General features: G+C 63.8%; 45 protein-coding genes. 27 read left to right on the top strand and 18 right to left on the bottom strand.

The annotated features are described in order from the left end of the window. Positions 1 to 75: 75 nt before the first annotated feature. Positions 76 to 738: a response regulator gene (locus IAE39_RS13900; RefSeq protein WP_201203285.1), complete on the bottom strand. Its 663-nt coding sequence runs from the start codon at positions 736 to 738 to the stop codon at positions 76 to 78. Beyond that, positions 735 to 2129, bottom strand: a complete 1395-nt coding sequence (locus IAE39_RS13895) for an ATP-binding protein (protein ID WP_201203283.1) — start codon at positions 2127 to 2129, stop codon at positions 735 to 737. Before IAE39_RS13895 ends, IAE39_RS13900 begins: the two co-directional genes overlap by 4 nt. A gap of 150 nt (positions 2130 to 2279) precedes the next feature. Between IAE39_RS13895 and IAE39_RS13890 the strand changes: the two genes are divergently transcribed. Genes IAE39_RS13890 through IAE39_RS13880 form a run of 3 tightly spaced genes read left to right on the top strand, consistent with a single transcriptional unit; the run spans position 2280 to position 7982 of the window. Beyond that, positions 2280 to 3473: an efflux RND transporter periplasmic adaptor subunit gene (locus tag IAE39_RS13890; protein ID WP_236548564.1), complete on the top strand. Its 1194-nt coding sequence runs from the start codon at positions 2280 to 2282 to the stop codon at positions 3471 to 3473. Position 3474: 1 nt separating this feature from the next. Continuing rightward, positions 3475 to 6609, top strand: coding sequence for an efflux RND transporter permease subunit (locus IAE39_RS13885; protein WP_201203281.1), 3135 nt, complete (start codon positions 3475 to 3477; stop codon positions 6607 to 6609). After that, complete coding sequence (locus IAE39_RS13880; RefSeq protein ID WP_201203279.1) at positions 6609 to 7982, top strand: efflux transporter outer membrane subunit; 1374 nt, start codon at positions 6609 to 6611, stop codon at positions 7980 to 7982. Before IAE39_RS13885 ends, IAE39_RS13880 begins: the two co-directional genes overlap by 1 nt. 118 nt (positions 7983 to 8100) lie before the next feature. On the opposite strand, the gene dddP is transcribed toward IAE39_RS13880, so the two are convergent. Then, positions 8101 to 9447, bottom strand: a complete 1347-nt coding sequence (dddP, locus tag IAE39_RS13875; RefSeq protein WP_201203277.1) for a dimethylsulfonioproprionate lyase DddP — start codon at positions 9445 to 9447, stop codon at positions 8101 to 8103. Positions 9448 to 9649: 202 nt separating this feature from the next. Between dddP and IAE39_RS13870 the strand changes: the two genes are divergently transcribed. Next, on the top strand, positions 9650 to 10654 hold the full coding sequence (locus tag IAE39_RS13870) for a LysR family transcriptional regulator (RefSeq protein ID WP_201203275.1): 1005 nt from the start codon (positions 9650 to 9652) through the stop codon (positions 10652 to 10654). Between the two features lie 20 nt (positions 10655 to 10674). On the opposite strand, the gene IAE39_RS13865 is transcribed toward IAE39_RS13870, so the two are convergent. After that, entirely contained in the window at positions 10675 to 11154 is a 480-nt protein-coding gene (locus IAE39_RS13865; RefSeq protein ID WP_201203273.1) for a VOC family protein, read from the bottom strand. Between the two features lie 117 nt (positions 11155 to 11271). Between IAE39_RS13865 and IAE39_RS13860 the strand changes: the two genes are divergently transcribed. Beyond that, positions 11272 to 12459, top strand: coding sequence for an MFS transporter (locus IAE39_RS13860; RefSeq protein WP_201203271.1), 1188 nt, complete (start codon positions 11272 to 11274; stop codon positions 12457 to 12459). A gap of 7 nt (positions 12460 to 12466) precedes the next feature. Here IAE39_RS13860 and IAE39_RS13855 read toward each other — a convergent pair whose 3' ends face one another. Beyond that, positions 12467 to 13015: a TetR/AcrR family transcriptional regulator gene (locus tag IAE39_RS13855; protein WP_201203269.1), complete on the bottom strand. Its 549-nt coding sequence runs from the start codon at positions 13013 to 13015 to the stop codon at positions 12467 to 12469. A gap of 134 nt (positions 13016 to 13149) precedes the next feature. On the opposite strand from IAE39_RS13855, the gene IAE39_RS13850 reads away from it, so the two are divergent. After that, positions 13150 to 14199: a YncE family protein gene (locus IAE39_RS13850; RefSeq protein WP_201203268.1), complete on the top strand. Its 1050-nt coding sequence runs from the start codon at positions 13150 to 13152 to the stop codon at positions 14197 to 14199. 325 nt (positions 14200 to 14524) lie between these two features. Then, positions 14525 to 15175, top strand: a complete 651-nt coding sequence (locus tag IAE39_RS13845) for a TIGR04211 family SH3 domain-containing protein (RefSeq protein ID WP_201203266.1) — start codon at positions 14525 to 14527, stop codon at positions 15173 to 15175. Positions 15176 to 15241: 66 nt separating this feature from the next. Here IAE39_RS13845 and IAE39_RS13840 read toward each other — a convergent pair whose 3' ends face one another. Then, positions 15242 to 15514 (bottom strand): hypothetical protein, encoded by a 273-nt coding sequence (locus IAE39_RS13840; protein ID WP_201203264.1) that lies wholly within the window; start codon positions 15512 to 15514, stop codon positions 15242 to 15244. 94 nt (positions 15515 to 15608) lie between these two features. Beyond that, a complete protein-coding gene (locus tag IAE39_RS13835) occupies positions 15609 to 16529 on the bottom strand; it encodes a LysR family transcriptional regulator (protein ID WP_201203262.1) in 921 nt (306 codons plus the stop codon). A 123-nt stretch (positions 16530 to 16652) separates the two neighbouring features. Here IAE39_RS13835 and IAE39_RS13830 point away from each other — a divergent pair, with 123 nt between their 5' ends. Together IAE39_RS13830 and IAE39_RS13825 are read left to right on the top strand one after the other, a co-directional pair. Continuing rightward, entirely contained in the window at positions 16653 to 17387 is a 735-nt protein-coding gene (locus IAE39_RS13830) for an SDR family NAD(P)-dependent oxidoreductase (protein WP_201203260.1), read from the top strand. Between the two features lie 18 nt (positions 17388 to 17405). After that, positions 17406 to 17612 carry a tautomerase family protein gene (locus IAE39_RS13825; protein ID WP_201203258.1) on the top strand — a complete coding sequence of 69 codons (207 nt, stop codon included), beginning with the start codon at positions 17406 to 17408 and terminating at the stop codon, positions 17610 to 17612. A 125-nt stretch (positions 17613 to 17737) separates the two neighbouring features. Here IAE39_RS13825 and IAE39_RS13820 read toward each other — a convergent pair whose 3' ends face one another. Then, positions 17738 to 18619, bottom strand: a complete 882-nt coding sequence (locus tag IAE39_RS13820) for a LysR family transcriptional regulator (RefSeq protein WP_201203287.1) — start codon at positions 18617 to 18619, stop codon at positions 17738 to 17740. Positions 18620 to 18732: 113 nt separating this feature from the next. Here IAE39_RS13820 and argC point away from each other — a divergent pair, with 113 nt between their 5' ends. Both argC and IAE39_RS13810 read left to right on the top strand, forming a co-directional pair. Then, entirely contained in the window at positions 18733 to 19674 is a 942-nt protein-coding gene (argC, locus tag IAE39_RS13815; protein ID WP_201203256.1) for an N-acetyl-gamma-glutamyl-phosphate reductase, read from the top strand. Between the two features lie 80 nt (positions 19675 to 19754). Beyond that, a complete protein-coding gene (locus IAE39_RS13810; protein ID WP_201203255.1) occupies positions 19755 to 20441 on the top strand; it encodes a GNAT family N-acetyltransferase in 687 nt (228 codons plus the stop codon). 120 nt (positions 20442 to 20561) lie between these two features. Here IAE39_RS13810 and IAE39_RS13805 read toward each other — a convergent pair whose 3' ends face one another. The 5 genes from IAE39_RS13805 to IAE39_RS13785 all read right to left on the bottom strand — a co-directional run bounded on the left by IAE39_RS13805 (position 20562) and on the right by IAE39_RS13785 (position 25051). Then, a complete protein-coding gene (locus IAE39_RS13805; RefSeq protein WP_201203254.1) occupies positions 20562 to 21317 on the bottom strand; it encodes an ABC transporter permease in 756 nt (251 codons plus the stop codon). Then, positions 21317 to 22522 carry an ABC transporter substrate-binding protein gene (locus IAE39_RS13800; protein WP_201203253.1) on the bottom strand — a complete coding sequence of 402 codons (1206 nt, stop codon included), beginning with the start codon at positions 22520 to 22522 and terminating at the stop codon, positions 21317 to 21319. Before IAE39_RS13800 ends, IAE39_RS13805 begins: the two co-directional genes overlap by 1 nt. After that, positions 22509 to 23330 carry an ABC transporter ATP-binding protein gene (locus IAE39_RS13795; RefSeq protein ID WP_201203251.1) on the bottom strand — a complete coding sequence of 274 codons (822 nt, stop codon included), beginning with the start codon at positions 23328 to 23330 and terminating at the stop codon, positions 22509 to 22511. The genes IAE39_RS13800 and IAE39_RS13795 overlap by 14 nt, the downstream gene beginning before the upstream one ends. After that, positions 23327 to 24391, bottom strand: coding sequence for an acyl-CoA dehydrogenase family protein (locus IAE39_RS13790; RefSeq protein WP_201203250.1), 1065 nt, complete (start codon positions 24389 to 24391; stop codon positions 23327 to 23329). The genes IAE39_RS13795 and IAE39_RS13790 overlap by 4 nt, the downstream gene beginning before the upstream one ends. A 99-nt stretch (positions 24392 to 24490) precedes the next feature. Beyond that, positions 24491 to 25051 (bottom strand): carboxymuconolactone decarboxylase family protein, encoded by a 561-nt coding sequence (locus IAE39_RS13785; protein ID WP_201203249.1) that lies wholly within the window; start codon positions 25049 to 25051, stop codon positions 24491 to 24493. A 101-nt stretch (positions 25052 to 25152) separates the two neighbouring features. On the opposite strand from IAE39_RS13785, the gene IAE39_RS13780 reads away from it, so the two are divergent. Next, entirely contained in the window at positions 25153 to 26064 is a 912-nt protein-coding gene (locus IAE39_RS13780) for an AraC family transcriptional regulator (protein ID WP_201203248.1), read from the top strand. Between the two features lie 108 nt (positions 26065 to 26172). Here IAE39_RS13780 and IAE39_RS13775 read toward each other — a convergent pair whose 3' ends face one another. Both IAE39_RS13775 and IAE39_RS13770 read right to left on the bottom strand, forming a co-directional pair. After that, positions 26173 to 26712: an RrF2 family transcriptional regulator gene (locus IAE39_RS13775; RefSeq protein ID WP_201203246.1), complete on the bottom strand. Its 540-nt coding sequence runs from the start codon at positions 26710 to 26712 to the stop codon at positions 26173 to 26175. Between the two features lie 74 nt (positions 26713 to 26786). Continuing rightward, complete coding sequence (locus tag IAE39_RS13770) at positions 26787 to 27680, bottom strand: dihydrodipicolinate synthase family protein (protein WP_201203243.1); 894 nt, start codon at positions 27678 to 27680, stop codon at positions 26787 to 26789. Positions 27681 to 27964: 284 nt separating this feature from the next. Here IAE39_RS13770 and IAE39_RS13765 point away from each other — a divergent pair, with 284 nt between their 5' ends. The 3 genes from IAE39_RS13765 to IAE39_RS13755 all read left to right on the top strand — a co-directional run bounded on the left by IAE39_RS13765 (position 27965) and on the right by IAE39_RS13755 (position 32812). Further along, a complete protein-coding gene (locus IAE39_RS13765; RefSeq protein ID WP_201203241.1) occupies positions 27965 to 29167 on the top strand; it encodes an NAD(P)/FAD-dependent oxidoreductase in 1203 nt (400 codons plus the stop codon). 232 nt (positions 29168 to 29399) lie between these two features. Further along, positions 29400 to 31025 carry a methyl-accepting chemotaxis protein gene (locus IAE39_RS13760; protein ID WP_201203239.1) on the top strand — a complete coding sequence of 542 codons (1626 nt, stop codon included), beginning with the start codon at positions 29400 to 29402 and terminating at the stop codon, positions 31023 to 31025. Between the two features lie 161 nt (positions 31026 to 31186). Next, positions 31187 to 32812: a methyl-accepting chemotaxis protein gene (locus tag IAE39_RS13755; protein WP_201203237.1), complete on the top strand. Its 1626-nt coding sequence runs from the start codon at positions 31187 to 31189 to the stop codon at positions 32810 to 32812. A gap of 153 nt (positions 32813 to 32965) precedes the next feature. On the opposite strand, the gene IAE39_RS13750 is transcribed toward IAE39_RS13755, so the two are convergent. After that, entirely contained in the window at positions 32966 to 34372 is a 1407-nt protein-coding gene (locus IAE39_RS13750; RefSeq protein WP_201203235.1) for a purine-cytosine permease family protein, read from the bottom strand. 316 nt (positions 34373 to 34688) lie between these two features. Between IAE39_RS13750 and IAE39_RS13745 the strand changes: the two genes are divergently transcribed. The 10 genes from IAE39_RS13745 to IAE39_RS13700 all read left to right on the top strand — a co-directional run bounded on the left by IAE39_RS13745 (position 34689) and on the right by IAE39_RS13700 (position 44405). Then, positions 34689 to 35174 carry a flavin reductase family protein gene (locus IAE39_RS13745; RefSeq protein WP_201203226.1) on the top strand — a complete coding sequence of 162 codons (486 nt, stop codon included), beginning with the start codon at positions 34689 to 34691 and terminating at the stop codon, positions 35172 to 35174. Positions 35175 to 35249: 75 nt separating this feature from the next. Further along, the gene (locus IAE39_RS13740; RefSeq protein WP_201203224.1) at positions 35250 to 36290 is read left to right on the top strand and encodes an LLM class flavin-dependent oxidoreductase; all 1041 of its coding nucleotides are present in this window, start codon (positions 35250 to 35252) and stop codon (positions 36288 to 36290) included. A 322-nt stretch (positions 36291 to 36612) separates the two neighbouring features. Beyond that, a complete protein-coding gene (locus IAE39_RS13735; protein ID WP_003256068.1) occupies positions 36613 to 37209 on the top strand; it encodes an amino acid synthesis family protein in 597 nt (198 codons plus the stop codon). A gap of 68 nt (positions 37210 to 37277) precedes the next feature. After that, positions 37278 to 38111 (top strand): alpha/beta fold hydrolase, encoded by an 834-nt coding sequence (locus IAE39_RS13730; RefSeq protein ID WP_201203222.1) that lies wholly within the window; start codon positions 37278 to 37280, stop codon positions 38109 to 38111. Continuing rightward, entirely contained in the window at positions 38108 to 39589 is a 1482-nt protein-coding gene (locus IAE39_RS13725; protein WP_201203215.1) for an aldehyde dehydrogenase, read from the top strand. Before IAE39_RS13730 ends, IAE39_RS13725 begins: the two co-directional genes overlap by 4 nt. 13 nt (positions 39590 to 39602) lie before the next feature. After that, positions 39603 to 40088, top strand: a complete 486-nt coding sequence (locus IAE39_RS13720) for a flavin reductase family protein (protein WP_201203213.1) — start codon at positions 39603 to 39605, stop codon at positions 40086 to 40088. A 197-nt stretch (positions 40089 to 40285) separates the two neighbouring features. Next, positions 40286 to 40675, top strand: a complete 390-nt coding sequence (locus IAE39_RS13715; protein ID WP_023535056.1) for a carboxymuconolactone decarboxylase family protein — start codon at positions 40286 to 40288, stop codon at positions 40673 to 40675. A 90-nt stretch (positions 40676 to 40765) separates the two neighbouring features. Next, on the top strand, positions 40766 to 41512 hold the full coding sequence (locus IAE39_RS13710; protein ID WP_016715705.1) for a GntR family transcriptional regulator: 747 nt from the start codon (positions 40766 to 40768) through the stop codon (positions 41510 to 41512). 21 nt (positions 41513 to 41533) lie between these two features. Continuing rightward, positions 41534 to 42097, top strand: a complete 564-nt coding sequence (locus IAE39_RS13705; protein ID WP_201203211.1) for an NUDIX hydrolase — start codon at positions 41534 to 41536, stop codon at positions 42095 to 42097. A 124-nt stretch (positions 42098 to 42221) separates the two neighbouring features. Beyond that, a complete protein-coding gene (locus tag IAE39_RS13700) occupies positions 42222 to 44405 on the top strand; it encodes an ATP-binding protein (RefSeq protein WP_201203208.1) in 2184 nt (727 codons plus the stop codon). A gap of 13 nt (positions 44406 to 44418) precedes the next feature. On the opposite strand, the gene IAE39_RS13695 is transcribed toward IAE39_RS13700, so the two are convergent. Together IAE39_RS13695 and IAE39_RS13690 are read right to left on the bottom strand one after the other, a co-directional pair. Then, entirely contained in the window at positions 44419 to 45051 is a 633-nt protein-coding gene (locus IAE39_RS13695; protein ID WP_201203201.1) for a LysE family translocator, read from the bottom strand. Positions 45052 to 45117: 66 nt separating this feature from the next. Next, entirely contained in the window at positions 45118 to 45732 is a 615-nt protein-coding gene (locus IAE39_RS13690) for a LysE family translocator (protein ID WP_201203198.1), read from the bottom strand. Between the two features lie 111 nt (positions 45733 to 45843). Here IAE39_RS13690 and IAE39_RS13685 point away from each other — a divergent pair, with 111 nt between their 5' ends. After that, positions 45844 to 46296, top strand: a complete 453-nt coding sequence (locus IAE39_RS13685; protein WP_015270735.1) for an Lrp/AsnC family transcriptional regulator — start codon at positions 45844 to 45846, stop codon at positions 46294 to 46296. Between the two features lie 397 nt (positions 46297 to 46693). Continuing rightward, positions 46694 to 48106 (top strand): purine-cytosine permease family protein, encoded by a 1413-nt coding sequence (locus IAE39_RS13680; RefSeq protein WP_201203196.1) that lies wholly within the window; start codon positions 46694 to 46696, stop codon positions 48104 to 48106. Positions 48107 to 48189 lie beyond the last annotated feature (83 nt).

Here is a 48189-nt window from a genome sequence, read left to right as displayed (position 1 = left end):
CCCCCCCCCCCCCCCCCCCCCCCCCCCCCCCCCCCCCGCTCCTACAGGGGGATCGCGCAGGCTTTCAGATGTCGACTATTCGAACTCCAGGCTATACCCCACCCCATACACCGAGCGAATCGGGTCATGCCCCGGTGTGATCGCAGTCAGCTTGCGCCGCAGGTTTTTCACATGGCTGTCCACGGTGCGGTCGGCCACCACCCGGTGGTCCTGGTAGATGTGGTTCATCAACTGGTCGCGCGACAGCACCTGCCCCGGGCGCACCGCCAGTGCCGCCAGCATGCGGAACTCCACGGGCGTGAGCTCCAGCGCCACACCACGATAGCGGGCCTGGAACGCCCGGGCATCCAGTTCCAGGCCGAGGCTGCCTGGCTGTTCGCCACTGCGGCGCAGCACCGCCTTGACCCGCGCCACCAGCTCGCGCGGTGAAAACGGCTTGCAGATATAGTCGTCTGCGCCCAGTTCCAGGCCCAGCAGGCGGTCGATCTCGTCGACCCGGGCAGTCATCATGATCAACGGTAGGCGGCTAAAGCCACGCAATTCGCGGCAGATGTCCAGGCCGTCACGGCCTGGCAGCATCAGGTCGAGCAGAACCAGTTCAAACTGGCCCTGGCGAATGGCCGGCATCACTGCCAGGCCGTCGGCCAGGTGCTCGACGCTGTAACCGCCCGCACGCAGGTAATCACCCACCAATGCCGCCAGCTTGGGTTCATCTTCCACCAGCAGTATCCGGCTCATGCGTCATCTCCGGCAACCGGCAACGCCAGCGCCAGCAACAGCCCGCCCATGGCCGAGGCCTTGGCCGTCAGGCGGCCGCCATGCACTTCGGCAATACTACGGCAGATCGCCAGGCCCAGCCCGGTGCCGCCACTGGCCCGGTTACGCGAGCGCTCGGCACGGTAAAAACGCTCGAACAGGCGTGCCAGCGAGGCGCTGTCGACACCGGGGGCTGTATCTTCACATTGCACCAACACCTGGTCCCCCTCCTGGAATGCCCGCAGCACAGTATGGCCACCGGCATCGGTGTAGCGGCGGCTGTTCTCCAACAGGTTGTGCAGCAACTGGCCCAGGCGCGATTCGTCACCCAGCACCCACAGCGGCTGTGCGGGTACCTCAACGCGCAATTGCAGGCCGCGCTCGGCAAAACCGGCCTGAAAGGCTTCGGCAACCACCGGTAGCAGCACGCAGAGGTCGATGCGCTCACGGCGATAGGTGGGGCCACCCACCTCAGCCAGCGACAGCTCGAACAGGTCGTCGACCAGCTTGCTCAAGGCCCCTACCTCGCCCTGCAGCGAACGCAAGGCATTGCCGTCGAGCGGGCGAATGCCATCTTCCATGGCCTCCAGTTCGGCACGCATCACCGCCAGCGGCGTGCGCAATTCGTGGGAAATATCCGCCATGAAATCACGCCGCAGGCGCTCGTTGCTGGCCAGCGTTGCGGCCATGCGGTTGAAGTCGCCGGCCAGTTGCCCGGCTTCGTCTGCCGAACGCACCGGCAACGTGATGGCGTAGTCACCTGCCGCCAGGCGGTGGGTGGCGCTGGCCACTTCACGAATAGGCCGCAACAAGGCGCGGCTCAACCACCAGGCGATCACCGCCGTGGCCAGCAGGCAGGCCAGGCCGATCAGCAAGCTGGAGCGCAGCTGGTTGAGCTGAAAACGCTGGTCGCCAATGCTGGTCACCGACTGCAGCGGTGCCAAGGCCATCCAGCCCACCACCTGGCCCTGATACTGGATCGGCCGCAGCAACATGTCGGCCGGCGCGGCCTGGTAGCCGATGATCGGCTGGCGCCGGGCGTCGAGCAAGGCAAAGCGCACAAACGCCCCGGTCAGGTCCGACACGGTCAGCAGGCTGGGGTCGAAGGTCTTGTCTGGCTGGGCGTCGTCCGGGCGCAGCAGCTCGAACCACTGGTCCTTGTCGCGGCGGATGAAGTCCCAGCTGCCATGGCGCGCATAAGCCTGCTCGACCCGCGGCACGATACGCTCCATGCGCTCCTCGGCCTGCTGGTTGAGGTAGCCGAGAAAGCCGTATTTCAGGCTCAGGTAAGCGGCAAACACCATGCCCAGCACGGCAAATGCACACACCGCGAGCATGGCGAAGAAGAACTTGCGCGAAAGGCTGACTTTCATGGCACCGCCGGCACATTGGAATAGCCCGTATTGAAGCGCGCAGGCCCAGGCGCTGCAAGGCATGCCGGGCAATCTCCATGCTTTCTGCACATTGCCTGCACAATTGCCGCGCACGCTGACGGCATCGAAATCCTTGGCTCGGAGCCTGCGATGCCTACGCTATTCCACACCCTGATGTTTGCCCGTTCGCCGCTGGCGCGCGCCCTGCTGCTGGGGGCCGGCCTGCTGGTTATCGGCGGTTGCCGCGAAGCCGAAACCATGGCCGCGCAGCCACCGCTGCAAGAGGTTGCGGTGTATGAAGTGACCAGCGCCGCCCAGGCCCTGACCACCACCCTGCCCGGCCGTGCCAGCGCCCACCTGATTGCCGAAATCCGCCCGCAGGTGGGCGGCATCATCCAGAAGCGCCTGTTCAACGAAGGCGACTCGGTCAAGGCCGGCCAGGCGCTGTACCAGATCGACCCGCAAACCTACCAGGCCGCCCTGGCCCAGGCCGAAGCCACCGTCAGTTCGGCACGCGCCACGCTCAAGGCTGCCGAGCTCAAGGCCAGGCGCGATGCGCAACTGGTAAAGATCGACGCCATCAGTGCCGAAGACAACGAAAGCGCCCAGGCGGCCCTGCTCGAAGCCCGCGCCAGCCTGCAATCGGCCCAGGCCACGCAACGTACCGCACGGATCAACCTCGACTACACCCGCATCAACGCGCCCATCGATGGCCGCACCGCCACCTCGTCGGTTACCCCCGGCGCGCTGGTCACGGCCGAGCAGACCACGGCGCTGACTACCGTGCAGCAACTGGACCCGATCTACGTCGACTTCACCCAGCCCAGCAGTACCCTGCTGCGCCTGAAGCGCGAGCTGGCCGAGGGCAAGCTGGCATCCAGTACGCAGCAGGACGCCACGCGCATCAGCCTGGAACTGGAAGACGGCAGCACCTACGCCCATGCCGGCACCCTCACCTTCAATGGCGTGAGCGTGGATGAAAGCACCGGCAGTGTCACCTTCCGCGCCGTCGTACCCAACCCGGACGGCCTGTTGATGCCCGGCATGTACCTCAAGGCCACCGTGCAGGAAGGCGTGCAGGCTGACGCGATCCTGGTGCCGCAGCAGGGCGTAAGCCGCGACGAGCGTGGCGGCGCCACCGCGCTGGTGGTGGTCGACGGCAAGGTGCAACAACGCGAGCTGACCCTGGCCCGCGCCGTGGGTAACCACTGGTGGGTCAGCCAGGGCCTGGTGGCCGGCGACCAGCTGATCGTGCAGGGCCTGCAGAAGGTCCGCGTCGGCCAGCACGTCCAGGTACGGGGCAACGCCCTGACCGCACGCAACGACAGCCAGCGGGGCGAATGACATGGCACGTTTCTTCATCGACCGGCCGATCTTCGCCTGGGTCATCGCCATCCTGGTGATGCTCGGCGGCGGCCTGGCCATCTTCCAGCTGCCACTGGCGCAGTACCCCAACATCGCCCCGCCGCAGATCAGCCTTAGCGCCACCTACACCGGTGCTTCGGCCAAGACCATGGAGGACTCGGTCACCCAGGTGATCGAGCAGCAGATGACCGGGCTCGACGGCCTCACCTACATGTCCTCCAGCAGCAGCTCGGCAGGCAGTGCCTCAATCACCCTCACCTTCGAGGCCGGCACCGACATCAATACCGCGCAGATGCTGGTGCAGACCAAGCTGGAACAGGCCAAGGCGCGCCTGCCCGAAGCCGTGCAGCAGCAAGGCATCGAAATTCACAACTCGGCCAGCGACTTCCTGATCATTGTCTCGCTGGTGTCGGACAACCCCGACGTCAGCGCCACCGACATCAGCGACTTCATTTCCAGCACCCTGTACGACCAGATCAGCCGGGTCAGCGGTGTCGGCCAGGTAACCACCCTGGGTTCGAGCTATGCCATGCGCATCTGGCTCGACCCGGACAAGCTCAAGCAGTACGCGCTGATGCCGTCGGATGTGAGCAGCGCGCTGCAGGCGCAGAACGTCGACACCTCCGCCGGCCAGCTGGGCGCCCTGCCCGCCCGTGCTGGCCAGCAGCTGAACGCCACCATCAACGCGCGCAGCAAATTGCAGACCGCCGCGCAGTTCCGCGAGCTGGTACTCAAGCACAACAGTGCCGGTGCGGTGGTGACCCTGGCCGATGTCGCACGGGTTGAGCTGGGCAGCGAAAGTTATGACGTGGTTGCCGAGCACAATGGCCGGCCCTCCGGCGGCCTGGCGGTGAGCCTGGCCACCGGCGCCAACGCGCTGGATGTATCGCAAGCGGTGCAGGCCAAACTGGCAGAGCTGCAGCAGTTCTTCCCAAGCAAGCTGCAATTGCGCAGCGAGGTGGCCTACAACACCGCACCGTTCGTGAAGATTTCCATCGAGGAAGTGGTCAAGACCCTGTTCGAGGCCATCGCCCTGGTGGTGCTGATCATGTACCTGTTCATGCAAAACCTGCGCGCCACGCTGATCCCGGCCATCGCGGTACCGGTGGTGCTGCTGGGTACCTTTGGCGTACTGGCCCTGCTCGGCTATTCGATCAACGCGCTGACCCTGTTCGGCATGGTGCTGGCCATCGGCCTGTTGGTTGACGATGCCATCGTGGTGGTGGAGAACGTTGAACGCATCATGGCGGAAAAAGGCCTGCCTGCGCGCCAGGCGACGCGCCAGTCGATGGGCGAGATCAGCGGTGCGCTGGTCGGCATCGCCGTGGTGCTGTCGGCAGTGTTCGTGCCCATGGCCTTCTTCGGCGGCTCGACCGGGGTAATCTACCGGCAGTTCTCGGTCACCCTGGTGGCAGCCATGGCGCTGTCAGTACTGGTGGCCATGACCCTGACCCCGGCCCTGTGCGCCACCTTGCTCAAGCCAACAGCCAACCACGGCGAAGCGCGCCGCGGCTTCTTCGGCTGGTTCAACCGTACCTTCGAACGCAATGCGCTGCGCTACCAGCGAGGCGTCGGCAACGTGCTGGCGCGCCCGCTGCGGAGCCTGTTGGTGTACGCCTTGGTACTCGGCGGCGTGGTGCTGATGCTGCAGAAACTGCCCACGGCGTTCTTGCCTGAAGAAGACCAAGGCATGCTGATGATGCAGATGACCCTGCCAGTGGGTGGCACCGACGAACGCCTGCTGGCAGTCAGCCACCAGGTACAGGACTACATGCTGCAGCAACCTGAAGTGGCTTCGCTGCTGACCGTGCGTGGCCTGGGCAATGGCGGCAACGCACAGAACTCGGGGCGTGGTTTTATCAAGCTGAAGGACTGGAGCGAACGCCGGGGTGATGAGCACAGCGCCGCCGCCGTGGCGCAACGGGCCAACAGGGCGCTGTCGAAGATTCTCGACGCGAACGTCTTCGTCATCGCCCCGCCGGCCATCCAGGGCCTGGGCCAGAGTGCCGGTTTCGACGTTCAACTGCAGGACCTGGCTGGTTTGGGCCACGCCGAGCTGCTCAAGGCACGCAACCAGTTCATTGCCCTGGCTGCGCAGGACCCGCGCCTGGCCAATGTCCGCGCCCAGGGCCTGGAAGACACGCCGCAACTGAACGTGAGCATCGATGATCGCAAGGCCGGCGCCATGGGCGTGGCCGCCAGTGATATCAACGACACCCTCAGCACAGTGATGGGCGGCAGCTACGTCAACGATTTCGTCGATGCCGGCCGGGTAAAGAAGGTGTACCTGCAAGGCGAAGCCGACACGCGCATGCTGGCCGAGGACATCGGTGCCTGGTACGTGCGCAACGACAGCGATGCCATGGTGCCGTTGTCGGCATTCACCCGCACTTCGTGGAGCACGGCTTCGCCGCTGCTGGAGCGCTTCAACGGCTTTGGTTCGTACGAGCTGGTTGGCGAACCGGCCAGTGGTGTCAGCTCAGGCGACGCCATGGCCGCCGTCGAGCAGATAATGGGCCAGCTGCCTGAAGGCATCGGCTATGCCTGGGCCGGCCAGTCGTACCAGGAACGCCTGGCCGGCAACCAGGCGCCGCTGCTGTATGCAATTTCAATCCTGTTCGTGTTCCTGTGCCTGGCGGCGTTGTACGAGAGCTGGTCGGTGCCCTTCGCGGTAATGCTGGTGGTGCCGGTGGGCATCCTCGGCGCGGTGCTGCTGACCGGCCTGCGCGGGCTGGCCAATGACGTGTACTTCCAGGTCGGCCTGCTGACCACGGTGGGCCTGGCGGCGAAGAACGCGATCCTGATCGTCGAGTTCGCCAAGGAGGGCTACGAGCGTGGCGAGGATCTGCTGGCCGCCACCCTGGAGGCCGTGCGCATCCGCCTGCGGCCGGTGCTGATGACCTCGCTGGCGTTCATTCTCGGCGTGCTGCCGCTGGCCCTGAGCAGCGGCGCCGGCGCCGGTGGGCGCCAGGCCATCGGCACTGGCGTACTCGGTGGCATGCTCGCCGCTACCCTGCTCGGCCTGTTCTTCATCCCTCTGTTCTATGTGCTGGTGCAGCGCCTGGCTGCGCGCCGCAACGCCCCACGCCGCGACATTGTCGCAGGAGAAGCCTGATGCGCCTGTCCCCTCTATTGATGTTGGCGCTGGCCCTGGGCGGCTGCGTCAACCTGGCCCCCGACTACCAGCGCCCGGCGGCGCCGGTGGCCGAGCAATGGCCGCCCTCCACCGCCAGCGGCACTCGCGCCGAAATCAGCTGGCAATCACTGTTTGTCGATACTCGCCTGCGCGACACTGTCGCCCTGGCGTTGACCAACAACCGCGACCTGCGGGTAGCGGCGCTTAACGTCGAGTACCAGCGCGCGCAGTACCGCATCCAGCGCGCAGCGTTGTTCCCGGCCGTGCCTGCCAGCGCCGACGGCACCCGCCAGCGCAGTGTCAGCGATGGCAGCAACGCGGTCAGCAGCCAGTACAGCGTCGGCCTCGGGGTGAGCAGTTACGAGCTGGACCTGTTCGGCCGCCTGGGCAACCTCAAGGACGCCGCGCTGGAGGACTACCTGGCGCTGGAGCAGACCCGGCGCAGCACACAGATCAGCCTGGTGGCCGAAGTGGCCAGTGCCTGGATGACCCTGGCGGCCGACCAGCAGTTGCTGGCACTGGCCCGCGACACCTATGCCAGCCAGCAGAAAACCCATGAACTGGTGCAGCAAAGCCACGCGCTGGGTGGCGAGTCCGGCCTGAGCCTGTCACAGGCGCTGAGTACCGTGGAATCGGCACGCGCCGACGTGGCCAACTACCAGAGCCTGGTGGAGCAGGACCGCAATGCCCTGGAGTTGCTGGTGGGACGACGCCTGGATGACAAACTGCTGCCAGGGGACGCCCGCCTCGATGCAGCGCTGCTGGTCAGCGTACCGGCGGGCCTGCCATCAAGCCTGCTGCAGCGGCGCCCGGATGTGCTGGCCGCCGAGCATACGCTCAAGGCAGCCAATGCCGACATTGGCGCGGCACGGGCGGCGTTTTTCCCCAGCGTCACCCTGACCGCCAGCGGTGGCAGCGCCAGCAGCGAGCTGTCCGGGTTGTTTGCTGGCGGCAGCCGCGCCTGGAGCTTTGCCCCGTCGATCAACCTGCCGATCTTCAACGCTGGCAGTAACCGCGCGGCGCTGGATGCGGCCAAGGTCAACCTGGAGATCGAGGTTGCGACCTATGAGAAGACCCTGCAGACGGCTTTCAGTGAAGTGGCGGATGCGTTGGCCGTGCGCGGGCATGTCAATGAACGGCTGGATGCCCAGCGCAGCCTGACGGGCGCTACGCAAAAGCGCTACGACCTGTCGCTGGCGTTGTACCGGCAAGGGTCGGAGAGTTTTCTGGAGGTGCTGGATGCGCAGCGCTCGCTGTACTCGGCGCAGCAGGCACTGATCAGCCTGGAACTGACCGAGCAGCAGAACCGGGTAACGTTGTACAAGGTGCTTGGGGGTGGTTGGCAGGGTTGAGTCCGAGAACCTGAGGTGTACCGCTGTGGGAGCGGGTTCACCCGCGAATACGATGGTGGCTTCACCGCCGCATTCGCGGGTAAACCCGCTCCCACAGGAATGTGTTGCGCTGTTCAAATCAATCGCGCAAGAAGCTTTCCTCGAACGGGTAATGGGTCAACAGCTCATAGCCATCCTCGGTCACCAGCAACTGGTTCTCCAGCTTGATCCCGTCGCGCCCGCCCACTTCGCCGACATAGGCCTCCACGCACAGTGCCATGCCTGGCTGCAGTTCGCCTTCGTAGCCATAGGATTCCAGGTCTTCGGGGTAGCGAATGCTCGGGTATTCGTCGCACAACCCCACACCGTGGAACATCACCCCGTAGCGCTGCTCGCGGCAGCGCTCGGGCAGACGGTGGCCGTTGCGGGTGAGTTCGGTAAAGCGCACACCGGGTTTGACCATGCCGGCGTTGACGTGGATATGCTCATGGGCAATGCGGTACAGGCGCTTCTGCTCGGCACTGGGCGCCAGGTCGCCGCAGATCCAGCTGCGCGACATGTCCACACAAAAGCCATACACGCCGATCAGGTCGGTGTCGAATGACAGCAGGTCGCCATCGCTGAGTACCCGCGGGCCGGACTCCTGGAACCAGGGGTTGGTACGCGGGCCGGAACTGAGTATGCGGGTTTCGATCCACTCGCCACCCCGGCGAATATTGCCGCTGTGCAGCGCGGCCCAGACATCGTTTTCGGTAGCGCCGGCACGCATGGCCTGGCGCATCTCGGCAACGGAAGCTTCGCAAGCGGCCACTGCACAGCGCATGGCGAGGATTTCGTCGGGGCCTTTGATCAACCGCGCAAACTCGGTGACCTCCTGGCCGTTGTGTACCTGCACGCCAAGCGCATCGAGGGCACGCAGGCCGGCAACTTCAATCCGGTCCACGGCCAGGCGGCGGTTGTTGCCGGCATGGGTGCGTAGCAGTTCGTCGACCTGGGCGCAGAAGCGCCGGGCATGTTCGTCGGTACGGTCACCGGTTTCGAAGTAGAAGAACGAAGCACCACTGCGCAGCTCGCTGACCAGCGGCAAGTGCGCAGAAAGGTGGTCGCAGCCATGGAAGTCCCACAACACCATATGGCCACTGGCGGCGACGAAACAGGCACGCGCCGGGTTGTGAGTGGTCCACAGCTGCATGTTGGTGGTGTCCGTGGCGTAACGGATGTTCAGCGGGTCGAACAGCAGGATGCCACCCAGGTCGCGCGCCACCAGTTGCTCGCGGATGCGTTGAAGGCGGTATTCGCGCAGGGTAGGCAGGTGCGGCGCCTGCAGGCCAAGCGCGGCCCACTCGGCAAAGGCCAGCGGCGTAGGGCCGATTTCGGTGCGGTCGTTGTCATCGACCGAACCATCGGCCTTGAGTGCGGCGGCGCGCTGGCGGGACGGGTCGATACGGCGGGCGCTGGCGGGGATCGAGAACGGCGATGTCATCATGGCTTGCGGATTTCCTGGTTCTTGTTATCTGGAAAACAGCGGTGCGTCGGGCTGCAATGCACGTCATCGCGCTTTGATGCGTCTGCTCATTCGATTAGTCTTTTCAGTGAGCAGCGCAGCCTCCTGCTTGCACTTGAGTCTAGGGCGGGGGCCACAACGCGTTACATCGACTTTTTCTAGGGCCTATTGATTACAAAACCGTATGGTCAAGCACACTCAGCCCGATCAGACCCTGATCAAGATGCCCTCCCTGCGCGCGGTCAAGGCCTTCGTCGCCGCCGCCCGCTACCAGAACTTCACCCGTGCAGCCGAAGCACTGTGTGTCACCCAAGCCGCCATCAGCCGGCAGATCCGTGACCTGGAAGAGCACCTGGGCGCCGAGCTGTTCAACCGCGCCGGGCGCACCGTGGAGCTGACCCCGGCGGGGTCGATCTTCTATGACGCAGTGCAGTTGTCGTTCACCAACATTGCCCAGGCTGCAGAACGCATTCGCCATACCGACAGCCCCAAGCAACGGGTAACCCTGTGCTGTTCACCGGCCTTCGCCAACTTCTGGCTGGGGCCGAAACTGCCGGCGTTCTTTGCCAGCCACCCTGAAATCGACCTGAACGTGGTGGTCACGCAGAACTTCCTGACCCTGGAAAACGGCATCAACCCGGACCTGCTCATCTGCAAGATGGCCAAGAGCGGCCAGGGCTATTTCAGCCAGCCGCTGGTGTGCGACGTGATCTACCCGGTGTGCACCCCGCAGTACCTGCAACAGCACCCTGAAGTGCGCACCCTGGAAGGCCTGCGCGATACCGCCCTGCTCAACCTCAGCCCGTTTGGCCGCTCGCAGGTGGCCGAGCATGTCGACTGGAAAGTCTGGTTCGCCTACCAGGACATCGACCTCGACCGCCGCAATATCGATGCGCCGCTGCTGTTCAACGCCAACGACTTCAGCCTGTTGCTGCAACTGACGCAGAACCACCAGGGCGTGGCGCTGGGCTGGCATTACCTGGTCGCGCCGCTGGTCGAACAAGGCCTGCTGGTACGCCCGGTGGAAGAAACCCTGGTGCACCGTGAAACCCTGCATTACCTGAGCATGAGCGAAGCCAAGGCCCGCGATGCCAGTTGCTGCAAGGTGCGCGACTGGCTGGCCGAGCAGTTCGACTGGTCGCTGCATGAAGACAGCGAGGCAGATACACAAGCAGATTCGCCGACATAGGTACGCGGTCTCTGTGGCTATCAGCCCCTCAACGCCGCCTCGATCCTGGCCACATCGATCTTGCCCATCTGCATCATGGCCTCGAATGCCCGCTTGGCCGCCGCACGGTCCGGGTGGCCGATGGCTTCAATCAGGATGCGCGGGGTGATCTGCCAGGATATCCCCCATCTGTCCTTGCACCAGCCGCACACACTGGCCTCGCCGCCGTTATCGACAATTGCATTCCACAGCCGGTCGGTTTCAGCCTGGTCTTCTGTACTCACCTGGAACGAAAACGCTTCGCAGTGGCTGAAAGCCTTGCCGCCATTGAGCCCAACGCAGGGAATACCCATCACCATGAACTCCACGGTAATCACGTCACCTTGCTTGCCAGAGGGGTAATCACCTGGTGCCTGGTGCACGGCAATCACTTTGCTGTCAGGGAATAGGCTGGCGTAGAAGTTCGCCGCCTCCTCGGCATCGTGGTCGTACCAGAGGCAGATGCTGTTCTTGGCAGTCATGGTCTAGCTCCATGAAAGAGTGTGGGCCTTTCAGTCTAGTCCCGGCATTGACCCCAGGCCCGTACGGCCGTACGATTTTGCCGTACGCCCGTACGATAAACCTGCTGTGAGCCCTTCATGCCTTCCCCCGTTACCCGCTGGTCGCGTTACGCCCTCTACCTGCTGTTCCTGCTCCCAGGCCTGACGCTGGCCACCTGGGTCACCCGCACGCCAGCCCTGCGCGATGGCCTGCAGGCCTCTACCGAGCAGATGGGCATGATCCTGTTCGGTTTTTCTGCCGGGGCCATGCTTGGCATCCTCAGTGCGGGTCGGATAATTGGCCGCTTTGGGGCCAACCGGGTGATCTGCCTGGGCTTGCTCGGGTTGTCGGCCGGGCTGTGTGTGCTGGCGGCCAGCAGCGACCTCGACAGCGCCTGGTGCGCGTTCGCCGGCCTGTTGCTGTTCGGCCTTGGCATGGGCTGGGCGGACATTGCCGCAAACATCGAAGGGGCCGCCGTAGAGCGGGCAATCGATGCACCGATCATGACTACCCTGCATGGCTTCTTCAGCCTTGGCACCCTGGTTGGCGCGCTGGCTGGCATGGGCATGACCGCCATGGACGTACCACTGGACCTGCACCTGCTGGCCATCGCCGTGCTTTCGGCATTGCTTACCCTGGCCCTGATCGGTCACGCGCCGCGGGCCAGCGAACAGGCCGGCGCGCAGCAGGCCGACAGCAAGGCTGGTTTCTCCTGGTGGGCACTGCTGAAAGACCGTCGCCTGCTGCTGATCGGCTTCGTGGTGCTGGCCATGGCGTTGGCCGAAGGTGCCGCCAACGACTGGCTACCGCTACTGATGATCGACGGCCACGGTTTTGCGCAAACCACCGGCACCCTGATCTACCTGGTGTTCACCGTCGGCATGACCCTCGGCCGCTTCGCCGGGGCTCCGGTGGTCAACCGCTTCGGCCGTGCCCTTACCCTGCGCGCCAGCGCCCTGCTCGGGGCATTGAGCCTGGCCCTGGTGGTGTTCTGCGATGTGCAATGGGTGGCAGCAGCGGCCGTGATGCTATGGGGCGTCGGCGCCTCGCTGGGCTTCCCGCTGGCCATCTCGGCGGCGGGCGAAAGTGGCGAACACAGTAACCAGCGCGTGCGGCTGGCGGCCACCGCGGGCTACCTGGCATTCCTGGTCGGGCCACCGCTGCTGGGCTTCCTCGGGGAGCACTACGGCCTGCGCCTGGCCATGCTGCCGGTGCTGGTGCTGGTGGCGATCGCGTTTGTGCTGGCCTCGGCGCTGCAGGAAAACAAGCGCCTGCAGCCGGCCTGAGCCGGTTTCAGGTGATGGCCTTGATTAAGCCCAGGATGTCATCACGGCTGACCACGGTCTTGCTCAAGGCATTGTGAATGGTGAAGCCCTCGATCAGCGCGTCCAGCGCCCGTGCTGTCTGCGCATCGAAGTGCATCTGCAGGGCCTGGCGTGAGCGCGCCATCCAGTCATCCATCACGTAGGTGTATTGCGGGTGGCGGGACACGAAGGTGTACAGCTCGAAAATCAGCAACATCTGCCCCGAGGCCTTCCATAGGTCGCCGCAGATCAGGTCGGCGACCAGTTCCTGGGCATGCGCCCGGTCGCGGGCTTCGCTGAGCTGGCGAAAATACTGGTCGGCGATACCGTCAGCCATCCTCACGAAGGCAGCCGCGACGATTTCGTTGATGTTGGCAAAGTGGTAAGTCATGGTCCCCGGCGACACCCCGGCCTCGGCGGCAATGCGCCGATAGGTGGCACACCCGGCGCCCTCCTGGCGAATGACCCGCAATGCGGCCTCGATGATCAAGGCCTTGCTGTCGGGGGTATCGGTGTTCTGCTTGCGGGGTCTTGGCATGGGGGGCTCGCGGCTGCTGTTGCGGCGAGGATAGCAAGCTTGGCGCTGCCTTCAAAAAACTGAATTCCTGGCCACCCGCCCCGGTCACAGGTGTTGAGCATGCAACATGGACTGCAATCCACAGGAGACTGGACATGCCTTTTACCTACGACCCGATGCTTTCCCGATTCCGTCACCTGGCCCTGGCCGGTGCCTTGCTGGCCTGCGCACCACTGGCGCAGGCTGGCGATGTGCTGTTGGTGGGCAACAAGGCCGACGCCAGCGTTTCGGCGCTGGACGTCAGCAATGGCAAGGAACTGCTGCGCCTGCAGGTCGGCACCGGCCCCCATGAACTGGTGGTGGCTGGCAATGGCCAATTGGCGGTTGTCGGCAACTACGGTGCCCATGGTACCGCCAACAATACCCTCAGTGTGATCGATTGGCCGGCCCGCACGGTGGTGCGCACCATCGACCTGGGCAAGGACTCGCACCCGCATGGCATACGTTTCCTGCCCGACAGCCAGCGCGTGGTGGTCACCAGCGAAGACAGCGAGCGCCTGCTGATCGTCGACCTGGCCCAAGGTAAAGTGCTGGACCGTATCGAAGTGGGCGGTGGCAAGCCACACATGGTGGCGCTGTCACCGGGTGCCGACCGTGCCTATGTCACCCACGTGGACTCCGGCAGCCTTTCGGTGGTCGACCTGCTGCACAAGAAAAAGCTCAGTGATATCCCCACCGGTAACGGCAGCGAGGGCATCGCGGTGACCCCGACCGGCAGCCAGGTGTGGGTGAGCAACCGCGAAGGCAATGAAGTGGTGATCGTGGATGCCCAACGCCTCGAGGTGACCGACCGCATCCGCACCGGGCTGTTCCCGATCCGCATCGCCATGACCCCGGACGGGAAATACGCCTTGGTCACCTGCGCCAAATCGGCGGAGCTGGCGGTGATCGACGTGGCGGCCAAGCGCGAAATCAAGCGCATCAGCCTGGCCCGGGAAGGCGACGAGTACCGCGAGACAATGCTGGGGGCCGAAGCGTTGCCGATAGGTGCAGTGGTGTCGCCGGATGGCAAGCGCGCCTATGTGGCGATCAGCGGTGGCGACCAGGTGGCGGTGATCGATACGGCCAACTGGAGCGAAAAGGCGCGCTGGCCGACCGGGCCAGAGCCGGATGCATTGGCGATCATGCCGCAGCCCGAGGGTTGATCAGGTAGGCTCGCGCAGATCCCTTGCAGGAGCGGGTTTATCGAGGCGTCGAACCGCCGCGAAGCAAGCAACACAGTGACGGGCACCGGCTTTGCCGGTGTTCGCGACTAAAGCCGCTCCTACAAGGGACCGCGAAGGTTTTGACAAATGCGTCATCGCCAACGCAGCGCACCGGGCAGGTCCTGCAACATCCTGCAGACATTTCCGACACCCGGCGATGAACCTGCTGACAAAAATACGGTCTTTCGCTGACGGTCAACTCACCGACCGGTTCATCGGCCCAGTCATCGGGCCTACTTTTGTCCTGTTTCAGCGAAGACCCAACATGCCCGAATCCCGCCCAACTGCCTCCGCCCTCCCTGCCCTGCGCGGCGGCCTGATTGCCGCCCTGGTGGCCCTTGCCGCACCGGTGCACGCCGAAGAGCCCGCCAGCGATGCGCGCTGGGTTAGCGACAGCCTGAGCACCTATGTGCGTAGCGGGCCCACCGACGGCCACCGCATTGTCGGCACGCTAAAGTCCGGACAAAAGCTGACCCTGATCGGCAGCCAGGGCAATTACAGCCAGGTGCGCGGCCAGAACGGTGATGTGGTGTGGATCCTCAGCAACGACCTGCAGTCGGTACCCGGGCAGAACGAACGCTTGCCGATGCTCGACACCCAGGTCGCAGAACTGACCAGTCAGCTGAAGACCATCGACGACAGCTGGAAGAACCGTGTGCAAGGCATGCAGGAAACGCTGGATTCGCGCAAAAAGCTGATCGACGAGCTGGAGGCACGCAACAAGGCACTGAACGAGCAGTTTGACCAGAGCCAGTCGGCGCTGCGCGATACCCAGGCGCGCCTTGGGGATGAGAACAAACAGGTGATGATGCGCTACATGGTGTATGGCGGCAGCATTGCCGGCGCAGGGTTGTTGGCGGGCTTGATCCTGCCGGCGCTGACCCGTGGGCGGAAGAAGAACGATCGCTGGTTCTGACCGGGCCATCCTGCACAGGCCTCTTCGCGGCGGTTCGGCGCGAAGAGGCCTGTGCAAAACATGCCACTACTTGCTACGTGCCTTGTTATAGATGGTCTTGGCTTGGTCCGCCGAGGCCTGGCACTGAGCCATATCCCCCTTGCTCTGAGCATCCTTTGCATTTTGCAGATGGACTTTGAAGTCATGGGCCATGCCGCCATGCATCGCCTGACCACTGGCCTTGTGGAAGTCTTCAAGCTCTTTGATCTTGGCCGCACAGTTGCTCTCGGGGTCTGCGTGTGCGGCAAAACTGAGGACAGAGGCAATCACCAGCAAGGGTATGCATTTCGTGGATTTCATGGAGCGTTCTCCTGGAAAACCCTAAGGTTCGTCGAGGTACATGTGTCTCGACGCAGCAAAGAGCATAGTTGCCCCGTGCCTGCTTCGCCGCGCTTCAGCCCAGCGGTAACCCGGCCTCGGCAAACAGGAAATCAATGAACACCCGTACCCGCAACGGCATATGCCGGGCCTGCGGGTAGATCAGCATGAATGGCCGTGAAGTGCCGCCGAATTCGGCCAATACCTCCACCAGTTCGCCGCTGGCCAGTGCGTCCTGCACGGTAAAGCGGTAAGCCTGCATCAAGCCGCCACCATGGCGCACCAGCGTGGCCGTGGCGAGGAAGTCACCCAGGCAGGTAAACGCGCCTTGGGTTTCGACCTCTACCTGGCCGCCATCCTGGCGAAAACTCCACGGCGGGCGTCGGCCGCTGCTGGGCATCTCGAACTGGATGCACTCGTGCTGCTGCAAGTCCTGCAGCACCTGCGGCATGCCAGCGCGAGCCAGGTACCCTGGCGTGGCCACTACCACCAGCTCGGCGTCCTCCAGGCGACGCGCCACCAGGCGTGAGTCGGCCGGCGCGCGGCCACGGATGGCCAGGTCGAACGGTTCTTCGGCGAAGTCGACGTTGCGGTTGCTGACATGCACATCCACCCGCACCTGCGGGTAGCGCTGGCGAAAGCGCGGCAGCAACGGCAACAGCCGGTGATGGGCATAGGGTGTGGGTGCACTGATGCGCAATAGACCACTCGGCTCGGCCTGCCCGCCCGTGACCTGGCGTTCGGCCTCAACCAGTTGCCCCAGCGCTTGCCGGCACTGCTGGTAATAGGTTTGCCCGGCAGCCGACAGGCGCATCTGCCGCGTGGTGCGGATGAACAGGCGCACCCCAAGGCGCTCCTCCAGGCGCGCGACACTGCGACTGACCGCCGCCGGAGTAACGCCGGCCTGGGTGGCCGCAGCGGTGAAGCTGCCGCAGTCAGCGGCCAGGCAGAACAGTTCCAGGCTGCCCAGTTGCAGGTCATCGAAATGTCGGCTCATGACGGCTCAATTGATTACATGGTGTATCGATTGAAATGCCTTTCGCCCCATTTTTCAAGCATGGGTAGCGGCCTACAGTGGCGTTACACCGAGCCGATGGCTCACTTCACGGGAGAAAAGCAGATGAACACACCACGCACCGTCATTATCACCGGGGCCTCCAGCGGCCTGGGCTTCGCCCTGGCCGAGGCCTTCCTCGACCGCGGCTACAACGTAGTCGGCAATGCCCGCAGCCAGGCACGCCTGGACCAGGCTGCCGCTCGTCTTGGCAAGCCATCGCGGTTTATTGGCGTGGCTGGCGACATTGCTGAACGGGACACCGCGCAGCGGCTGTTTGCCAGCGCTGTTGAAGCCTTTGGGGGTGTCGACATCCTGATCAACAATGCCGGCATCTTCATTGCCAAGCCGTTTGCCGCTTACAGCGAAGCGGATGTCGACGCCTTGGTCGGCACCAACCTCAAGGGCTTCTTCTACCCCGCCCAGGAGGCGGCCCGGATCATGAGCGCGCAAGGGCATGGGCAGATCATCGCCATTACTGCCTCGATCGCCCTGCAACCCGATACCCGCGTACCGGCACTGCTGCCGGTGCTGGTGAAAGGTGGCCTGAACCAGGCAGTCAAAGGCCTGGCACTGGAACTGGCGGCCAGTGGCGTGCAGGTGAACGCGGTGGCACCCGGGATCATCGATACACCGCTGCATGGCGACAGTGTGCAGGGCATGGGCGCATTGTCACCCAGTGGCCGCACCGGCACGCCGCAGGACGTGGTGGACGCGGTGCTGTACCTGGTCGATTCGCGCTTTGTCAGTGGCGTGATTCTGCCGGTGGACGGTGGTAGCACTGCCGGCACCTGGCACTGATCAAGGGAGCAGAAAACCATGCCTTATGTACATATTCGCGTGACCGATGAAGGCGTAACGGCCGAGCACAAGCGGCAGTTGATCGAGCAGACCACCCACATGCTGCAGCAAGTGCTGGGCAAACCGCCGGGCAGTACCTTTGTGGTGATTGAAGAGGTACCGACCGATAACTGGGGGGTAGGTGGAGAAACCGTGACCGAGGTGCGGGCGCGGGAGCGGGGTTGAGGCCCGGGGCTGCTGCGCAGCCCTTTCGCGACGCAAGGCCGCTCCCACAGGGTTACCCGCAGGCTTAAACATAGTGCGGTCACATTGGGCGCTGGCTTGCCGGCGATTGGGCTGCGCAGCAGACCCTACTGGCGCAACCGCTCCAATGCCTGCAACACATACCCCGTGGCCCGTTCCACCTGCCCTTCCCGGCAGGCAATGCCCAACTGCCGCCACAACCCTGGCCGCAGCGGCCGGCGGGCAATACGCCGGTCCAGCTCCGCCGCCTCGCCCTCCTGCGGCAGCAGCGTCGCCCCGTACCCGGCGCCGACCAGGCTCTTGATCGCATCGTTGTAGTTCAGCTCGATTCGCGGCTCCGGGTACAACCCTGCCGCCGCGAACCACTCACCCGTCACCCGCGACAGCTGGGTGCTGTTGTCGTTCAGGATCAACGCCCGTTGCGCCAGCCAGGCCGGGGTGACCTTGGCCGGTGGCTGCCAGTCGGCCGGCACATACGCCAGGATCGGGTCACGCCGCCATGGGGTAACCGTCAGGCCTTTGCCCGCCACCTGTGGCAAGGCCACCAGGCCGATATCCAACGTACCCTCGCGCAAACCGGCCAACGATGCCTGGGAGGTCTGCACCTGCACTTGCACATCGATCCCCGGGTGCTCGACCCGCAGGCGCGCCAGTGCCTGTGGCAGCAGGTGGGCGATGGCCCCGGTAGAAGCACCCAGGCGCACTCGCCCGGTCAGGCCTTCGACCTGGCGGCGTACTTCTTCCAGCGCCAGGTCAGCGTCGGCCAGCAGGCGGCGGGCACGGCTCAGCAGGGTTTCACCAATGGCCGTGGGCCGTACCTGGCCACGGGTGCGGGTAAGCAACGGTGCGCCAATGCGCGCCTCCAGCTCCGCCACGTGCAGGCTGATGGTGGGTGGCGCCAGGTTGAGCTGGCGGGCGGCCTCGGCAAAGGAGCCCAGGTCGCTGATGACCACCAGGGTGCGGAGGCGGTCGAGGCTGATTTCGCGCATGGTCACTGTCGGTAACATTCAGAAAACCTGAATACTTAGGTCATCATATACAAATTTTCTTTACCCAAGCCGCAAGCGAACATAGGCCATCCCTCCCCCACCGGACCCCGACCATGCTCACCCCTGTTGTTTTCATCGACGGCGACCAAGGCACCACCGGCCTGCAGATCCATGCACGCCTGCAAGGCCGTACCGACCTGCGCCTGCTGACCCTGCCCGAGGCCGAACGCAAAGACCCGCATCGCCGCCGCGAAGCGATCAACAGCGCCGACATTGCTTTGCTGTGCCTGCCCGACGACGCCGCCCGCGAGGCCGTGGCCGCCATCCACAACCCACAGGTACGGGTGATCGACGCCAGCTCCGCGCACCGCACCACCCCAGGCTGGGTTTATGGCCTGCCGGAGCTGGACGATCAGCAGGCCGAGCGCATCGCGCAAAGCACGCGCGTCAGCAATCCTGGCTGCTACCCCACCGGCGCCATCGCCCTGCTACGGCCACTGGTCAAGGCCGGCCTGCTGCCTGCCGACTACCCGCTGAACATCCACGCGATCTCCGGCTACTCCGGCGGCGGTCGCGCGGCAGTAGAACGGCATGAGCAACCCGGCGCCGACAAAGCCCCGACCCTGCAACTGTACGGGCTGGAACTGGCACACAAGCACGTACCCGAGATCCAGCAGCACGCCGGGCTGTCGGCACGGCCGATGTTCATGCCCGGCTACGGCGCCTACCGCCAGGGCATCGTGCTGAGCATTCCCCTGCAGTTGCGCCTGCTACCAGGCCAGGTCAGCGCCGAACAGTTGCAGGCCTGCCTGGCGCAACATTACCAGGGGGCCCGTCACGTCCAGGTGATACCCCTGCACCAGCACGGCGCGGCCGCCAACCTCGACCCTGAGGCGCTGAACAACAGTAACGACCTGCGCCTGGCGCTGTACGCCAACCCTGAGCATGGCCAGGTATTGCTCACCGCAGTATTCGACAACCTGGGCAAAGGCGCCTCTGGCGCGGCGGTGCTAAACCTCGACCTGATGCTCGGTGCATTACGGGCACAAGGCTGAACCGGCAAAACCGGTTAAACTGTACAACCCGCGCCAACACGGCGCGGGCTGTATTCTCACCCGCCGGAGCCTGCCCCCCGATGTTCATCCTGAGCCGCCTCGACAGCGTGCCGCCCGAATCTTTCCAGAACCAGATCCGCGAGCTGGTGATCCACAATGTCGGCGACCTGAGCAGTGTCGCCATCACGGTCGATAACCCGCTGTACCCGCTGTACCAGTACGGCGTCGGCATGGAGGTGCACCAGTACCTGCAAGCCCTGGACGGCAGCCGCGGCCTGGCCGTGGCGCTGACCCTGGCGCTGGACGCCGACGCACCGGACCAGTTACTGGGCTTTGCCCTGTCGCTGCCAGCCGAGGACGACCAGCAGGCCTGCGCCCTGGAATTCCTCGCCGTGCGCGCCAGCCATCGGCGCCAGGGCATTGCCCGCGCCCTGCTCGGCGACCTGCAGGCGCGTCATGCCTGTGTCGAGCTGAACGCCTTCGCCAGCCAGGTGCCGTGGTTCGAGGCCATGGGCATGCAAGTAGTGGCCGCCAACGGCCCGCAGGTACTGATGAGCAGCACCGGGCAGGCCAGCGGCGCGTTGATCGGGCGGCTGGACATTGCGCCGATTTACCAGGCGGCGGAAGTGCTGCAGATTCACACCTACCTGCTTAACCAGCAGGGTGAGGATGCGATGATCGAGGCGGAACAGATGCGTGATGAGCGGCTGGATGAACTGGCTGCCCAGGCGCAGGAGTGTGTGCGGCAGCGCAACATGGTGCATTGATCTTAGGGCCTCTTCGCGGCGGTTCGACGCCTCGATTAACCCGCTCCCACAGATACAACACAGGTCTCTGTGGTGCAGTTGTGGGAGCGGGTTCACCCGCGAAGAAACCCCATTGGCCAGTCAGCCATGCACCCAGCGCCGATGCAGCCCGCGGGCCAGGGCATCGAGCATGAAGCCCAGCACACCAATCAGCAGCACCATCGCCATCAGTTCGGAATATGCCAGCCGGTCGCGGGTATCGAGAATGAAATACCCCAGCCCCGCACTCACCCCAAGCATTTCGCACGGCACCAGCACGATCCACAGGATACCGATAGCCAGCCGCACACCGGTCAGCACATGGCCGATCACGCCCGGCACGATCACCTTGCACAGGGTCTCCCAGCGCGTGGCACTCAAGCTGCGGCTCAGTTGCAGCCAGCGCGGGTCCAGTTGCCGGACCCCGGCGGCGGTGTTGAGCAGGATCGGCCACAACGCGGCAAACGCCAGCAGGAAGTAGATCGGCTGATCACCCACGCCCATCAGCATCACCACCACCGGCATCCACGACAACGGCGAGATCATGCGCAGGAACTGAAACGCCGGCGTGGTTGCCGCCTCCAGGTGCCGGTAGCTGCCCACCAGCAAGCCCAGCGGTACACCGATCAGCAGCGCCAGCAACAGGCCAATCAGGATGCGCTTGAGGCTGACCCAGATATGCCCGTAAACCTCGCCCTGCCCCAGCAACTCGACCAGGCTGGCCAAGGTGGCTGCCGGCGAAAAACGCGCCGACAGGCCATCGGCCTGGCCAAACACGGCCACGCCAGCCCACCACAGCAGCAACAAACCCGACAACCCGGCCAGGCCTAGCCCGGCATGTACGACATGCGTGCGCATCAGACCGCGAACTCCTCGCTACGCTCGAAGTTGTCGGCAATGCCGAACACCGACGGCCCACCCACTGCAGCGATGGCATTGCGCACGAAACGGTCGTCAACCAGGTCGCGGGCGGCATGCGCCGGGTCCAACCCGGCGAGGAACGCGTTGTCGCCTTCGATCAGGGTGGTCTTCAGGCGTTTGACCAGCTCTTCGGTGTAGCTGGGGAACGGGTATGGCTGGAAGTCGATGCGCTTTTCATCCCACTGCTGATGGCGAATCGCACCACTGGCGATGTAGCCAGCGCGGTCTTCTGCCGCCGGGGCCAGGACCTTGGTCAGTACCGCCGGCTCATGCGGCGTGTACTTGTTGGGGCCGGCCTTGGACAGCAAGGCGGCGGCTTCGGCGCGGTGGTCACGGGTCCAGTGCTGGGCCTTGACGATGGCGTTGACCACCTTCTGCGACCACTCCGGGCGGTTGTTCAGGTCGTGTTCGTGCATGAACACCACGCAACAGGCATGGTTGCGCCACACATCACCCGTGAAGCGCTGCACGCGGCCAACCTTGAGGTTCTCGGCCAGGGCGTTGAACGGTTCGGCGACGATGTAGCCGGCGATGCGCTTGCTGGCCAGGGCCGGGGGCATGTCGGAGGGCGGTAGCACCAGCAGGTTGACCTCGTTGGCGGCCAATGGCGCGTTGGCGGGCCTGGACACTGGCGTCAGGCCATTGTCGTTGAGCATCTGCTGCAGCACCACATTGTGGATCGAGTACCAGAACGGTATGGCAACGGTCTTGCCACCCAGCTGTCTCATGTCGCTGATGTCCGGGGCCACGGTCAGGCCCGAACCGCCGACGTGGTTCCAGGCCACCACCTTGGCCGGTACTTTACTGCCGTAGCGGGCCCATACGGTCATTGGCGATAACAGGTGGATGACATTGACCTGGCCGGAAATGAACGCTTCGATCACCTGGGCCCAGCTACGCAGCAACACCGGGCGCTCGGCCTTGATGCCTTCGGCCTCGAACAAGCCGTTGTTGTGCGCCACCAACAACGGCGTGGCGTCGGTGATCGGCAGGTAGCCGATGCGCACCGGCGCGTCCGGCTCGGCCGCAGCGCGGGCCTGCAGGCTCGACAGCAACGGCAAGGCACCCGCGGCGGTCAGCATGGCACCGAGCTTGAGGAAATCACGACGCGAAGAAGTGGAACAGCAGTCATCCATGCACATGGACAGCCTCCGAGGGCAACGGGGTTGGGGTGGGTTCGACTGTGCGGCTTGCCCGCCGAAGGGTCTTGAGGATTTCAATGCGCAAGGCGCCCAGTTCTTCGACCCGCTGCGTCCGTGGTTGCGGCAGGTCGATGTGCCACTGGCCGAGGATGTGCGCTGGGTGGTTGCCCAGTAGCAGCACCCGGTCGGACAACAGCAGGGCTTCGTCGATATCGTGGGTAATCAACACCGCCGCCGTGTTGTGGGTGGCGATCAGTTGCAGCAGCAGTTGCTGCATGTCGGCGCGGGTCACTTCATCCAGCGCGCCAAACGGCTCGTCGAGCAACAGCACCTCCGGCTGGCGAGCCAGGCAGCGGGCCAGTGCGGTACGCTGGGCCATGCCGCCAGACAGCTGCGCCGGGTACTGCCCACGGGCATGGGCCAGGCCCACGGCGGCAATTGCATGGTCGATGCGCGCACGCCGTTCGGCAGCGGCCAGCTTGGGCTGGCGGGCAAAGTCCAGGCCAAAAGCAACGTTCTTTTCCAGGCTTAGCCAAGGCAGCAGGCTCGGGTCCTGAAAAGCCACCGCCAGGCGTGGGTGCGGGCCCTGCAACGGCTGGCCATGCAGGCTCACGCTGCCGCCACCCGGCTGTTGCAGGCCGGCCAGCACCCGCAGCAAGCTGGACTTGCCGACACCGCTGGGGCCAAGGATGCTCACCACCTCGCCCGGCGCCAATTGCAGGTCGAACTGCGCCAGCACCTGCTGCCAGCCGTCCTCGCGCGGGTAGCCCAGGCTGATATCACGCGCCTCGAGCAACACAGCACTCATGCAGCGCCCGCCTGGCGTTGCAGCTCGGCGCGCAGTTGCACCAGACTGGGCGTTACGATCGGCACAAAGGCCGACTCGCGCCAGCGGCGGGCAAAGCCTTCGCCGTACTCGCTGAGGTAGGCTTTGCCACCACTGGCCTGCAACTCCAGCTGCACTGCGTCGGCAGCGCTCTCGGCCAAGGTGATGCGCAGCTTGAACAAGGCCGCCGGCTGTTGCTGGAAGCGGCCATCGAGCAGGCCCTGCTTGAGCTCGCTGACGGTGTTTTCCAGGCGTTCGCTGAGCACTTGGCGGGCTTCATCGAGGAACGAGGCACGGCCATGCAGGTGCGTCTGCACCTCTTGCAGTGCCCGTCGCGCCAGGCCGATAGCCATGCCGCATTGCAGCGCCAGGAACGCCGGGCGTACCCGTGGCAGGAACTCGCGGGCATTTTCATGCAGCAGCCAGTCACGCGCCAGTTGCACCTGGTGGAAGGCCAATGCGGCCGTGTTGCTCGACTGCAGGCCCATCAGTTGCAAGTCATCGGATCGCTCAAGGCCTTGCGCGTCGGACGGAATGGCCAGCACGAACGGTGCACCACCCGCTTCGTCTTCGATGGCCGCCGCCACCACGAAACCGCTCTTGCGCAGGTTGGTCACCCAGTGCAAACGCCCTTCCAAATGCCAGCCCTCGGCCGCCGGGCGACCACGCACCTGCAGCGCTTCGATACCCGAAAGGAACTTCATGGCGTTGGACAGCCCGGTGGCGCCGGCCAGTTCACCGGTCAGCAGGCGTGGCAGTAAACGCTCGCGCAGCGCCTGGTTGGGGCTGTGCAACAAGTATTCGATAAAGGCGCGCTGGCCCCAGCAGACAAAAGCAGCGGCCAACGAGCGGCTGGCGATGGCGGCAATGGCCTCGACCGCGTCGGTCACCTGCCCGCCCGTGCCACCCAGCGCCGGGTCGACCCCCACACGCAACAGCTGCGATTCGGCGATCTGCGCCAGCACCTGCTGCGGCTCGCACAGGCCCCGGTCGATGGCCTCGGCATTGGCATCCAGCCAGTGTCGAAATGCACAATCTTGCATGGTCTTGCTCCTTTGAGAACGCCGGGCCGCCTGGCGGCCCCATTCACGGCACAAGGCCGCTTCTACAACGACCGTGGTATGGCCGATGTCACACGCGGATCAAGCAGAAGGCTGCCAGCGGTATTTGCCAAGCTCTTCATTGAGCGGCGTCTGGGCGAACACATTAGCAAAGTTGCACAGGGTTGCGAGGCTGACGCCAAGAATCACCTCCAGCGCGTTGCCTTCGCTGAAGCCGGCATCACGGAACGCCTGATAGTTGGCTTCACTGACATTGCCGCGGGTGGCGATCACTTCACGGGCGAAGGCGGCCAGGGTTTCGTAGCGGGCGTTGGGCAGCTCACCACGGGCCCGCAGCGCATCGACCACCTCCGGCGGCAGCTTGGCCTTGTTCAGCGCCACCGCGGTGTGGCCGGCCACGCAGAAGTCACAGCCATGCTGGGTGGCGGCAATCAGCTGCACCACTTCGCGATCGGCCAGGCTCAAGTCGGATTTGCCATTCAGTGCCGAAACGGTCACGTAGGTTTCCAGCGCTGCCGGGGCATTGGCCAGCACACCGAGCAGGTTGGGAATGAAGCCGGAATTCTTCTGTGCATTTTCAAGGAACGGACGTGCCGCTTCCGGGGCGCTCTGTAGGGTGTGTAAAGTAATGCGCGAGGACATGGAGTGGTCTCCTTGATGGGTGTCACTACAGTCTGTTGGTTATAAGAATTACCCTCCATATTCATCAGTCGCCTTTCCTTGCTCCTGAGTCTTTGCATTAGATGATTTCGTCCAGCCCGCTTGTCGATTGGTTATTAGAAGGCCTGCAGCTTGATGCCAGCGTGTTTCATGTCGGCCGCTACTGCGGTGGCTGGCACGCCAGCACCCAGGGCATGGGCCGGGCCAGCTTTCACCTGGTGGTGCAGGGCCATTGCTGGCTGCACATTGATGGCCAGCCGCAACCGGTACGCCTGGAAAAAGGGGATGCGGTGTTCCTGCTGCGCGACCTGGCCTATCGCTTGTCCAGTGACCAGGACCCGGCCGACGCCTGCGCGCAGCCGCGCCAGGTGATGCAGGCACTGGACAGCGAGGCCAGCGACGGGGTTGGGCTGGTGTGTGGTTTCTTCCATTTTCAGTCGGGCCTGTCTTCGCTGATTGTCGAGGGCCTGGCTGACTGGATCCTGCTGCGCGCCGAAGACCCCGCCGGCAGTGCGGCGCGGGCGCTGTTCGGGTTGATTCTGGAGGAGTGCCGGCGCGATGCCGGGCCATCACAGGCACTGCTGGAGCGCCTGACGCATTTGCTGTTTCTGTATGTGCTGCGCCAGCAGGTACACGCGGGGCAAGCGCTGGGTGGGCTGGTCGCCCTGGCTCGCCAACCGGCGTTTGCCGGTTTGCTGGAGCAGTTGATCGAGCAACCGGGGCAGGCCTGGTCACTGGAGAGCATGGCCGCTTGCGCCGGGTTATCCCGCTCGGCGTTTTTCAAGCGTTTCAGCGAAGTGGCCGGGCAATCGCCGGGGCAAGTGCTGTTGGCGCTGCGCATGCGCCATGCATGCCAGTTGCTGCGGGCGGGGCATACCGTGGAGCAGGTGGGGGCGCAGGTGGGGTATCAGTCGGTGGCGGCATTTACCCGGGCGTTTGCCAAGGCAGTGGGGGTGCAGCCGGGGGCTTATCGGCGGCAGCATGAGGGGCGTTGATTGCCGTAGTCCTGCCATGGCCTCTTCGCGGGTAAAACCGCTCCTACAGGTTGTGCTGACCTTGTAGGAGCGGGTTTACCCGCGAAGAGGCCCATACAGGCAACAGCTTCAGACCTGGCTGACAGGAATATCCCCAGCGCCCTTGGCCTCCCGCCGCTCCCCCATCCAGGCATCGACCTGCTGGCCGAACTCAGCCGGTGCCTTGCGCCCGAAGCGCATGGCCAGGTCCAGCACGTTCTGCTGCGCCAACGCCTCTTCCATGCGCTTCTGCGCGCCCAGCATCACCGCATGAATCGCACAGGTACCCTCGGTCGCCCAGCCCGGCGGCGCGCCGTCGAACAAGGTGCAGCGCTCGCGCACCTCGCGGCAATCGAAGATCTTCTTCGGCCCATCAATGGCATTGACGATATCCAGCACGGTGATTTCAGCCGCCGGCCGCGCCAGGCGGAAGCCGCCGCGCACACCTTCGGTGGCCGCCACCAACCCGGCACGGGCGAGCTTGGTGAAGACCTTGGCCAGGTACTCTTGCGGCACGCCTTGCAGCTCGGCCAGGTCGCGCACGCTGGAATCGCGGGTTTTACCGCGCTCGTCCACCAGAAATAAAAGGCAATGGATGCCGTATTCCACGCCAGCACTGTAAAGCGACATCGTAATCTCCGACCAACTTTGTCGTAAATATTACGCCGATCGCCCTGCACTGGCAAAACCAGGGGCCGAAAGGTTTACCAGGCCAAGGCTTCACGCTGTACCAGCGGTGCCAGTGCTTCACGCAGGGCACCGAGTTTTTGTTCAGCAAGACGTGCCAGCGGGCGGCGTGGGTTGCCCGCGTCAAAGCCCATGATCTGCGCACCGGCATATACCGACTGCACGTAGTCGCCCTGCCAGATCAGCGACATCACCGGCGCCAGGCTGGCCCAGATCTGCTGCACTTCAGCCCACTTGCCTTCGCTGGCGGCATTGGCCAGTGCCACGCAGGTTTTCGGGGCCAGGTTGGCACCGCCCCAGATCAACCCCGCGGCGCCGGCAAACAACGCGTAAGGCACCAGTGGGTCTGCGCCGTTCAGGGTCGGCAAACCGGTACGCGCCAGCGAAGCCTGGGCCGCCAGGTCGCCGCTGCTGTCCTTGACCGATACAAAGTTGGGAATCTCGCTCAGTTGCCTGAATAGCGACGGCGTTACCTCGACCCCCACAGCCTGCGGCACGTTGTAGCCAATGATTGGCAAGCCGGCTTCGGACACGCTGGAATAGAAATCGATGATGCCCTGGTCGTCGGTCGGCCCTTCGAAGAACGGCGGCAGCACCATCACGCCATCGGCACCGCAGTCCTTGGCATGACGGGTACGTTCGACCACGTCTTCCACCAGCAGCGCGGAAGCCTGGGCGATCACCCGGGCGCGGCCGTTGATCACCTTGGCACCAAAGGCCACAAGCGCCTTGGACTCATCCTTGCTCAAGTACACGTGCATCCCGGTTCCGGAACTGAGGACAAAACCATGCACACCTGCGGCAAGGTAGCGCTCGATCAGGCTTTCGAAGCGCGCGTAGTCGACCTTGCCCTGCGCATCGAACGGGGTGGTGATGGCCAGGTTCACGCCGGAAAACTTGAATGCAGGCATTGGGTAACTCCTTATTGTTTTCGGCTGGTCAGTCCAGCCAAGGCATCGAGCGTTCTGCTGCTCTGGGCAAAAGCGTAAGGGCTGGCCTGGCTGGGTTACAGCGACATTTGCGGGGCAAATAACATGATTTTCGGTTATGGCTGCTCGCCCACGCGGCCGCCTCGCATTCGTCGACCAAACGAGAAAACGCTTGTCGAAGCAAACTACGATCGATATAGTCGGAGTTATTCGAAGGCCAGCCATTTTGCCCTCGAAGCCCTCTTCGAACCTTGCGGAGCAACCCCATGAAATCGAACATCCTGATCATCGGTGCCGGCTTTGCCGGTGTCTGGAGCGCACTGAGCGCTGCACGCCTGCTCGACCAGGCGCAGCGCGCCGACCTCAGCATCAGCGTGCTGGCACCCCAGCCGGAACTGCGCATTCGCCCGCGCTTCTACGAGGCCGACGTGCATGGCATGAAGGCACCGCTGGGTGAACTGTTCGAAGCCGTTGGCATTCACTTCATCCCGGGCAACGCCGACAGCATCGATACCGAAGGGCGCAGCGTGAGCTACACCGATGCCCACGGTCAGCCTCAGCGCATCACCTACGACCGCCTGATCCTGGCCGCTGGCAGCCAGGTTGCACGCCCGGCAGTGCCCGGCCTGGCCGAACATGCCTTCGATGTCGACCAGATGGAGTCGGCCATGCGCCTGGAGCAGCACCTGGTCGGCCTGGCTGCCCTGCCCGCTTCGCCAGCCCGTAACACTGTTGTGGTGTGCGGCGGCGGCTTCACCGGTATCGAAACCGCAACCGAAATGCCAGCCCGTCTGCGCTCGATCCTAGGTGCCGACGCCGCATTGCGGGTGGTGGTGGTCGACCGTGGTGCGCAAGTGGGTGCGGCGCTCGGCGCTGGCATCACGCCGTCGATCGTCGCCGCCTGTGAGCAGGCCGGGGTCGAGTGGCTGGCCGGTGCTTCGGTGGTAGCGGTCGATGCTGCGGGTGTCACCCTGGACAACGGCGAGCACATCCCCAGCAATACGGTGATCTGGACCGTTGGCGTCAAGGCCAGCCCGTTGACGGCGCAAGTTGCAGGTGAGCGCGACACCTTTGGCCGGCTGAAAGTGGACGGCCACCTGAAAGTGCTGGGTCAGGACCACGTTTACGCCACCGGTGACACGGCCTGGGCTGCGGTGGACGACCTGGGCAACCACGCGCTGATGACCTGCCAGCACGCCATCCCCATGGGCCGCCACTCCGGCAACAATGCCGCCGCCGACCTGCTCGGCCTGCAGCCGGTGCTGTACCGCCAGCCCAAGTACGTCACCTGCCTGGACCTGGGCGATTGGGGCGCGGCCTTCAGCGAAGGTTGGGAGCGCGAACTGAAGCTGCACGGCCAGGAAGGCAAGGACCTGAAGCGCCAGATCAACTCGGTGTGGATCTACCCGCCTGCGGCTGACCGCGCCTTGGCCCTGGCTGCAGCCGACCCGTTGATCGCCATCGTTTAACGGCATTTTCCTGACAAAACCGTCAACAATTGACGGTTTTGTCAGCACATGTCATTACATTGAATGGCTGTTCAATGATGATGGCCATATGGCATCATCCAAATCAAAAACTATTCAAGAGGGTGAGACACACCACTAAATCCGCAGCGCATCAAGAGCCTGGCGCCACACCGGTGGCCTGGCCACCCGCCCGAGCTCCTGAGGCCTGCACGCCACCGTCAAGGAGCATTCCATGCAGTTACGGAATTTGAAGATCGGCATTCGCGCTGCCAGCGTATTCGCCCTGTTGGGCATCCTGGTCCTGGTCATGGGCCTTATCGCACTTTACGAAACCCGGCAGATGGACAAGGCCACGGACGAGATCCGGGTGACCTGGATGCCAGCCGTAGTGGCCCTCAGTGAAATCAGCACCAACCTTGGGCGCGCCCGCGCCGTCACCCTGCGTGCCGCACTGGACGACAACCCCAGCGAACGCAACCGCAACCTGCAGATGCTGGATGGCATCAATGCCCAGCTCAAGGATGGCCTCAAGGACTATGGTGATACCATCATCGCTGCCGATGACCGCGCTTTGTTCAATACCTTCAACACGGCCCACCAGCTCTATGTGGAATTGCAAGCTCGCGTGCTGCAGGACATTACTGCCGGGCGCATGGACGATGCCAAGCAGCAGATCAGCGGCCCGCTGACCCAACGTGCCGACAGCATGATGCAGGCCATGGCGGCGTTGATCGCCTACAACGGCAAAGGTGCCGAACAAGCCTCGCAACGCAGCAGTGATGTGGCAGACGAAGCGTTCACCGCGCTGATTGCCGCGCTGCTGGTGATCATGCTGGCCCTGGCCGCCATTGCGACCGTGCTCACCCGCAGTATCGTCGTGCCGCTGGCCGATGCGCTGGCTGTTGCCGAGCGTGTGGCAACCGGCGACCTGACCCAGGACATCCGCGTAGTCGGCCGTGATGAACCGGCCCTGCTGCTGCGCGCCCTGGGCCGCATGCAAGGCAGCTTGCGCGACACCATCCGCCAGATCGCTGCCTCGTCCGACCAACTGGCTTCGGCCTCGGAAGAGCTGCACACCGTGACTGAAGACACCAGCCGCGGCCTGCACCAGCAAAGCGCGGAAATCGACCAGGCCGCCACGGCGGTGAACCAGATGACTGCAGCGGTCGAGGAAGTGGCCAACAACGCAGTCAGCACAGCCGATGCCTCGAAAGGCGCCGACCAGACTACTCGCGATGGCCGCGACCGGGTCAACCAGGCGCTGGCGTCAATCCAGCACCTGGTGGCAGACGTGACCGGCACCTCGGCCGAGATCGAACAGTTGGCCAGCAATGCCAACGAGATCAGCCGCGTGCTGGACGTGATTGGCGCGATTGCCGGGCAGACCAACCTGTTGGCGCTGAATGCTGCCATCGAAGCGGCACGCGCCGGTGAGGCAGGCCGTGGATTTGCCGTAGTGGCTGACGAAGTGCGCGCCCTCGCCCACCGTACCCAACAGTCGACGGCGGAGATCGAGCAGATGATTGCCGGGATCCAGAACGGCACCGAGCGGGCGGTGACCGCGATGCACAGCAGCCAGGGGCGTGCCACGGGGACGCTGGAAGTGGCGCAGGGCGCAGGGCAGGCGCTGGAAGTGATTGCCGAGGCGATTGCGTCGATCAACCAGCGTAACCTGGTGATTGCCAGCGCTTCGGAGGAACAGGCACAGGTGGCACGCGAGGTGGACCGCAACCTGGTGAATATTCGTGATCTGGCGATGCAGACGTCGGCGGGGGCGAATCAGACCAGCGCGGCGGCGCAGGACCTGTCGCGCCTTGCCGTGGACCTGAATGGCATGGTGGCGCAATTCAAGGTTTGACCTGAAACAGCTGGGGCCGCGTTGCGGCCCCGCGACAAGATGCCTCACCCCGCTCAGTGTCAGGCCGACTGACATCCTTAATGGCACCATGCAATCATCTGTAGACAATTTGTCTAACGCCCTTTAAGCCGCAGACGTCATGCCTTGTCACGGAGTTTTGCATGCAGTTGAGGAACATGAAAATCGGCAAACGGGCGGCCTGCCTGTTCACCCTTATGGGTGTGATGATATTGGCCTTGGGCCTGGTTTCACTTTATGAAACGCAGCGCATGGACAGCGCTTCCGAAGATGTACGGGGCGGCTGGATGCCCGCTGTCGTCTCGCTGGGGGACGTCAGCACCAACCTTGGCCACGCCCGGATCCTGTTGCTGCGTAGCGCCCTGGAGCCCGACGCCCAAGCCCGTGCCATTGCCTTGGCAACGCTGAAAACCACCAATCAGGGATTACGCGATGACATTCATGCCTACGAGCAGACGGTCATCACCCCCCAGGGGCGCTCCCGCTTCGACACCTTCACTGACGCCTATCAGAAATACGAGCAGGTGCAGTCGCAGGTCGCCGAACGCATCCTCGCAGGCGAAGTCGACACTGCCCGGCAACTGATCGCTGGCCAGTTGAATGCCCAGGCCGAACAGATGATGCTGGCCCTGGGTGGGCTCATCGAATTCAACAGCAAAGGCGCCTACGAGGCCACCCAGCGCACCAGTGATGCGGCCAGCGAGGCTTACCAGATCACGCTCTGGGCACTTGCCTTGATCATGATTGTGCTGGCTGCGATTGCCACGTTGCTTACCCGCAGTATCGTCGCACCACTCGCTGAGGCCGTTAAGGTGGCCGAGCGCGTTGCATTGGGTGACCTGACACATGCTATTCAGGTAGCAGGCCAGGACGAACCGGCCCTGCTGCTGCGCGCCCTGGGCCGCATGCAAGGCAGCTTGCGCGACACCATCCGCCAGATCGCTGCCTCGTCCGACCAGTTGGCTTCGGCCTCGGAAGAGCTGCACACCGTCACCGAAGACACCAGCCGCGGCCTGCACCAGCAAAGCGCGGAAATCGACCAGGCCGCCACGGCGGTGAACCAGATGACTGCAGCGGTCGAGGAAGTGGCCAGCAACGCAGTCAGCACAGCTGATGCGTCGAAAGGCGCCGACCAGACTACTCGCGATGGCCGCGACCGGGTCAACCAGGCGCTGGCGTCGATCCAGCACCTGGTGGCAGACGTGACCGGCACCTCGGCCGAGATCGAGCAGTTGGCCAGCAATGCCAACGAGATCAGCCGCGTGCTGGACGTGATTGGTGCGATTGCCGGGCAGACCAACCTGTTGGCGCTTAATGCCGCCATCGAAGCGGCACGCGCCGGTGAGGCAGGCCGTGGATTTGCCGTGGTGGCTGACGAAGTGCGCGCCCTCGCCCACCGTACCCAGCAGTCGACGGCGGAGATCGAGCAGATGATTGCCGGGATCCAGAACGGCACCGAGCGAGCGGTGACGGCGATGCACAGCAGCCAGGGGCGTGCCACGGGTACGCTGGAAGTGGCGCAGGGTGCAGGGCAGGCACTGGAGGTGATTGCCGAGGCGATTGCGTCGATCAACCAGCGTAACCTGGTGATTGCCAGTGCTTCGGAGGAACAGGCACAGGTGGCGCGCGAGGTGGACCGCAACCTGGTGAATATTCGAGATCTGGCGATGCAGACATCGGCGGGGGCGAACCAGACCAGTGCGGCGGCGCAGGACTTGTCGCGCCTTGCCGTGGACCTGAATGGCATGGTGGCGCAGTTCAAGGTCTGATCTGGAATAGCCGGGGCTGCTTTGCAGCCCATCGCGACACAAGGCCGCTCCTACAGGGACCGCACACATTTCGAATGCTGCGCGGTCCCTGTAGGAGCGGCCTTGTGTCGCGATGGGCCGCAAAGCGGCCCCTGTTACTGCAACGACGCTTTATCAGTCATTCACACTCACAACCCGCCCCGCCTTCTCACCCGCCTTGCCGCGCGTAGCCAGGCAGTAATACAGCGGCACCGTCACCAGCAGACCAAACAACCACGACAAGTCAGCCCCTTCGACAATGTTCGAATACGGCCCTACATAAAGCGAGGTGTTGGCAAACGGCAGCTGCACCAGGATGCCGCAGGCATAGGCAATGATCGCGTGGTGGTTGAAGCGGCCATAGATACCGCCGTCTGCACTGAAGATCGAGGCGATGTCGTACTGGCCCTTCTTGATCAGGTAGAAGTCGATCAGGTTGATCGAAGCCCATGGCACCAGTACCAGCAGCAGCGCCAGGATCAGGCCGATGAAGTGGCCGATGAAGTCCGCCGAGGCGTTCAGCGCAACCATCCCGCAGCCCACCAGAATCACCGACGCCAGGATCACTCGCACCTTGATGCTCGGTGTCCACTCGGCCATGAAGGTCTGGATTGCAGTCACGATCGACAGCACCGCGCCATACAGGTTGAGGGCGTTGTGGCTGATGATGTTGAGCAGGAACAGTACCATCAGGATCGGGCCCAGCCAGCCGGTGGCCTGCCGCACAGCGTCCATGGCGTCGGTGCCTTCCGGCACGCACAGCACCGCCACCGCACCAAAGCTGAAGCACAGGATGGTGCCCAGGGTGGCGCCGAAGTACGTCGCCCAGAACGGCTTGGCAATGCCCACTTCACGCGGCAGGTAACGCGAGTAGTCGGAGGTGTACGGCGAGAAGCTGATCTGCCAGATCACACCCAACGACACGGTGGCAATGAAGCCCGACAGGTTGAATGCACCCCGGCTGAAGAAGTCGGCCGGCAAATCCTGGACGAACATCATGATGAAGCCGGCCAGCAACGCCGAGCCCATCACCCAGGTACCGATGCGGTTGAGGATATGGATGAAGCGGTAGCCGATCACGCCAATGGCCGTGGCGCTCAGGGCACCGATCACGATCGCGCCGGGCATCGGCACGCTCGGGGCGATACCGTGGATGGTCTTGCCCGCCAGGACGATGTTGGAAATAAAGAAGCCGACATAGATCAGCGCCGTGAAGAACACGATCAGCAAGGCGCCATAACGGCCAAACTGGCCCCGGCTCTGCACCATCTGTGGAATGCCCAGCTGCGGTCCCTGCGCAGAGGCCAGGGCGATGACCACGCCCCCGACCAAGTGGCCCAACACGATGGCAATCAGCCCCCACAACAGGTTCAGGTGGAACACCTGGACCACCATGGCGCCGGTCACGATTGGCAGTGGCGCAATGTTGGTACTGAACCAGAGGGTGAACAGGTCGCGCGCCTTCCCGTGGCGCTCGGCAGGTGGAACGTAATCGACCGTGTGATTCTCGACAAACTGGTTTTGCGATGACGGTTGGGACATAGGTATCAGCTCGAAAGGTCGTTTTTATCTTTGTAAGGAAACCGCATCTAGGCGGCCTCTCAGCTGCGGACCATATTATGGTATTCCAAACTTTTGACAACACTGATCCGCACGAAAAAACCGCCACTGATCTGCTCGCAAACCCCCTGCGACAATCCGCCTCACCGCTCAAGGCCACGGTTTACGTGGCCTTGAGCCATTCATCGTGAAAACCCAAGGCTGAAAATTCTGCTTGCAAAATAGGTATTACGGTATACCATCAGACACATCAACGATAAAAACCGCGGACCACCGCAGCCTTTTAGAGGTACACGAGATGATCGACGCAACCGTCTACAAGAACGTCCTGGGCTCCTTCCCGTCCGGCGTTACCGTCATCACCACCCTGGACGACGACGGCTCGGTCGTCGGCCTGACCGCCAGCGCCTTCTCCTCCCTGTCGATGGCCCCGCCGCTGGTGCTGTTCTGCCCCAACTACACCTCCGACTCCTACCCGGTGCTGATCAAGCAGAAGCGCTTTGCCATTCACCTGCTCTCGGGTGAACAGCAGGCTGAAGCCTATGCATTCGCCAAAAAAGGCAAGGACAAGGCCAGCGGCATCGAGTGGACCCTGAGCGAACTGGGCAACCCGATCCTGGCCGGCGCCACTGCCGTCATCGAGTGCGAACTGTGGCGTGAATATGAAGGTGGCGACCACGCCATCATGGTCGGCAAGGTACACAACCTGATTGTCCCTGCCGAAGCGCCGCGACCGATGGTGTACTGCCGCGGCAAGATGGCCAGCCTGCCAGCCTTTGCCTGAAGCCTATTCTGAATCGAGACAACTGGCGCCACCCCTGCCCGGCGCCAGCCCCTTTCAAGCGTTGAGGAATGCCCCATGAAATTTTCGTTGTTCGTACACATGGAACGTTGGGATGAACAGGTCAGCCACCGCCAGCTGTTCGAAGACCTGACCGAACTGACCCTGATGGCCGAAGACGGCGGTTTCAGCACCGTGTGGATCGGCGAACACCACGCCATGGAGTACACCATTTCACCAAGCCCGATGCCGCTGCTGGCCTACCTGGCCGCGCGCACCGAGAAGATCCGCCTGGGTGCCGGCACCATCATCGCGCCGTTCTGGAACCCGATCCGCGTGGCCGGCGAATGCGCCCTGCTTGACGTGATCAGCAACGGCCGCATGGAAGTGGGCCTGGCCCGCGGCGCCTACCAGTTCGAATTCGACCGCATGGCCAATGGCATGCCCGCCACCGACGGCGGCAAGGCGCTGCGCGAGATGGTGCCGGTGGTGCGCAAGCTGTGGGAAGGCGACTACGCCCATGAGGGCGAAGTCTACAAGTTCCCTACTTCCACCAGCGTACCGAAGCCGTTCAACGCCACCCCGCCGATGTGGATTGCCGCGCGCGACCCGGACTCACACAACTTTGCCGTGGCCAACGGCTGCAACGTCATGGTCACCCCGCTGATGAAGGGTGACGAAGAGGTGCTGGACCTGAAGAACAAGTTCCAGGCCGCCCTCGACAACAACCCGGACGTACCGCGCCCGCAACTGATGGTGCTGCGCCACACCCACGTGCACAGCCCGGCCGAGCCGGAAGGCTGGAAGGTCGGTGCGCAGGCCATCTCGCGCTTCTACCGCACCTTCGATGCCTGGTTCGGCAACAAGACCGTGCCGGTCAACGGCTTCCTAGAGCCAAGCCCGGAATCGAAGTTTGCGGAAGTGCCGGCGTTCCAGCTGGAGAACATCCGCAAGAACACCATGATCGGCACCCCGGAAGAAATCATCGCGCGCATCAAGTACTACCAGGAACTGGGCGTCGACGAGTTCAGCTTCTGGTGCGACAACAGCCTGCCACATGCCGAGAAGAAGAAGTCGCTCGAGCTGTTCATCAAGGAAGTGGTACCGGCGTTCGCCTGAATTCCCATTGCCTGAATCATTGCGGGACGCAGCCCGCTCTCGTGGGCCCTTGTGGCCCGCGTGAGCGGTTTTTTTTTAAGTCTGCACCGGCCTCTTCGCGGGTAAACCCGCTCCCACAGGTACAGCGCACAGTTTGAAATCTGTGGTGGCCCTGTGGGAGCGGGTTTACCCGCGAAGAGGCCGGCACAGACAACAACAAAAACCCCGGTACAACGCACCTTTCGTCCCCTGGCAAGAGAAATTTTCCGACACCTCTTGCACAACAAATATTATGGTATACCATCAGACAACAAGAGCTGATAACCCTCACCAGGAGCCACCCATGAGTTTCGAAATCCGCAAGATCGTCACCTACTCCGAAGAGACCCGCATCGAAGGCGGCAAGGCCACCGACAAACCGGTGACCATGGTCGGCCTGGCCGTCGTGATCAAGAACCCATGGGCCGGTCGCGGTTTCGTTGAAGATCTGAAGCCGGAAATCCGTGCCAACTGCTCGGAGCTGGGGGCCCTGATGGTCGAGCGCCTGACTGCTGCCATCGGCGGTGCCGACAAGATCGAAGCCTACGGTAAAGCTGCTGTGGTCGGCGCCGACGGCGAAATCGAGCACGCCTCGGCCGTGATCCACACCCTGCGCTTCGGCAACCACTACCGCGAAGCGGTACAGGCCAAGAGCTACCTGAGCTTCACCAACAAGCGTGGCGGCCCAGGCACCTCGATCCAGATCCCGATGATGCAGAAGGACGACGAAGGCCTGCGCTCACACTACATCACCCTGGAAATGCAGATCGAAGACGCCCCGCGTGCCGATGAAATCGTCGTGGTCCTGGGCGCTGCCGATGGCGGCCGCCTGCACCCACGTATCGGCAACCGCTACATCGACCTGGAAGAACTGGCTGCCGAAAAAGCCAACGCTCAATAACAACAACCAAGACGGGCCGGGGCGTGGCGTGCTTACCCGCCGCGCCCGACCTTCAAGGAGCGCCCTCCATGATTCAGCCTGTCGCTGAACGCACACCCGCCGGCACCAGCTACCTGTCCGTCGGCCAGGGCCAACCCGTGGTACTGATCCACGGCGTCGGCCTTAATAAAGAGATGTGGGGCGGCCAGATCGTTGGCCTGGCCAACGACTACCGCGTCATCGCCTACGACATGCTCGGCCACGGGCAAAGCCGCGTACCGGCCGCCGACACCCCGCTGGAAGGCTACGCCGACCAGCTCGCCGAACTGCTCGACCACCTGCAGATTCCGCAGGCCACCGTGATCGGCTTCTCCATGGGCGGCCTGGTGGCCCGTGCATTCGCCCTCAACTACCCGCAGCGCCTGGCTGCGCTGGTGGTGCTCAACAGCGTGTTCAACCGCAGCCCCGAACAAAGTGCCGGCGTTATCGCCCGCGCCGCGCAGGCTGCAGAGCTTGGCCCCGACGCCAACGTCGATGCGGCCCTCGACCGCTGGTTCAGCCGTGAATACAAGGCTGCCAACCCGGCGCAGGTCGCCGCCATTCGCCAGGTGCTGGCGAGCAACGACCCGCAGGGTTACCACACCACGTATTCGCTGTTCGCCACCCAGGACATGTACCGCGCAGGCGACCTGGGCAGCATTCAGGTGCCTACGCTGATCGCCACCGGCGAACTCGACTCTGGCTCCACCCCGGCCATGACCCGCCAGCTCGCCGCCAGCATTCCGGGCGCGCACAGTGTGGTCCTCGCCGAGCAACGGCATATGATGCCGGTGGAAGCACCCCGTGAAGTCAACAAGATGCTGCTGGACTTCCTCGCGCAAGCCCGCACCCTCACCGAATCCGCCAAGGGGATTGTTGCATGACCCTCGTTCGTTTCCAGATGTGCATCGACGGCCAATGGCGCGATGCCCAGAGCGGCAAGACCTTCGACAGCCTCAACCCGGCCACCGCCCAGGCCTGGGCGCAACTGCCCGACGCCGACGAAGCCGATGTCGAGCTGGCCGTACAGGCCGCCCAGCGTGCCTTCGACAGCAAGGAGTGGCGCAGCATCACCGCCACTGCGCGCGGCAAGCTGCTGCGTCGCCTGGGCGACCTGATTGCCGAAAACAAGGAACACCTGGCCCAGCTGGAAAGCCGTGACAACGGCAAGCTGATCCGCGAAACCCGCGGCCAGGTTGGCTACCTGCCCGAGTTCTTCCACTACACCGCAGGCCTGGCCGACAAGATCGAAGGCGGCACCCTGCCGCTGGACAAGCCCGACCTGTTCGCCTACACCGTGCACGAGCCGATCGGCGTGGTCGCCGGGATCATCCCGTGGAACAGCCCGCTGTACCTCACCGCGATCAAGCTGGCCCCGGCCCTGGCCGCCGGCAACACCATCGTGCTCAAGCCCTCCGAGCACGCCTCGGCGACCATCCTCGAGCTGGCGCGCCTGGCCCTCGAGGCCGGCTTCCCGGCCGGCGTGGTCAACGTGGTCACCGGTTACGGCCCAAGCACCGGCGCGGCGCTGACCCGCCACCCGCTGGTGCGCAAGATCGCCTTCACCGGCGGCGCCGCCACCGCCCGCCATGTGGTGCGCAGCAGTGCCGAGAACTTCGCCAAGCTGTCGCTGGAGCTGGGCGGCAAGTCGCCGAACATCATTTTCGCCGACGCCGACCTGGACAGCGCCATCAACGGCGCCGTGGCCGGCATCTATGCCGCCTCCGGGCAAAGCTGCGTGGCCGGCTCGCGCCTGCTGGTGCAGGACGAGATCTTCGACGCGTTCGTCGAGCGCCTGATCGCCCGCGCCAAGCGCATCCGCATCGGCAACCCGCAGGACGACGCCAGCGAAATGGGCCCGATGGCCACCGCACAGCAACTGGCCGTGGTCGAAGGCCTGGTCGCTGCAGCCAAGGCCGAAGGTGCCAAATTGCACATGGGCGGCAAGCGTGCCGAGGTGGACGGTGACGGCTGGTTCTACGAGCCGACCCTGTTCGAGTGCGACAGCAACTCGATGACCATCATGCAGGAAGAAGTGTTCGGCCCGGTGGCTGCGGTGATCCGCTTCAAGACCGAGGAAGAGGCCCTGGAAATGGCCAACGACTCGCAGTTTGGCCTGGCGGCCGGCATCTGGACCCGCGACCTGGGACGTGCCCACCGCCTGGCCCGTGACGTACGTTCGGGGATCATCTGGGTCAATACCTACCGCGCCGTATCGGCCATGGCGCCGATCGGTGGTTTCAAGAACAGCGGCTACGGCCGTGAAAGCGGCATCGATTCGGTGCTGGCCTATACCGAGCTGAAGACCGTGTGGATCAACCTGTCCACCGCGCCGATGCCCGACCCGTTTGTGATGCGTTAAGAGGTAGCACGAGATGATCGAACCCGGCATCTACAAAGACGTGATGGGCTCCTTCCCGTCCGGCGTCACGGTTGTCACCACCCTGGACGCCGACGGCGGCATCGTCGGCATCACCGCCAGCGCGTTCAGCGCGTTGTCGATCGACCCGGCACTGGTGCTGTTCTGCCCCAACTATGCCTCGGACACCTACCCGATCCTGCGGGACAGCAAGCAGTTTGCGATCCACCTGCTGTCTGCCGACCAGACTGCCGAAGCCTATGCCTTTGCCGGTAAAGGCAAGGACAAGGCCAAAGGCGTCGAGTGGAAGCTGAGCGAACTGGGCAACCCGCTACTGACCAAGGCCACGGCGATCATCGAGTGCGAACTGTGGCGCGAGTACGACGGCGGTGACCACGCGATCATCGTCGGTGCGGTGAAGAACCTGGTGCTGCCGGCCGAGCCGGTGACACCGATGGTTTACCACAAAGGCAAGCTCGGTGCTCTGCCGCCTCTGGGCTGATTTACCCCATGAATCGGTGTTGGTTTCTTCGCGGGTGAACCCGCTCCCACAGGGCCCCACAGGCTTCAAGCCTTGCGCTGAACCTGTGGGAGCGGGTTCACCCGCGAAGAAGCCAACACCGATGTCCCTGTTTTTAGGGGCCGCGCTAATCGTCTCACCCTCGGTTGCGGCCCCTGTTTTATTCCGGAGTACTGCGCATGAGCAATGAAAAGTACGAAAAAGGCCTGCAGATCCGCACCCAGGTGCTGGGCGAGGACTACGTCAACCGCTCGATCCAGAACGCCGACGCGTTCACCCAGCCGCTGCAGGAACTGGTCACCGAATACTGCTGGGGCCACGTCTGGGGCCGCGAAGGCCTCTCGCTCAAAGAGCGCAGCATGATAAACTTGGCCATGATTTCCGCGCTCAACCGGCCCCACGAGCTCAAGCTGCACATTCGCGGCGCATTGCGTAATGGCCTGAGCCGTGAACAGATTCGCGAGATCCTGCTCCAGGTCGGCATTTATTGCGGCGTACCCGCGGCGGTGGACAGCTTCCGCCTGGCCCGCGAAGCGTTCGCTGAAGCCGATGCGGAGTCAACCCGTTAACACCGGGCTGTTCGAACCCACGCAAGGAGCACCCAAGGTTCGTGGTGCTGTTGCGGTTGCGGCCGGGCAGCCTCTTTAAGAGCGCACTTGATGAAACGCCAGCCACTCGACGACAGCTTCAAGGTCAACCGCAACCCCGTTACCCTGCGCGAAATCGTGCTCGACAAGCTGCGCGCCGCGATCATGAACTTCCACCTGCTGCCCGGCGACCGCCTGGTCGAGCGCGACCTCTGCGACCGCCTCGGCGTCAGCCGCACCTCGGTGCGCGAGGCCCTGCGCCACCTGGAATCCGAAGGCCTGGTGGAGTTCGCCGACGCCAAGGGCCCGCGCGTGGCCATCATCACCCTGGAAGACGCCCGCGACATCTACGAGCTACGCTGCGTGCTCGAAGGCCTGATCGTGCAGCTGTTCACCCTCAACGCCAAGGCCAAGGACATCCGTGCCCTGGAGCGCGCGCTGGAGGTCAACCGCGAGGCCCTGGAAGAAGGCGAGCTGCAACAGGTGCTGGATTCGGTGCAAGGCTTCTACGACGTGCTGCTGGAAGGCTCCGGCAACCAGGTGGCGGCGCAACAACTGCGCCAGTTGCAGGCACGCATCAGCTACCTGCGCGCCACCTCGGTGTCACAGGAAAACCGCCGCGGTGCCAGCAACCGCGAAATGGAAAAAATCGTCGAGGCGATCAAGGGTGGCGACCCGCTGGTGGCCCACCAGGCCTCGGTCGACCACGTCCGCGCGGCCGCCAAGGTGGCCCTGGACTACCTGCGCCAGAAGCAGGATGACAACGCCAAGGTGCGCGACATGGTCGAGCCCCTGGCCCTGAAGGATCCACGTATTTAAGAACCGCATAGGCCGCTGATCATGCCCAACGCCCCGCGCTACTGCCCGCACTGCACCACGGAACTGGCCCGGGGCGTTCCCACAGGCGATACCCACGAACGCCTGCACTGCACCGGCTGCGGCTATATCCACTACATCAACCCGAAGATCATCGCCGGCTGCATCATCGAGCGCGAAGGCAAGTACCTGCTGTGCCAGCGCGCCATTCCGCCGCGCCCTGGCACCTGGACCTTGCCGGCCGGGTTCATGGAGGTAGGCGAGACCACCGAACAGGCAGCCCTGCGCGAAGTGTGGGAAGAAAGCGGCGTACGCGCCGACATCGTCTCGCCGTACTCGATCTTCAGCGTGCCTACCATCTCCGAGGTGTACATCATCTTCCGCGCCATCGCCACCGAAGAAACCGGGCAGTATGGCCCGGAAACGCAGGCGTACAAGTTTTTCGAGCCGGATGAAATCCCTTGGGACGAGATCTATTACCCGGCGATCCGGCAGATTCTCGAGCGTTACATCCTGGAGCGCCAGGCTGGGGTGTATGGCATTTACATGGGTAATGACGACACCGGCAAGGTGCATTTCATGCGTTAACCTGTGCTGGCCTATTCGCGGCGGTTCGGCGCGAATAGGCCGGTACAAGCCAACACAAAACCCTCGCCAACCGTCTATTCTCGGTGCACCCTAAAGGCCTTGAGTAAAAGGACCGGCAGCGCACATGGTTAAATGGCTAGACGGCGGCGGATTGATGGCCGAATGCATCTGCAACCACGACTGGGCCACAACGCCCCTTGGCCCGCTGGAGCAATGGCCCGACGCCCTGAAAACCAGCGTGGCCCTGTGCCTGGCCTCGCGCTTTCCGCAGGCCGTGCTCTGGGGCCCGCAACTGCTTACCCTGCACAATGACGCCTTCGCCCAGATCCTCGGGCAAAAACCTCTGGCGCTGGGCAAACCCTTCAGCGATGTATGGCAGGAAGCCTGGGTCGATATCGGCAGCATGGCCCAACGTGCCTTGGCCGGCGAGGCGGTGTTCATCGAGGACTTTCCGCTCACCATCGACCGCAATGGCGGCCCCGAGCGTGCCTATTTCACCTTCTGCTACAGCCCCATCCGCGGCCACGACGGCAAGGTGCTGGGCATGCTCGACACCGTCACCGAAACCACGGCCAGCGTGCTGGCCAACCAGCGCCTGAAGTTCCTTGACGACCTCGGCCGCGCGGTGGCCGACGCCACCGACCCGGACCAGATTCTGGCCATCACCACCCGCCGGCTACTGGAGCACCTGCAACTGTCGAGTTGCGCCTACGCAGTGATGGAACCCGACGAAGACGGCTTCACCATTTGTGGCGATGCCGTAGCACCCGGCTCACCGCACCTGGTCGGGCAATACCAGTTGCACGACTTCGGCAAGCTGGCACTCAGCCGCCTGCGCAGCGGCCTGGCCCTGGTCATCAATGACAACCTGCGCGAGCTGGCCCCCGAGGAGGCCGCCACCTTCCAGGCGATCGGTATCACCTCAACCATTTGCATGCCACTGATCAAGGGCGGCCGGCTGACCGCGCTGATGGCCATCCACGACAAGGCGCCCCGGGCATGGACGCACTATGAACAGGCGCTGATCAGCGAAGTCACCGAGCGCTGCTGGGCGCATATCCAGCGGGTGCAGGCCCATGCCGAAGTCCGTGAGGCGATGGCTGCGCTGGAAGCGCTGAATGCCACCCTGGAACACCGTGTCGACGAGCGCACCGCCCAGTTGCTGCACACCGAAGCCGTGCTGCGCCAGACCCAGAAGCTGGAAGCCATCGGCCAATTGACCGGCGGCGTGGCCCATGACTTCAACAACCTGCTCACCATCATTCGCTCGTCACTGCACTTCCTGCAGCGCCCCAGCCTCGACGAAAAACGCCGCGAGCGCTACCTCAAGACCATGTCCGACACCGTCGACCGTGGCGCCAAGCTGACCGGCCAGCTGCTGGCGTTTGCCCGCCGCCAGGCCCTCAGCCCGCAGCTGTTCGAGGCAGGGCCGCGGCTGGAGGCCATGGCCGACATGCTCGACACCGCCACCGGCGCACGCATTCAGGTCGAGTTGCAATTGCCGCAAGCGCCCTGCCATATCCGCGCCGACCTCAGCCAGCTGGAAACCGCGGTGATCAACCTGATGCTCAATGGCCGCGATGCCATGGCTGGCGAAGGCACCTTGCAACTGCGCCTGCAAGCCGACCAGCGCTTGCCGGCCTTGCGCGGCCAGCCATTACAACCTGGCCAGTTCGCAGCGATTTCGGTCAGCGACAGTGGCAGCGGCATCGCCGCCGAATTGCTTGAGCGCATCTTCGACCCGTTCTTCACCACCAAGGCGCCGGGCGAAGGCACTGGCCTGGGCTTGTCGCAGGTGTTCGGTTTTGCCAAGCAGTCCGGCGGCGATGTGCAGGTGAACAGCCTCCCCGGCCAAGGCACCACCTTTACCCTGTACCTGCCGCAGGAGGACCCACCTGCCGCAGCGCCCGAAGCAGCCTTGACCAGCAGCCAGCCGCAGGCACAGGGCGAACGGCGGCGGATACTGGTGGTAGAAGACAACCCCGACCTGGGCAACTTCACTGCGCAGATCCTTGAAGACCATGGCTACCGAATCAGCTACGCGCGCTCGGCGGAAGAGGCGCTGGCACAACTGACCGGCCCGGCGGGCGATTTTGATGCGGTGTTTTCCGATGTGGTCATGCCCGGTATGGGTGGGCTGGCGCTGGCCCGAGAGCTGCGCCGCCAACGTCCACAGCTGCCGATTATCCTGACTTCGGGGTATAGCGAAGCGATCGCCGAAGATGGCCATCAGGGGTTTGCCTTTCTGGCCAAGCCCTATTCGGCAGAGCAGGTGTGCCAGATGCTCGGCAAAATACTGGGCAGCTGAAGCTTGGCGGCGCTCAGCGGCGCCCCTCTGCCAGCATACGCACTGCCAGGCCTGCCAGCACCGTACCCATCAGCCAGCGCTGAACCTGTTGCCACAGCGGCCTGCCAGCCAGGAACACGGCGATCGAGCCGGCCATGACCGCGATCAGCGCGTTGACCGAGACGCTGATGGCGATTTGTGTCGAGCCCAGTACCAGCGACTGCAGCAGCACGCTGCCATGGCCCGGCTCGATAAACTGCGGCATCAGCGACAGGTACATGACGGCAATCTTGGGGTTGAGCAGGCTGGTGGCAAAACCCATGGTAAACAGCCGCCGCGGGCTGTCGGCGGGCAAGTCACGAACCTGGAAAGGTGAACGGCCACCAGGGCGCAGCGCCTGCCAAGCCAGGTACAACAGGTACAATGCGCCACCGATGCGCAGCGCGTCGTAGGCAAAAGGCACCGCCATTACCAGCGCGGTAATGCCCAATGCGGCGCAGAACATGTAGATGACGAAACCCAGGGCTACACCGCCCAACGATATCAACCCGGCCTTGCGGCCCTGGCAGATCGAGCGGGAGATCAGGTAGATCATGTTCGGCCCCGGGGTCAGGACCATGCCCAGGCAGATCAGGGCGAAGGTGAGCAGTTGGGTCGTTTCGGGCATGAAGCACATCCTGGTTGTGCGTAGGGTTTGGTCGAGTTTATCCGAAGCCATTTGCAACCGGTGAAATCAATTGATTTGCCCGGCTATCAGGCCCAGCGCCACGGTAATCATCGCCACCCCCGACACCCGCCCGACCAGCCTGGCCGCGCCCGGCCGGGTGCTCAGCACGGCCTTGGCGCCATACCCCACCAGCGAATAGATCACCAGTGAACTGCACAGGTGCACCAGCCCCAGCAGCAAGATCTGCACCGGCACCGGCCAGCTCGACTGCGGGTCGGTGAATTGTGGCAGCAGGGCCAGGAACAGCAGGAACACTTTCGGGTTCAGGCCGCTGACGCAGAACCCCTTCAATGCCCAGCGCGAACCAGATTCCCCAGCCCCACCCTGCCCGGCCGACGGCAATGCCGGGCTCAGCAACAGGTTGCCGCCGAGCCACAACAGGTAGCTGCACCCCGCCAGGGTCAGCAACGTCAGCGCCAGCGGATGGCCCGCCAGCAGGCTGCCAACCCCGGCCGCCACCACCAGGGTGGCAAGAAAATGCCCCGACAACATCCCCGCCACCGCAGGCATCACCCAGCGCCCGCGCATCCCCGCCGAAATGGCATAGGCCCAGTCGGCACCCGGGGTAATCACGAAGAGCATCGACACGGCCCAAAATGCCGTCAGCACACTGATAGCCACTTGAATCTTCCTTATCCACTGCTTTGCGATATCGAAAGATTACGGATTCCGCCCGGGGATTTTCTTTCGTATATTTCCCCTGTTCATTCATTCACTGGAAGAATCTTCCCCATGGACCGAACCGATCGAAAAATCCTTGCCGAGCTGCAAAAAGACGGTCGGCTGTCGGTGACCGAACTGGCCGACCGCGTGGGGCTCAGCCTGTCACCCTGCCATCGGCGCCTGAAGGCACTGGAAGAGTCCGGGGCGATTCTGGGGTATCACGCCCGCCTGGCGCCAAGCGCGTTGGGCCTGAACTTTGCCGCGCTGGTATTCGTGACCCTGCGCGAAGTGACCCGCCAGCCGGTGGCGGACTTTGAAGCGGCGCTGGCCGAAATCCCGCAGATTGTCGAGGCGCAGCGGCTGTTTGGTGACCCGGACTACCTGCTGCATGTGGTGGCCAAGGATTTGCCAGCGTTTCAGAAACTGTATGACGAGCAGCTGACCAGCATTCCCAATGTGAAGCGCCTGAGTTCGACCCTGGTGATGAAAGAAGTGATTCAGGATCGGTTGTTGCCGATGTAGTGGGGTTCTTCTGTGCTGGCCCTTTCGCGGGTAAACCCGCTCCTACAACGGCCTGCGTGGCTGTTGTAGGAGCGGGTTTACCCGCGAAGAGGCCGGCATAGGCAACAATTCCTTCTGCCCCAACAATGCACAGGGCGCACCAGCAAAGCCCACCCATTGCAGCCCACGCAAAGCTCAACCCCTCTACCCCAAGCCCTCCAGCCAACTGGCACCCTCCTTGCTAACGTCACCCGCTTAAGCTTTTGTCAGGCTTAGGTTTTTTAAGGTTTATGGGTACATATTTACTAATTTCCCCTTACCCCGGCGCCCCGCATCATCGCTCCAACAAGAACGCGTCGCCCTTCGCCGGCACGCCCCCGGGCAGTTCCCGATGCCCTACCTTGCCTTGGAGTCAGTCATGACCAGTGCAGCCAATTCGGCACCCTTGATAGAAAAACACACGATCGGCTATGTGCCGCCGGAAGACCGCCATGGAAAGGTAAGGGATCTGTTCACACTGTGGTTTGGCGGCAACATTGCGCCGTTGCCCATCGTTACCGGCGCGCTGGGCGTGCAACTGTTTCACCTGAACCTGGTGTGGGGCATCGTCGCCATCCTGGTTGGCCACCTGGTCGGTGGCGTGCTGATGGCCCTGCATTCGGCTCAGGGCCCGCAGATGGGCATCCCGCAGATGATCCAGAGCCGCGCCCAGTTCGGTACCCTCGGCGCGCTGTTGGTGGTGGTGATTGCCGGTGTGATGTACATCGGTTTCTTTGCCTCCAACATCGTGCTTGCCGGCAAGTCGCTGCATGGCGTGGTCGATGTGGTGCCAGTACCGGTGGGCATTGTCATCGGTGCGCTGGGTTCGGGCATCATCGGCATCATCGGCTACCGCTTCATCCACGTGCTCAACCGCATCGGCACCTGGGTGCTGGGCATCGGTATCGTGGTCGGCTTCGGCTACATCTTCACCCACGTGCAAAGCGACGACTTCCTTACCCGCGGCGGCTTCAACCTGGCCGGCTGGCTGGCCACCGTGTCGCTGGCGGCGCTGTGGCAGATCGCCTTTGCACCCTATGTGTCGGACTACTCGCGCTACTTGCCGGCAAACGTGAAAGTCAGCTCGACCTTCTGGACCACCTACCTGGGCTCGGCCCTGGGTTCGAGCCTGTCGTTCGTCTTCGGCGCCGTGGCGGTGCTGGCAATCCCGGCCGGCATGGACACCATGGATGCGGTCAAGCTGGCCACCGGCACCCTTGGCCCGATCATGCTGGTGCTGTTCCTGCTCAGCGTTATCAGCCACAACGCCCTCAACCTGTATGGCGCGGTGCTGTCGATCATCACCCTGGTGCAAACCTTCGCCTACCGCTGGATCCCGACCGCCAAGAGCCGGGCCGTGCTGTCGCTGATCGTACTGTCGGCCTGCTGCGTGGTGGCAGTGTTTGCCTCGGCAGACTTCATCGGCCACTTCGTGGACATGGTGCTGGTGCTGCTGGTGGTGCTGGTGCCGTGGACAGCGATCAACCTGATCGACTTCTATGCTATCCACAAAGGTGACTATGACATCCAGTCGATCTTCCAGGTGGATGGCGGCATCTACGGGCGTTACAACCCACAGGCGCTGATCGCCTACGCGGTGGGTATCGTGGTGCAGATCCCGTTCATGAACACGCCGCTGTACGTCGGGCCGATTTCCGAGCATATCAACGGGGCCGACCTGTCCTGGCTGGTAGGTTTGGCAGTGACCTCGCCGCTGTACTGGTGGCTGGCCAGCCGTGACAGCGCTTACCGTCGCCGTCAGTCGAGTGCCAAGCTGGCCATGGGGCATTGATACAACCTGTACCGGCCACGTGGCGGGGGGGGGCCCCCCCCCCCCCCCCCCAGCGAGCCGCCGGGAGGGGGGGGGGGAGGGGG

It is taken from the genome of Pseudomonas sp. S37, from assembly GCF_016658545.1.
GTDB lineage: Bacteria > Pseudomonadota > Gammaproteobacteria > Pseudomonadales > Pseudomonadaceae > Aquipseudomonas.
The sequence above is the reverse complement of the archived record's forward strand: the minus strand, read 5'-3'. Positions and strand labels throughout refer to the sequence as shown.

Bases quoted from the DNA above. Each gene is read 5' to 3' on its own strand.
- argC (WP_201203256.1), top strand. From the start codon at position 18,733: ATGCTCACCCCTGTTGTTTTCATCGACGGCGACCAAGGCACCACCGGC.
- IAE39_RS13830 (WP_201203260.1), top strand. From the start codon at position 16,653: ATGAACACACCACGCACCGTCATTATCACCGGGGCCTCCAGCGGCCTG.
- IAE39_RS13800 (WP_201203253.1), bottom strand. From the start codon at position 22,522: ATGTGCATGGATGACTGCTGTTCCACTTCTTCGCGTCGTGATTTCCTC.
- IAE39_RS13790 (WP_201203250.1), bottom strand. From the start codon at position 24,391: ATGCAAGATTGTGCATTTCGACACTGGCTGGATGCCAATGCCGAGGCC.
- IAE39_RS13870 (WP_201203275.1), top strand. From the start codon at position 9,650: ATGGTCAAGCACACTCAGCCCGATCAGACCCTGATCAAGATGCCCTCC.
- IAE39_RS13695 (WP_201203201.1), bottom strand. From the start codon at position 45,051: ATGCCCGAAACGACCCAACTGCTCACCTTCGCCCTGATCTGCCTGGGC.
- IAE39_RS13810 (WP_201203255.1), top strand. From the start codon at position 19,755: ATGTTCATCCTGAGCCGCCTCGACAGCGTGCCGCCCGAATCTTTCCAG.
- IAE39_RS13710 (WP_016715705.1), top strand. From the start codon at position 40,766: ATGAAACGCCAGCCACTCGACGACAGCTTCAAGGTCAACCGCAACCCC.
- IAE39_RS13795 (WP_201203251.1), bottom strand. From the start codon at position 23,330: ATGAGTGCTGTGTTGCTCGAGGCGCGTGATATCAGCCTGGGCTACCCG.
- IAE39_RS13835 (WP_201203262.1), bottom strand. From the start codon at position 16,529: ATGAGCCGACATTTCGATGACCTGCAACTGGGCAGCCTGGAACTGTTC.
- IAE39_RS13855 (WP_201203269.1), bottom strand. From the start codon at position 13,015: ATGCCAAGACCCCGCAAGCAGAACACCGATACCCCCGACAGCAAGGCC.
- IAE39_RS13860 (WP_201203271.1), top strand. From the start codon at position 11,272: ATGCCTTCCCCCGTTACCCGCTGGTCGCGTTACGCCCTCTACCTGCTG.
- IAE39_RS13760 (WP_201203239.1), top strand. From the start codon at position 29,400: ATGCAGTTACGGAATTTGAAGATCGGCATTCGCGCTGCCAGCGTATTC.
- IAE39_RS13825 (WP_201203258.1), top strand. From the start codon at position 17,406: ATGCCTTATGTACATATTCGCGTGACCGATGAAGGCGTAACGGCCGAG.
- IAE39_RS13885 (WP_201203281.1), top strand. From the start codon at position 3,475: ATGGCACGTTTCTTCATCGACCGGCCGATCTTCGCCTGGGTCATCGCC.
- IAE39_RS13750 (WP_201203235.1), bottom strand. From the start codon at position 34,372: ATGTCCCAACCGTCATCGCAAAACCAGTTTGTCGAGAATCACACGGTC.
- IAE39_RS13765 (WP_201203241.1), top strand. From the start codon at position 27,965: ATGAAATCGAACATCCTGATCATCGGTGCCGGCTTTGCCGGTGTCTGG.
- IAE39_RS13725 (WP_201203215.1), top strand. From the start codon at position 38,108: ATGACCCTCGTTCGTTTCCAGATGTGCATCGACGGCCAATGGCGCGAT.
- IAE39_RS13700 (WP_201203208.1), top strand. From the start codon at position 42,222: ATGGTTAAATGGCTAGACGGCGGCGGATTGATGGCCGAATGCATCTGC.
- IAE39_RS13745 (WP_201203226.1), top strand. From the start codon at position 34,689: ATGATCGACGCAACCGTCTACAAGAACGTCCTGGGCTCCTTCCCGTCC.
- IAE39_RS13755 (WP_201203237.1), top strand. From the start codon at position 31,187: ATGCAGTTGAGGAACATGAAAATCGGCAAACGGGCGGCCTGCCTGTTC.
- IAE39_RS13890 (WP_236548564.1), top strand. From the start codon at position 2,280: ATGCCTACGCTATTCCACACCCTGATGTTTGCCCGTTCGCCGCTGGCG.
- IAE39_RS13735 (WP_003256068.1), top strand. From the start codon at position 36,613: ATGAGTTTCGAAATCCGCAAGATCGTCACCTACTCCGAAGAGACCCGC.
- IAE39_RS13705 (WP_201203211.1), top strand. From the start codon at position 41,534: ATGCCCAACGCCCCGCGCTACTGCCCGCACTGCACCACGGAACTGGCC.
- IAE39_RS13730 (WP_201203222.1), top strand. From the start codon at position 37,278: ATGATTCAGCCTGTCGCTGAACGCACACCCGCCGGCACCAGCTACCTG.
- IAE39_RS13715 (WP_023535056.1), top strand. From the start codon at position 40,286: ATGAGCAATGAAAAGTACGAAAAAGGCCTGCAGATCCGCACCCAGGTG.
- IAE39_RS13845 (WP_201203266.1), top strand. From the start codon at position 14,525: ATGCCCGAATCCCGCCCAACTGCCTCCGCCCTCCCTGCCCTGCGCGGC.
- IAE39_RS13685 (WP_015270735.1), top strand. From the start codon at position 45,844: ATGGACCGAACCGATCGAAAAATCCTTGCCGAGCTGCAAAAAGACGGT.
- dddP (WP_201203277.1), bottom strand. From the start codon at position 9,447: ATGATGACATCGCCGTTCTCGATCCCCGCCAGCGCCCGCCGTATCGAC.
- IAE39_RS13805 (WP_201203254.1), bottom strand. From the start codon at position 21,317: ATGCGCACGCATGTCGTACATGCCGGGCTAGGCCTGGCCGGGTTGTCG.
- IAE39_RS13850 (WP_201203268.1), top strand. From the start codon at position 13,150: ATGCCTTTTACCTACGACCCGATGCTTTCCCGATTCCGTCACCTGGCC.
- IAE39_RS13775 (WP_201203246.1), bottom strand. From the start codon at position 26,712: ATGTCGCTTTACAGTGCTGGCGTGGAATACGGCATCCATTGCCTTTTA.
- IAE39_RS13680 (WP_201203196.1), top strand. From the start codon at position 46,694: ATGACCAGTGCAGCCAATTCGGCACCCTTGATAGAAAAACACACGATC.
- IAE39_RS13895 (WP_201203283.1), bottom strand. From the start codon at position 2,129: ATGAAAGTCAGCCTTTCGCGCAAGTTCTTCTTCGCCATGCTCGCGGTG.
- IAE39_RS13865 (WP_201203273.1), bottom strand. From the start codon at position 11,154: ATGACTGCCAAGAACAGCATCTGCCTCTGGTACGACCACGATGCCGAG.
- IAE39_RS13720 (WP_201203213.1), top strand. From the start codon at position 39,603: ATGATCGAACCCGGCATCTACAAAGACGTGATGGGCTCCTTCCCGTCC.
- IAE39_RS13820 (WP_201203287.1), bottom strand. From the start codon at position 18,619: ATGCGCGAAATCAGCCTCGACCGCCTCCGCACCCTGGTGGTCATCAGC.
- IAE39_RS13780 (WP_201203248.1), top strand. From the start codon at position 25,153: ATGATTTCGTCCAGCCCGCTTGTCGATTGGTTATTAGAAGGCCTGCAG.
- IAE39_RS13880 (WP_201203279.1), top strand. From the start codon at position 6,609: ATGCGCCTGTCCCCTCTATTGATGTTGGCGCTGGCCCTGGGCGGCTGC.
- IAE39_RS13770 (WP_201203243.1), bottom strand. From the start codon at position 27,680: ATGCCTGCATTCAAGTTTTCCGGCGTGAACCTGGCCATCACCACCCCG.
- IAE39_RS13900 (WP_201203285.1), bottom strand. From the start codon at position 738: ATGAGCCGGATACTGCTGGTGGAAGATGAACCCAAGCTGGCGGCATTG.
- IAE39_RS13840 (WP_201203264.1), bottom strand. From the start codon at position 15,514: ATGAAATCCACGAAATGCATACCCTTGCTGGTGATTGCCTCTGTCCTC.
- IAE39_RS13740 (WP_201203224.1), top strand. From the start codon at position 35,250: ATGAAATTTTCGTTGTTCGTACACATGGAACGTTGGGATGAACAGGTC.
- IAE39_RS13785 (WP_201203249.1), bottom strand. From the start codon at position 25,051: ATGTCCTCGCGCATTACTTTACACACCCTACAGAGCGCCCCGGAAGCG.